The 40,716-nt window shown below is 60.2% G+C and carries 29 protein-coding genes and 4 pseudogenes; 26 read left to right on the top strand and 7 right to left on the bottom strand.

The window, feature by feature from the left end:
* Positions 1–217: 217 nt before the first annotated feature.
* Positions 218–403: pseudogene (locus IP85_RS21940) on the bottom strand (transposase); the annotation flags it as partial.
* 385 nt (positions 404–788) lie between these two features.
* On the opposite strand from IP85_RS21940, the gene IP85_RS10245 reads away from it, so the two are divergent.
* Together IP85_RS10245 and IP85_RS10240 are read left to right on the top strand one after the other, a co-directional pair.
* Entirely contained in the window at positions 789–1,760 is a 972-nt protein-coding gene (locus tag IP85_RS10245; protein WP_054149589.1) for an NAD(P)H-binding protein, read from the top strand.
* A 136-nt stretch (positions 1,761–1,896) separates the two neighbouring features.
* Entirely contained in the window at positions 1,897–2,820 is a 924-nt protein-coding gene (locus IP85_RS10240) for an alpha/beta hydrolase (protein WP_082347646.1), read from the top strand.
* Between the two features lie 173 nt (positions 2,821–2,993).
* On the opposite strand, the pseudogene IP85_RS10235 reads toward IP85_RS10240, so the two are convergent.
* Positions 2,994–3,272, bottom strand: a pseudogene (locus IP85_RS10235) (recombinase family protein); the annotation flags it as partial.
* A 304-nt stretch (positions 3,273–3,576) separates the two neighbouring features.
* Between IP85_RS10235 and IP85_RS21935 the strand changes: the two are divergent.
* The 3 genes and pseudogenes from IP85_RS21935 to IP85_RS10225 all read left to right on the top strand — a co-directional run.
* Positions 3,577–4,290, top strand: a pseudogene (locus IP85_RS21935) (BID domain-containing protein); the annotation flags it as partial.
* 5 nt (positions 4,291–4,295) lie between these two features.
* Positions 4,296–4,915: pseudogene (locus IP85_RS10230) on the top strand (ABC transporter ATP-binding protein); the annotation flags it as partial.
* A gap of 100 nt (positions 4,916–5,015) precedes the next feature.
* On the top strand, positions 5,016–5,774 hold the full coding sequence (locus IP85_RS10225; protein WP_054149581.1) for an ABC transporter ATP-binding protein: 759 nt from the start codon (positions 5,016–5,018) through the stop codon (positions 5,772–5,774).
* Positions 5,775–5,899: 125 nt separating this feature from the next.
* On the opposite strand, the gene IP85_RS10220 is transcribed toward IP85_RS10225, so the two are convergent.
* Positions 5,900–6,334: an Lrp/AsnC family transcriptional regulator gene (locus IP85_RS10220; RefSeq protein ID WP_054149580.1), complete on the bottom strand. Its 435-nt coding sequence runs from the start codon at positions 6,332–6,334 to the stop codon at positions 5,900–5,902.
* A 126-nt stretch (positions 6,335–6,460) separates the two neighbouring features.
* Here IP85_RS10220 and IP85_RS10215 point away from each other — a divergent pair, with 126 nt between their 5' ends.
* From IP85_RS10215 to IP85_RS10140, 16 genes are all read left to right on the top strand, one after another.
* Positions 6,461–9,511 carry an aminotransferase class III-fold pyridoxal phosphate-dependent enzyme gene (locus tag IP85_RS10215; protein ID WP_054149579.1) on the top strand — a complete coding sequence of 1,017 codons (3,051 nt, stop codon included), beginning with the start codon at positions 6,461–6,463 and terminating at the stop codon, positions 9,509–9,511.
* Positions 9,512–9,608: 97 nt separating this feature from the next.
* A complete protein-coding gene (locus IP85_RS10210; protein WP_054149578.1) occupies positions 9,609–10,616 on the top strand; it encodes an amino acid ABC transporter substrate-binding protein in 1,008 nt (335 codons plus the stop codon).
* Positions 10,617–10,979: 363 nt separating this feature from the next.
* Entirely contained in the window at positions 10,980–11,414 is a 435-nt protein-coding gene (locus tag IP85_RS10205) for an IclR family transcriptional regulator C-terminal domain-containing protein (protein WP_197278005.1), read from the top strand.
* A 1,088-nt stretch (positions 11,415–12,502) separates the two neighbouring features.
* Entirely contained in the window at positions 12,503–13,675 is a 1,173-nt protein-coding gene (locus IP85_RS10200) for an ROK family transcriptional regulator (protein ID WP_245280849.1), read from the top strand.
* Entirely contained in the window at positions 13,672–14,928 is a 1,257-nt protein-coding gene (locus IP85_RS10195) for a M20/M25/M40 family metallo-hydrolase (protein WP_054149575.1), read from the top strand. Before IP85_RS10200 ends, IP85_RS10195 begins: the two co-directional genes overlap by 4 nt.
* A gap of 26 nt (positions 14,929–14,954) precedes the next feature.
* Positions 14,955–16,016, top strand: coding sequence for a substrate-binding domain-containing protein (locus tag IP85_RS10190; RefSeq protein WP_054149574.1), 1,062 nt, complete (start codon positions 14,955–14,957; stop codon positions 16,014–16,016).
* A gap of 73 nt (positions 16,017–16,089) precedes the next feature.
* On the top strand, positions 16,090–17,037 hold the full coding sequence (locus IP85_RS10185; protein ID WP_054149573.1) for an ABC transporter permease: 948 nt from the start codon (positions 16,090–16,092) through the stop codon (positions 17,035–17,037).
* A gap of 13 nt (positions 17,038–17,050) precedes the next feature.
* Positions 17,051–18,268, top strand: coding sequence for an alanine racemase (locus IP85_RS10180; protein WP_054149572.1), 1,218 nt, complete (start codon positions 17,051–17,053; stop codon positions 18,266–18,268).
* Positions 18,265–18,999 (top strand): ATP-binding cassette domain-containing protein, encoded by a 735-nt coding sequence (locus tag IP85_RS10175; protein ID WP_054149571.1) that lies wholly within the window; start codon positions 18,265–18,267, stop codon positions 18,997–18,999. The genes IP85_RS10180 and IP85_RS10175 overlap by 4 nt, the downstream gene beginning before the upstream one ends.
* Before the next feature lie 738 nt (positions 19,000–19,737).
* A complete protein-coding gene (locus IP85_RS10170) occupies positions 19,738–20,814 on the top strand; it encodes a transporter substrate-binding protein (RefSeq protein WP_054149570.1) in 1,077 nt (358 codons plus the stop codon).
* Positions 20,811–21,422 (top strand): ANTAR domain-containing protein, encoded by a 612-nt coding sequence (locus tag IP85_RS10165; protein WP_054149569.1) that lies wholly within the window; start codon positions 20,811–20,813, stop codon positions 21,420–21,422. The genes IP85_RS10170 and IP85_RS10165 overlap by 4 nt, the downstream gene beginning before the upstream one ends.
* Positions 21,397–22,296 (top strand): ABC transporter permease, encoded by a 900-nt coding sequence (locus IP85_RS10160; RefSeq protein ID WP_197278004.1) that lies wholly within the window; start codon positions 21,397–21,399, stop codon positions 22,294–22,296. The genes IP85_RS10165 and IP85_RS10160 overlap by 26 nt, the downstream gene beginning before the upstream one ends.
* Positions 22,296–23,216, top strand: coding sequence for an ABC transporter permease (locus IP85_RS10155; protein ID WP_054149568.1), 921 nt, complete (start codon positions 22,296–22,298; stop codon positions 23,214–23,216). Before IP85_RS10160 ends, IP85_RS10155 begins: the two co-directional genes overlap by 1 nt.
* 27 nt (positions 23,217–23,243) lie before the next feature.
* Positions 23,244–24,860, top strand: coding sequence for an ABC transporter substrate-binding protein (locus tag IP85_RS10150; RefSeq protein WP_054149567.1), 1,617 nt, complete (start codon positions 23,244–23,246; stop codon positions 24,858–24,860).
* Between the two features lie 7 nt (positions 24,861–24,867).
* The gene (locus IP85_RS10145; protein ID WP_054149566.1) at positions 24,868–25,827 is read left to right on the top strand and encodes an acetamidase/formamidase family protein; all 960 of its coding nucleotides are present in this window, start codon (positions 24,868–24,870) and stop codon (positions 25,825–25,827) included.
* Positions 25,824–27,599 (top strand): ABC transporter ATP-binding protein, encoded by a 1,776-nt coding sequence (locus IP85_RS10140; protein ID WP_156322823.1) that lies wholly within the window; start codon positions 25,824–25,826, stop codon positions 27,597–27,599. Before IP85_RS10145 ends, IP85_RS10140 begins: the two co-directional genes overlap by 4 nt.
* Positions 27,600–28,040: 441 nt before the next feature.
* Here the strand turns inward: IP85_RS10140 and IP85_RS10135 are convergent, their stop codons facing one another.
* Positions 28,041–31,271, bottom strand: coding sequence for a PAS domain S-box protein (locus IP85_RS10135; RefSeq protein ID WP_082347644.1), 3,231 nt, complete (start codon positions 31,269–31,271; stop codon positions 28,041–28,043).
* 508 nt (positions 31,272–31,779) lie between these two features.
* Here IP85_RS10135 and IP85_RS10130 point away from each other — a divergent pair.
* Positions 31,780–32,283, top strand: coding sequence for a ferritin-like domain-containing protein (locus IP85_RS10130; RefSeq protein WP_054149565.1), 504 nt, complete (start codon positions 31,780–31,782; stop codon positions 32,281–32,283).
* A 100-nt stretch (positions 32,284–32,383) separates the two neighbouring features.
* Positions 32,384–34,528 carry a catalase C gene (gene catE, locus IP85_RS10125; RefSeq protein WP_054149564.1) on the top strand — a complete coding sequence of 715 codons (2,145 nt, stop codon included), beginning with the start codon at positions 32,384–32,386 and terminating at the stop codon, positions 34,526–34,528.
* Between the two features lie 44 nt (positions 34,529–34,572).
* Here catE and IP85_RS10120 read toward each other — a convergent pair whose 3' ends face one another.
* From IP85_RS10120 to IP85_RS10110, 3 genes are all read right to left on the bottom strand, one after another.
* Positions 34,573–34,965, bottom strand: coding sequence for a response regulator (locus IP85_RS10120; RefSeq protein WP_054149563.1), 393 nt, complete (start codon positions 34,963–34,965; stop codon positions 34,573–34,575).
* Between the two features lie 67 nt (positions 34,966–35,032).
* Complete coding sequence (locus IP85_RS10115) at positions 35,033–36,085, bottom strand: PAS domain-containing sensor histidine kinase (protein ID WP_054149562.1); 1,053 nt, start codon at positions 36,083–36,085, stop codon at positions 35,033–35,035.
* A 335-nt stretch (positions 36,086–36,420) separates the two neighbouring features.
* The gene (locus IP85_RS10110; RefSeq protein WP_054149561.1) at positions 36,421–37,422 is read right to left on the bottom strand and encodes an HWE histidine kinase domain-containing protein; all 1,002 of its coding nucleotides are present in this window, start codon (positions 37,420–37,422) and stop codon (positions 36,421–36,423) included.
* A 249-nt stretch (positions 37,423–37,671) separates the two neighbouring features.
* Here IP85_RS10110 and IP85_RS10105 point away from each other — a divergent pair, with 249 nt between their 5' ends.
* The 3 genes from IP85_RS10105 to IP85_RS10095 all read left to right on the top strand — a co-directional run bounded on the left by IP85_RS10105 (position 37,672) and on the right by IP85_RS10095 (position 39,824).
* Entirely contained in the window at positions 37,672–37,989 is a 318-nt protein-coding gene (locus tag IP85_RS10105; protein WP_054149560.1) for a hypothetical protein, read from the top strand.
* A gap of 31 nt (positions 37,990–38,020) precedes the next feature.
* Complete coding sequence (locus IP85_RS10100) at positions 38,021–38,632, top strand: general stress protein (protein WP_054149559.1); 612 nt, start codon at positions 38,021–38,023, stop codon at positions 38,630–38,632.
* Between the two features lie 106 nt (positions 38,633–38,738).
* Positions 38,739–39,824 carry a PHB depolymerase family esterase gene (locus IP85_RS10095; protein WP_054149558.1) on the top strand — a complete coding sequence of 362 codons (1,086 nt, stop codon included), beginning with the start codon at positions 38,739–38,741 and terminating at the stop codon, positions 39,822–39,824.
* Positions 39,825–40,716: the final 892 nt, after the last annotated feature.

The following is a 40,716-nucleotide window of genomic DNA, read 5'->3' as shown; positions in this document are numbered from 1 at the left end:
AGCCCGGTAGCTCGTCAGGCTCATAACCTGAAGGCCGCAGGTTCAAATCCTGCCCCCGCAACCAAAATCTCGAAAAAAAACGCCATATACTGCAAAGCTCCTCGCAAAACACGAGGAGCTTTTGGCGTTTGATCGAGAAGACATCGAGCAGGTGACTTGTGACCTGAGATCCAATTTCCCTCCAGTTTCAGGAGAATCTTGGGCTTACAATCTGGCCTCATGCGGCGTGGTTTTCCATAGCCATTTTTATTGCGAATTCGCTGGGGGTGATATCGCCGAACGACGAGTGCGGTCTGTTTGTGTTGTAATGCTCCTTCCATGCGGTGAGGTCGGCGCGGGCTTGAGCAAGCGACGAGAACAGGGTCCCGTTGAGGCACTCGTCGCGGAAGCTGGCGTTGAAGCTTCGAGGAAGCCGTCTGCATCGGCTTGGAACAGGTACACCTGCCGACTGCCTGAAGGGCCCGTCTTGTTGATCTCCTGACATCCTACTCTTGCGCCCTTTAATCTCGCGGCGGGCATGCCGACTAGCCGGCGACGATCAGGCGTTTTGTGGTGCTTGGAAATCAGCAAAGGTCGTTGCAAAACAAGAGTTGCGGTTTCGTCGGGTCGTTGTTCGCTTTTGGAAGACCGGCAATTACTTCGCGGGCTTTCGTGAGAAGCGCGCCTAAAACAGGGCTTGGCTGTATACTGCGCATACTGCAGCCTTAAGTGATGGGGATACTGTGACGGGCACTGGTACTTCGGTGATGCCGGGCCGTTCCGGCCTGCAAGCCTCCAAGCGTGTCTGCCTGCTGGGCGCCACCGGTACGATCGGTCGGGCGACATCTGCGGCACTTGTGCGGCGGGGATATGAGGTGGTCTGTTTGGTCCGGCCGCCCGCTGGTTCCAGTGGAGCGAGGGTGCCAACGACACTCTCTCGAGTAATGGAGGGTGCATCTGTCCGGTTCGTAGATGTTTCCGATCCCGTATCACTGGATCGCGACGGGTTTTCCGGCTCCAGATTCGATGCTGTGATCTCGTGCATGGCCTCGCGCACCGGCGCGCCGAAAGATGCCTGGGCCATCGACCACCGCGCGCAGCTGAACGTTCTGGAAGCGGCACAGCGTGCAGGCGTTGATCACTTCGTCCTTTTGTCTGCAATCTGCGTACAAAAGCCGCTCCTCGCCTTTCAACAGGCCAAGCTGGCGTTTGAGGCAGCCCTGCTGGCATCCGGTCTTCGCTATTCCATCGTGCGCCCGACCGCTTTCTTTAAATCCTTGTCCGGCCAGATCGAACGCGTCCGCAATGGTCGCCCCTTTCTGATCTTCGGAGACGGCACACTGACCTCCTGCAAGCCCATCAGCGATGGCGATCTGGGCGGCTATCTTGTCGACTGCCTGGAAGACGCACGCCTCTGGAACTGCATCTCGCCGATCGGCGGGCCGGGTGAGGCGATCACACCACGCCAGCAGGGCGAAAATCTCTTTGAACTCCTCGGGCGCCAGCCGAGGTTCCAATCGGTTCCAATCGCCTTGCTCGACGGCATTATCGGTGGCCTCGCAACCCTTGGCCTGATTGCACCGTCCCTGCGCGAGAAGGCGGAACTGGCACGGATCGGCCGCTACTACGCAACCGAATCCATGCTTGTGCTCGATCCGCAGACAGGGCGGTACGATGCGGATGCCACGCCCTCGACGGGGACCGAGACTTTAATCGACTTCTACCGCTCTGTCGTGGCCGGCGGTGTCTTGCCTGAGAGGGGAGACCACGCCGTCTTTTAGGTTTCTGTGAGGCCTGAAGGATTAGCGGTCTGAGAACGCAGGGTTCCATTGCCACTTAGTGCCTGGCCGGCGGTGGGTTGGGGCGATCTTAAGGCATGATGGGGGGCAGGACATGGCCAGAAGAGGGAAGATTATGATGACGATATTTGCCTGGGTGGCCGGGTTCACTGTCCTTGGGATCATCGCCATGGCGGTCTGGCTTTATGAACCCGACAAACAGCGTGCCGCGTTGGAAGAAATCTATGCAGGCGAATATCGCATTATCGACGGAGTTCGTCTGCGGCTGCGCGATACCGGCCCGTCGGACGGCCAGGCCGTTGTCATGCTCCACGGTTTTGGCGCCAGCCTGGATACCTGGGAGGATTGGGCAAAGGCCTTGTCGACACGTTACCGGGTTATTCGCTTCGACTTGCCGGGATTTGGGCTGACCGGGCCAGATCCGACGGGCGACTACACCGACGCTCGCAGCATGAAGATCCTGGGCGACCTGATGGACCAGCTGGATGTGGCCCGCGCCAGCCTGATCGGCAATTCCCTGGGCGGACGCATTGCCTGGAACTTTGCCGCCATGCATCCGGATCGGGTGATCAATCTCATCCTGATCTCTCCCGATGGTTTCGCCAGTCCGGGCTTTGACTATGACAAGCAATCAGAGACGTCGCTGATCATGCGCGCTCTGCCCTACACGGCACCGCGCAGCATGTTGAAGGCTAATCTGGCTGCGGCATACGGAAACCCGGACGTCCTGAGCGAGGCAAGCGTCACCCGCTACCACGACATGATGCTGGCACCTGGTGTGCGTCCAGCAATCCTCGCACGCATGAGCCAGGTGATCCTGCGCGAACCCGGTCCAACGCTCGCCCGCATACAGGCCCCAACGCTGCTTCTCTGGGGTGAGAAAGACGGCATGATCCCGATCAGCAATGCGGATGATTATCTGCAAGACCTGCCAAATGCCACGCTGGTGCGCCTACCGGGACTCGGTCATTTGCCCTTTGCGGAAGATCCGGTTCAGTCGCTTCTCCCGTTGGAGCGCTTCCTGTCAGGCAAGGCGCCATAGGGCCTCCATTAAGGCAGGGGTACAAACTCTGGATGACGTAGGGACACAACCCCACAATTTGGCCGTTTCAAGGACGCTTCACATCTGTGGTCGGCGGGTGGTTTCAGTGATCGAGCAGAGAAGCTGGGGTATTTGAACCGTTTGCAGGCCGCCGAGCTGGTGTCGATCGGCTATTCCGTCGCCTTCAGCGTTACCCCTTTTTGCTTGAGCAGCCGTACGATTTCCTGCAGATCCCCAACTGACCGCGCAAGCCGATCGACCCGCGTCACGACCAGGTTGTCGCCGTCGCGCATGAATTCCAGAAGCGTGTTAAGCTCCTTCCTATCGTGCTTGGTCGATCCGGATTTCTTTTCCTCCTGGATGACCGTGCACCCCGCCGCTTTCAGAGCCGCCTCTTGAATCGCCAGATACTGATCGATGGTGCTGACCCGCGCATACCCGTAAATCGCCATGAAGCGTCTCATTAGCTTCTAGACCTTCTTTGGGTAGCGTCTCATAACTGCAGAATCAAACCAAATGATACACTGATTTACGTCTCACGGAGATTGTCTCAGCAGGTATACCCCAAACGAAGCTGTGGCTTCATTTTGCGGAGGGTTCGGTCGCTGACCACCGATGCGCGTAGAATAGAGGGGACAGAGACGTGCCCAATCGAAAAGCTGCGTGATACGTGCACGGTGCGAGAGAGAATGTGTTGCGAAGCTTATAAACTTAGTGTCATCTCTTCATGAGATGAAGCCCGTTAATTGGTGGGGGGATTACCACCTGACCTATGTCGCGATGACGCGCCAAAGGGAGGATCTGTATCTCTATTTCGGGTGCCGCTCCTTCGAGATGAGTGGTGGGCTGACGAAGATCCTGTCGCGGCAAAACGCGAAGGAGACAACCCTCGACTACGAGCGCGGCACGCTCTACCGCGACGCGCTTCACTTTGCCGAAAACCGAGGCCTACACATCGTTCACGTGGCGCGAACGCTGCTGCGAGACCGCCTCGACTGGACGCTGCGCCAGAAGAAAAAGCTCACGGATCTCGCCAACCGCCTTCGCGCGCTCGGTGAAGGGCTCGGCTTGCGGCAACCCCCGCTAGCCCAATCAGCCAAGGAGTCGGAACCCATGGTCGCCGGCGTAACCCGGTTCGAGAATTCCGCCGCAGATACGGTCAGCGAGAGGCTCGACGCTGATCCGGCCTTGAAGAAGCAATGGGAGGAGGTTTCGACCCGGTTCCGCTATGTGTTCGCCGATCCCGAAACCGCCTTCCGGGCGATGAACTTTGACGCCGTGCTGGCGGATAAGGACATGGCGCGGCAGTTACTTGAGAAGCCTAAGACCGAACCGGCATCGATCGGGCCACTGAAGGATAAGACCGGCATTCTTGCCAGCGAAACGGAGCGCGACGCGCGACGCGTCGCCGAGGTCAATGTGCCCGCCCTGAAGCGTGACCTCGAACGCTATCTGCAGATGCGAGAGAGCGTTACCTGCGCATCGGCTTTGCCGGCGAGGGCGGCCGCGTGCTGGAGGCGGTCAAGGGCGTCGCCTTCCGCGTCGGCCGGGAAAAACTCGGCATCGTCGGGGAGAGCGGTTCGGCAAGAGCCTGTCCAGCCAGGCGCTGATGGGCGTTCTGCCCCCTCGCGCGCGGGTTTCGGCCGATGCCATGTCCTTTGCCGGCATCGATCTTCTCTCGCTTCGCCGGCGATTGCGCGGCGGCCGCATGGCCATGATCCTGCAGGACCCGAAATTCTCGCTGAACCCGGTCTTGCGTGTCGGCCAGCAGATCGCCGAGGTGATCCGGCTCGGCGACTGCACGATGCCCCGCGCCGCCGTGCGTCGGAATGTTCTGGAGGTGCTGGAGGCGGTGCATATCCGTTCTCCTGAGCACGTCTTCGATCTCTATCCGCACCAGCTTTCCGGCGACATGGGCCAGCGCGTGATGATCGTCATGATGGTGGTGTGCGAGCCGGAGCTGCTGATCGCCGACGAGCCGACCTCCGCCCTCGACGTCGCCCTGCAGGCGCAGGTTCTGGAGATCATGGACGAACTGGTGCGCAGGCGTGGCATGGGGCTCATCCTCATCAGCCACGATCTCAACCTCGCCTCGCGCTTACGCACGGGTTGCTGGCCTGCCTTCCCGCCATTGACGGGCCGCTGACGCCGCAGCCGACCTTTGTGCGCGAAGCGAGCTGGAGCGAGGCCGGCATATGATCCGCATCGAAAACCTCACCGTGTGCTTCGGCAGCGCCATCGCCGTCCGCTACCTCAGTCTCTCGGTGGCGCCGGGCGAGAGTTTTGGCCTCGTCGGCGAAAGCGGCTCGGGACAATCCACCGTGCTGCGCACCCTCATGGGCCTTAACCGCGGCTGGACGGGCACAGTCAGCCTCCGCGGCATCGGCCTGCGCAAGGGGCGGCGAGCGGAGCTGGTCCGCCTTGCGCAGATGGTGTTCCAAAACCCTTATGCCTCGCTCCACCCGCGCTATACGATCGGCCAGGCCATCGCTGAGCCGATGCGCATCAACCGCCTGCCGGATCCCGACGGCCGCACGGTCGAACTGCTAGAGATGATCGGTCTGACGGCGGCGCACCGCTTCCGCTTGACGCACGAGCTTTCCGGCGGCCAGCGCCAGCGTGTGGCGATTGCCCGCGCGCTTTCGCTGTCGCCGCGCCTCCTCCTGCTCGATGAGCCCACTTCGGCGCTCGATGTTTCCGTACAGGCCAAAATCCTCAACCTGCTCAATCGGTTGCGACGGGAACTGGACCTTACCTTCGTTATCGTCAGCCACGATCTCGCGGTAATTTCCTATATGTGCGACCGGCTGATGGTGATGCAGAACGCCTCGTCCGTGGAAACACTGACCGGCGAACAGTTGCGCGCCGGGGACATGCAAGCCGACTATACCCGTACGCTCTTCCTGGCGAGCCATCGTCGATTGAAGGTCGCTCAACTGGGCGATGAGTTCTGAACCCCAAGCTCAAGCGCCGGACGCTGGAGTTTCTGAGCCGTGATCACGATGACTTGCTGGTTCCGCGCCTCGATCGTCTCACAGCCATCAGCACTAGCGGATGGCACTCAAACGTATAGCCTATTTTAGCTCCGTTCTATCTCTCGCCGTAGTACAATCAAGCTCGTCAAGTCATCTACACGATCCATCGCTGAGACTTCGTTCCGCAGTTCGTTCAGTGCGTTGATGGATCCGACCTCAACCTCCACGACGAGGTCGAGCTGGCCGCTGACCGAAGACACCTTGCGCACGGCCGCGTAGCCGGCTAGCCGGTCCAGCACGCCGAGCGAGGGCGTGCGCTTCAGCGTCACCAGCAGGAAGGCCTGGATCTGGCCGTCGTCGAGCTGGCCGATATCGGCGCGGTAGCCCCGAATTATACCCGCCTTTTCCAGTCGCGTGACGCGCTCCGTCGTCGCACTGCGGGACAGCCCTATGCGACCGGCAAGCGACTTCATGGGGATGCGCGCTTCCTTGGTGAGGATGCTGAGGATCATCCGGTCGATGCTGTCCGTGCCCTGCATAATGCTCCTCTCCGCCACGCCGACAAGATGACGGTTATTGCATACACAGTGCTGGCGCAACCGGCATAATGCCGGGTGCGCCAAAGGGCCGTCCATGCAAATCTTCGTATCGAGAAGAGGATTGCCATGAACGACATACTGAAGACGACCCCGGATTTTTCCCTCGACGCCGCAGCCGGCCTGCTCAAGGAGCATTATGGTCTTGCCGGCAAGCTCTCGCCGCTCGCGAGCGAGCGCGACCAGAATTTCAAGGTGGAATCGGCCGAGGGGACCTTCATCCTGAAGATCGTCAATGCCGCCGAGCCGGCGGTGGAGAGCGATTTCCAGACAGCACTCCTCGCCCATATCGGCACCCACGCCGGCGATCTGCCGGTGCCGCATATCCGCCCGACGCTGTCAGGCGAAAGCTTGGCCTTCATCACCAGCACTCACGGCGCCGCGCACCGCCTCCGCCTCGTCAGCTGGGTCGAGGGCGTGCCGCTCGCCGAGACGGGCCGCAGCGAAGCCGCGCTCGAATCCCTCGGCCGCATGCTCGGTCGCTTAGACGCCGCCCTGAAGGGCTTCATGCATCCCGGCGCGTTGCGCGATCTCGACTGGGACATCCGCACTGCCGCCCGCTCGGCGGGCCGCCTTTCGCATGTAGCAAATGCCGAAGACCGCGCCCTTGTCGAACGCTTCCTCAAGCGCTTCGCCACCGTCGCGCCGCGCCTTTCGACGTTGCGGGCCGCCGTCATCCACAATGACGCCAACGATTGGAACGTGCTGGTCGATGCCGCCAACCACGACCGCATCTCCGGCCTGATCGATTTCGGCGATGCGCTGCACACGCCCGTTATCGCGGAAATGGCGATCGCCGCCGCCTATGCCGGTCTCGATCATGCCGACCCGATCGGCGCCACCGCCGCCATCATCAGGGGCTTCCACGCCGAGTATCCGCTGCTTGAAGAGGAAGTCGATCTCCTCTTCGACCTCATCTCGATGCGCCTCGTCACATCGGTGGCCATCTCCGCCTCGCGCCGTGTCCACGCCGAGGACAATCCGTATCTCACGATCAGCGAGCGCCCGGCGTGGACGCTGCTGCGCAAGCTCGACCGCATGAACCCGCGCTTCGCCACCGCCATCCTGCGCAAGGCCTGCGGCTTCGAGGCCGTGCCCGGCGCCCGCGCGGTCATCGACTGGATCGAGACGAACCGCAAGTCGCTCGCGCCCCTCCTCGAAAAGCCCGCGGCGACCTATCCCGCCGCGCTCGTGCCCTATGCGGACCCCGCCCATCCGATGACGATCGCCTCCGCCGCCGAGCGGCCGGACGAGGCGCAAGCGATCTGGGAAGCCTATTGCCGCGAGACCGGCGTCGAGCTCGGCATTGGCCCCTTCGCCGAGGAACGTACCGTCTATGCCGGCGAGATGTTCGTCTCCCGCTTCATCGAAGGCGCGCGCCGCACGCACCATCTCGGCTTCGATCTCTTCCAGGCCGCCGGCACTAGGGTCTTCACGCCGCTTGCCGCGACCGTCGTCAGCGTCGAGGTCGAGAGGGATCCACTCGGTTATGGCTGCCTGATCGCACTGCGCCACGAGCCCGAGGGCTGCCCGCCCTTCCTCTCGCTGTGGGGCCATCTCGCCCATGAAGCCGTCAACCGCCTGAAGGCCGGCGACCTGTTGGAAGCTGGCGCGCTGGTCGGCGAAATGGGCGCGCCGAAGGAAAACGGCGGTTGGGCGCCTCATCTCCACCTGCAGATCTCCACCGACACTACGCTCTCGGCCACCGAAATCCTTGGCGTCGGCGAGCCGCGCTATCTCGACGTCTGGACGGAACTCTTCCCCGATGCCCGCACCTTCGCCGGCATCGCGAAGGAATTGTTCAAACGCCAGGGCCGCTCGCATGAGGAGATCGTCAAGATGCGGCGCGATCTGCTCCTGCCGAACCTCTCGATCTCCTACGACAAGCCAATCAAGTTCGTGCGCGGCGAAGGCGTCTGGCTGATCGATGACAGCGGCCGGGCCTATCTCGACTGCTTCAACAATGTCTGCCACATCGGCCATGCCCATCCGGCCGTAGTGGAGGCGATGGCCAGGCAGGCGGCGACGCTCAACACCAACACGCGCTACCTGCACGATAACATTGTCGCCTATGCCGAGCGACTCACGGCGACGCTGCCGAAGGAGCTGACGGTCGCCGGCTTCGTCAACAGCGGCTCGGAAGCCAACAGCCTGGCGTTGCGCATGATGCGCGCCCATACCGGCCGCGAAAACGCCATCACGCTCGACTGGTCCTATCACGGCACGACGCAGGAGCTGATCGACATCAGCCCCTACAAGTTCCGCCGCAAGGGCGGCAAGGGCCCCAAGCCGCATGTCCATATCGCTGCCGTGCCGGACAGTTATCGTGCTCCGTCGGACTGGCCGATCGAGGAGCACGGCAAGCGCTTTGCCGAAAGCGTCGCCGAACAAATCGCCGTCATGAAGGCCAAGGGCGAGGGGCCGGGCTTCTTTCTCGCCGAATCCATCCCGAGCGTCGCGGGCCAGGTCTTCCTGCCGGAGGGTTATCTCAAAGAGGTTTACCGGCTGGTGCGCGAGGCGGGCGGCGTCTGCATCGCCGATGAGGTTCAGGTCGGCTTCGGCCGCGTCGGGAGCCATTGGTGGGCTTTCGAAACGCAGGGCGTCGTGCCCGACATCGTCACCATGGGCAAGCCGATCGGCGACGGCCATCCGCTCGCCGCCGTCGTCACGACCCGCGAAGTCACCGACAGCTTCAACAACGGCATGGAATATTTCAATACCTTCGGCGGCAACCCGGTCTCCTGCGCCGTCGGCCTTGCCGTGCTCGATGTCATCGAGGGCCAGGACCTGCGCGGCAATGCGCTTGCCGTCGGCAATTACCTGATGGACGCCTTCCGCGACATGCAGAAGCGCTACCAGGCAATCGGTGACGTGCGCGGCCTCGGCCTCTTCATCGGCATCGAGCTTGTCACGGACCGCAAGACCAAGGCGCCCGCCACCGAATTCGCCCGCGCCGTATCCAACGGTGCGCGCTGCCGCGGCGTCTTGATGGGCACCGAAGGGCCGCATGACAACGTGCTGAAGATGCGCCCGCCGATGATCTTCTCCAGGCGCGACGCCGATCATCTGATAGCCGTGCTTGAGGAAACCTTCGCCGGCGTAGAGAAGACGCTCGGCTAACGCCCAGACATCATTCTTTCAAAACCTGTCAGCTGGGGCGCTTTCCCCCGGCCGGGAAGACGCATGCCAAAAAGGATCAATCAAGGAGGAGAACACCATGAAGACTACAATACTGGCCCTCGCGGCCGCAGCCTTTGCCGCCGGCACGGCCTATGCCAGCACGGTCGATGTCATCAAGGAGCGCGGCGAGGTGCGCTGCGGCGTCAGCCAGGGCGTGCTCGGCTTTTCCGGGCCGGACAAGAACGGCGTCTGGGGCGGTTTCGACGTCGATTTCTGCCGGGCGGTCGCTGCGGTCACACTCGGTAACCCGGACAAGGTGGCCTATGTGCCGCTTTCCACAAAGGACCGCTTCACGGCGCTGCAATCGGGTGAAGTTGACCTTCTCTCGCGCCAGACGACCTGGACGCTCTCGCGCGACACCGATCTCGGCATGAGCTTCGTCGGCGTCAACTACTATGACGGCCAGGCCTTCATGGTGAACAAGGAGGTCGGCGTGAAGAGCGTCAAGGAGCTCTCCGGCGCCTCCGTCTGCACGGAAACCGGCACGACGACCGAGCAGAACATGGCCGACTATTTCAGCGCCAACAAGATGGAGTACGAGGTCATCGCCTTCGAAAAGCCGGACCAGACGATCCAGGCCTTCAACACCGGCCGATGCGACGTCTATTCGACGGATGCTTCCGCGCTCTACGCCCAGCGCCTGACGCTCAACGATCCCGACCGTTTCGTGGTGCTGCCCGAGGTCATCTCCAAGGAGCCGCTCGGCCCGGCCGTGCGCCAGGGCGACGACCAGTGGTTCAAGATCGTACGCTGGACGCTGTTTGCGCTGATCGAAGCCGAGGAAATGGGCATCACCAAGGAGAATGCGGCTTCCCTCGCCGAGAGCGGCACCATCGCGCAGAAGCGTTTCCTCGGCATCGAGAGCGAGGCCGGCAAGACGTTGGGGCTTGGTTCGAAATGGGCCTATCAGGCGATTTCTGCCGTCGGCAATTACGGCGAAATCTTCGAACGCCACCTCGGCAAGGACAGCCTGCTCAAGATTGATCGCGGCCTCAATCGCCTGTGGAATGACGGCGGCCTGATGTACGCCCCGCCCGCTCGCTGACGTAGACTGGGCAGCTACCGCGGGATGTTTACCGCGGTAGCTGGCTATGTCTCGCAGGCAACCTTGCAGGTTCAAAATTACCTTTTGGATATTCCGACCCGACAGCCGTCGAAGACACGAGTGGGCTAGGGAATGATTGTGAGGGAGTGGCCCCGCTGAGGCAGCGCATCGACTACGCCATGCGCGCCACCGGTCTGAGTCATCGCAATGAGCCTTGTCTCCTCCGCGGAAGGCGATCCAGCTCGCCTCACGAGCAGATTCGAAATAATTTAGGCCTATCGAGAACTTAGCTCAATTGAGATGCGCCGGCTTTGTGAGGAAACGGGCGAAACGGTGCAACTGTGTTCGCGCGACGAAGGTATGATGACTGTGATTGCAATGGTGGAAGGCGAAGGGCACTTCCGCGTGACGTCGGACGTGGGGACTCGGGTCCCGCTGAACTGGACAGCATCGGGCCGCCTTCTGCTTGGGCATCTGGAAGAAGGCGAGCGTATCGCAGCTTTTGCAAGGTCGGCGCGGTCATCACCAACGGGTAGAGCTGAAACCGATCCGCTGGTTCTTGCCCGGCAGTCGTCAGAGGACTTTCAGCGCAGACTTGCCATCCAGATGGGGCAATCCGAATATGCGGTTGCTTGCATAGCCGCTCCTATCCGCGATGAGCAAGGAGCTTGCGCCGCGACCATCTCGATTGTCTTGGCGGATAGTCAAGCTGATGCTCGTGCGGATGAACTCGCGACAGCGGTCAAGAATGCTGCGCGTCGCATTGAACTTTCGATTGGCTTTGACCAACCGTCTTGAGCCTGCCGCCAATGATGTGACATCGCCCCCACAGTCTTTAAGAAGGCCGTGGTCACGGCCCGGATGTGACTCCGGGCATTTAGCCTGTCTGACGCCGAGCGGGTTGACAGATGCCGTGCCACGAATTCTCGCCGGATTCTCACCCAATCTTCAGATTGAGTGACGCCTTACGGGCCGTCCGAGAGGTCCAGAAAGAGCTTCACCAACGCCGCGTTGATGAAGTAGTCACTCTCGCCCGAGCAACGGTTGTGGCGGAAGTCTCAGCCACGGCTTCGAGCATATAGATGACCGAAGCCGCCCAGTCCCCTGTGTCCCGAACGGCCTGAAGGTGCCGATAATAGTCGGCCTTGTCGCGGGTGATGAAGCGCGGCAAGTACAGCACTTGGAAAGCCGTCCAGACGGTATTTCTTAACTCTCATCAGGTGTGGGCAGATATTGCGGGAAGGGGTTCTGTGGTGACCAGCAGCATGGGGGGCTTTGAGCAAACCATCTTGGCAGTGCGAGGGAAGACATGTTTTGCAACGGCCCCCGATCATTCCGGTCGCCAGTGCCATCCCTTCGACCAACAATCACCTAAGCCTGTTCGGTTTCAATCGTGCAACCCGCGTCAGTCCGGGCCGTGTTGGCTGCCTTCAGCGTACTGAAGTCCAAATCACCCAAGGCGGCCTTAAGATCACCACCTCACCCTTGCTATCTCGCGTCCCGGACTCTCGGACGGTCGCGTGATGCGCGACGAAAACGACTATCCAGGCATGGACGCCGAAAGGTACCGCATCACCTGCTTTAGAGGTGTCGGCAAGGCAACAGCAGAGTACTGCGAAAAGGGAATGTCCTCGGTCATCGTCGCATCCACTATATTGAGTGGACCGACGCAACCGTACCGACCGCTGTGACGAATTCCCGTTTTGAAAGGAAGGGATTCCCCTAAAGGCCCGGCGGAGACGCCCGCCGGTGCATTGGTGCCTTCGGATCAGATTCTGCTTGACTAAATCACAGCGCCATAGTTAGTTCGTCAATAGAACGAATTAATAAGGTGCTAAATGGAACCCGCCCAGTCCCACTCGTTTTCCCGGCAGGTTTCGCTTTGCATGACGATGCAGTCGATCATCCATTGCGGACCAATCTCGCGCGCTTCGATCTCGAAACAGACCGGGCTTTCAAAGCAAACGGTCTCGGAACTCGTGCGCATCCTCGAAGAGGAAGGCTGGGTCAGCGAAACGGGCCGGACTTCTGGCCACGTCGGTCGTACGGCCACGACCTATGAACTGATCCCAGACAGTGCTTTCATGGCTGCCGTCGATCTGGGTGGCACAAAACTTCGTGTGGCCATCGTTGATCTGGCCGGTTCTATCGTCGCAGAAGTTGTCGCTCCGACCCATCCCGATGGTGGCCGGGCCGTTGCGGTCCAAATAGGTGAGCTGGTCGAGGCCGCGGTCATGCAAGGCAATGTCGACCGGACGCGGGTTCGGCAGACGGTTGTCGGTTGTCCGGGTGTCCCGGATCAGGCCACTGGATATGTGCGCTTCGCGCCAAACATTGCAGGAATCGATAGTTTTGATTTCCGGGGTGCCGTGTCTAAGGAAACCGGCACGCAAGTCATGCTGGAGAATGACGTCAACCTTGCCGTTCTGGGCGAGCAATGGCTTGGGGCAGGGCGCGGGATCGACCATCTCGCTTTCATTGCCCTGGGAACCGGCATTGGTGCAGGCCTGATCGTGAATGGTAACTTGTTGCGTGGGGCGTCCGGCGCAGCAGGGGAACTTGGCTATTTGCCCTTTGGCGCCGATCCGTTCGAGGCCGAGTCACTGCGGGTTGGTGCTTTTGAACGAGTGACAGCCACTCAGAGTATCCGTTCGGCTTATCAGTCGGCGACTGGGCGCGCCATCGAAGTGCCAGCGATATTCTCAGCTGCCGCAGAAGGCGATGCAGCAGCACAGGTTGTCCTTGACGGCGTAGCCCGGCAGCTTGCCCGCGCGGTGGCCACACTAGGCGCTGTGATCGCGCCCGAGGTCGTTATCCTTGGTGGCTCGATTGGCGCGCGCCCGGAGATCATCGCGGCGACCGAAGCCGAGCTGGCGCGCTGTTTTCCCTTCCCAATCCGTGTCGTTCCAAGCCTGCTTGGCAACCACGCTGCTCTCAGCGGTGCCGTGGCGATCGGCCTTACCGAACTGCATACGGCGCTCTTTGCTCAGTCCGCCCCGGGTGCAGTCGTAACGCTCCCGGCGCCTAAGCCTGGCTTGATCCCGAGGGCAGCAGAATGACCGGCCGCGACACCTTGATCACCCGACTGCGCGCCCGTCTGGACACGGCCGCAGCGACCGATCTGCTGGCACGGGCAGTGCAAGCGGCCTCGGTCACCGGTGACGAGGCCAACATGGTTGCGATGCTGCGGCCCGAGATGGAGCGCCTTCGCCTTTCACCACGTGTCGAGGAATTCCTCGCGGGCCGCCCCAACATAAGCGGGCGACGACCCGGCGCAGGAACAGGTCCGGACCTGCTGTTCATTGGGCATACCGATGTGGTCCACCCTCGCGACTGGAGGGATTATTGGGCTGGTCACGCCCAGCAAGACCCGTTTGGTGCGGCAGTCGTCGATGGCGAACTTTGGGGGCGTGGTGCTGCCGATCTTAAAGCAGGCATATGCACTGCGCTGGCCGCGTTGGACTTGATTGACCGGTCGGGCATCCGTCTCGCAGGCAGCGTCTCATATGCTTTCGTCGGCGACGAAGAGAGCGGCGAGACTGGAACGGGCATCAGCGCGGGCGTGCGGCAATGGGCCAATTCCGTCACCTCTGGCAAACTTCCCCGCCCTGACCTTGCTGTCTATGTCGAGCCGACACGATTGCAGGTGCTGCCTACGCAGATAGGGTTTTACATCGCGGACGTGAAGCTAACCGGACAAGCGGCCTACTTTGGTCGCCCCGATCTTGGCCGGGACGCATTGCGGGCCGCGCACAGAGTTTTGCAGGCGATTTGGGATCATTCCGACCAGCTTTCAACAGCCCGCGAGCATCCGCTACTGGGTCGGGCCTTCACATTGGTTACAGGGCTTGAGGCCGGCGGCCTGATCGCAGTACCTGGCGAATGCCGTTTCTCTATGATCGGCAAGCTGCTGCCGGGTGACAGCCTTGATCGCGCGACCGCCGAACTCGAAGCGGTGATCCGCGCAGCGACCCCGGCGGATATCGGCATCGAGATCGTCTTTCCAGCTGGGCGTGACCATCCACGCGGCGGATCGCCTGCCGGCATTGCGGTTGATCATGACTTGGTCAGGACCTTGTCCAACTGCATTGCATCTGTCCGCCCGGATCGCGGCGGCATCGAAGGGGCACCGTTCTGGTCGGAAATGCCCTTCCTCACACAGACGATCGGCATCCCGGCTGTCTACTGCGCGCCCGGTGACATCTCGATCTGCCACACAAACTTCGAGCGGGTGCCGCTGAAGGACTACCACGACGGCATTCTGGCCTTCGCGGCTTTCATCGCCACCACTTGCGGAATCCTGCCCGAGTGATCGGGCCAACATCAGGGAGAACGACCGTGAAAATTGCGACGAGGAAACTTCTGGCATCGCTTTCGGTGCTCACGCTGCTGGCACTTCCCGCCAGCGCGCAGACCGTTGGGCCATCGGGCGAGGCAGCTACGCCCGCGTCCGAAATCACCTTGGACGAAGCGCAGGCGGCTGAACTTAAAGTCAAAGGTCTCAAGGCGGCCCTGCTCTGGCACGACCAGGCCGACTTCGTGAACGCGGTAACGGCAGGTGCGACTGATGAGTTCACCCGCCTGGGGATCGAAGTTGTCGCTACCACCTCGGCTGGGTTTGATAGCGCCAAGCAGTTGGCCGATGTCGAAACCACGATGGCACTGAAACCGAATATCATTCTGTCGCTGCCTTTGGATCCGGTGGCTTCAGCTGCAGCGTTCAAGAAGGCCAGCGAAGCCGGCATAAAGCTGGTGTTCCTGTCGAACCTGCCTGCTAACTACAAACACCCCACGGATTATGGCGCCATTGTAACAGATGATCTGTTCCAGATGGGCAAACAGGCGGCAGATGTTCTGGCGACTTCGATGGGTGGCAAGGGCAAGGTCGGTTGGATTTTCCATGACGCTGCCTATTACGTCACCAACCAACGCGACAACGCCTTCAAGACCACGATCCAGAATGACTACCCCGACATGCAGATTGTGGCCGAAGCCGGGATCAGCGACCCGGCACGCGCCGAAGAAATCGCCAATGCGATGCTGCTGCAAAACCCTGATCTTGGTGGCATCTACGTCACTTGGGCGGGCCCGGCCGAAGGTGTGCTGGCAGCTCTTCGCGCGACTAGCAACACCACAACCAAGATCGTGACGCTGGACCTGTCGGAACCCATCGCGCTTGACATGGTCAAAGGTGGCAACGTGGCCGGGATCGTCGCTGACGAGGCTTACGAGCTGGGTCGTGCCATGGCGGCCGTTGGTGCCCGCGCCGTCTTGGGGGTCGAAAACCCGCCCTTCATCGTCGCCCCCGCATTGACCGTCACCAAGGATAACGTCGTCGAGGGCTGGCGGAAGTCCCTGCACAAAGACGCGCCGCAGTCAGTGCTCGACGCCTTGAAGTGATGCGACCTGCTGCGCCCGGTCGTCGCCTGGCGCAGCACCACTTTTCGCCCTTCTCTCTGTTTGGACGCATGTTATGAACTTTACACTCCCCTCGCGCGCCGCCTTGCAGGGACTGATCGTCTATGCCGGCTTTGTTCTGATCTTCCTTTTCTTCTCGGTTATGCTTTGGGATCGCGGGTTTCTGTCGGCCCAGAACCTGACCAACATCGTCTTGCAGACGGCGCCCGCGACGGTGCTGGCCGTCGGGCTTGTTTTTGTGCTGGCAGCTGGGGAAATCGACCTGTCCTTTGGCGCTGCCGTTGCATTGGCCGCGATCGTCGCGGCCATGGTGATGCGGGTCTATCCTTGGCCTATTGGCGTGCTGGCTGGAATGGCAACCGGCATGGCCGTTGGGCTGGTGAACGGTGCTATTGTCGCCTATGCGCGGCTGCCCTCCTTTCTGGTCACACTGGCCACTATGGGCGTCGTCGCCGGACTGGCGCGTGAGTTGTCGAACCTGCAATCCATTCCTGTCACCGCAGAGCCATTCATCGCTGTCTTCGGCGGCGGCCGCGTTTTCGGCATCCCTTCGCTGGTTCTCTGGACCATGGCAGCGCTGGTAATCGGCCATCTGATCTTTCGGGAAACCCGTTATGGCGCACATGTTCTGGCCACAGGCGACAACCCGAGGGCGGCCCTGGTATCTGGTATACGCGTCGTGCGCCTGCGGCTTTCGGTCATGGTGCTGTCTGGGGCCTGCGCGGGTCTGGCTGGGCTCCTCTATGCAGGCCGCCTACAGGCCGCCCGCTATACCTTGGGTGAGAGCGATCTGATGACGGTGATCGCAGCTGTCATCGTCGGTGGCACAGCTTTGAGCGGCGGTCGGGGGACTATTCCGGGCGCGCTGGTCGGCAGTCTGATGATGGGCATGTTGTCAAATGGGCTGATCCTGATGGGCCTGTCCGTCTCTTGGCAGATGATCATCAAGGGCCTGATCGTACTGGTTGCCGTTGCCGTTTCGTTGCGCGAACCCAACCGCTAACAGGAGGCTCCTCATGTTCCTTGACGTCCTGCGCCGCCGCAATCCTGATTTCATCCGGACCGCACAGTCCCTGCATCAGGCCGGAATGATCCCCGCGAATTCTTATGTTCTCGATCTGGATGCTGTTACCGAAAACGCTCGCATTATGCGCGCTGAGGGCGACCGACTGGGCCTGAAGGTCTATGCAATGACCAAGCAGGTCAGCCGTAATACTGGGTTTTCCCGCGCTGTGATGGCGGGTGGAATTGACCGGGCGGTGGCCGTAGACATGGCCTGTGCCATCGCATGCCAAAACGCGGGCCTGCGGATCGGCCATCTTGGTCATCTGGTTCAAGTGCCCCGCGCCGAAGCCGCCATGGCCGCGCGTGACCTTGCACCCGACTATTGGACGGTGTTTTCAGACGATAAGGCCGCCGAGGCGGCCACTGCTGCAAAGGCGTCGGGCCGCGAACAAGCCCTTCTTGCCCGCGTCCAGACCCAAGGTGATACGTTTTACCGGGGTCACGAAGGCGGATTTGCAGCTGAAGCTGCGGTTGAGGCCGCGCGCCGGATCGACGCGCTGGATGGCGCGTGCTTCGCCGGGATTACCACCTTCCCAGCGCAGCTTTACGATCATGCCAGCCGTAGAGTGCGCCATACCCCGAACTTGGCCACCCTGCAGCGCACCGCAGATGCGCTACGCCGGGCTGGCTTTTCAGACCTTGAAATCAACGCCCCCGGCACGACATCGCTGGTCACCTTGCAGGCACTGGCCGAAGCAGGCGCGACGCAGGTGGAGCCGGGCAATGGTCTCCATGGCACGACGCCGCTGCATGCAGTGGATGACCTGCCAGAACGTCCCGCCGTTCTTTATCTGACCGAAGTCAGCCACCTGCACGCTGGTCGCGCCTATTGCTTTGGCGGCGGGCTCTACATTGACCCGGTGTTCCCGGAATATGATGTGCAGGCTTTGGTTGGCCCTGAACCGACCGTTGATGCCGCATCCTTGCGGTCGGTTGAAATCCCGCCCCCTGCTGCGATTGACTACTACGGCATGATCGACGCCACCGGGCCAACGCCACCGCGCACCGGCGACACCGTTGTTTTCGGCTTCCGCGGCCAGGCCTTCGTCACTCGCGCCTATTCCGTGGGGATCGCCGGAATCTCGACTGGCAACCCGCAGGTCATATCCATTGAGAATATTTTTGGTCAGCCAGAGCCCTGGCCCCGTTTGCGTAAGGCAATATCATGACCCCAGTTCTGCAACTCAAGAATATCCGCAAGTCATTCGGTGGTGTCACCGCGATTCAGGACTTCTCGCTTGACCTTAATGCGGGGGAAGTGGTGGCTCTGGTAGGAGACAATGGCGCCGGCAAATCCACACTGATCAAGATGATCTCGGGCGTTTACCCCCCATCCTCGGGCGAGATCCTGCTGGATGGTGAACCCGCCAGCTTTGCCGATGCCTCAGTTGCGCGCGAGCGTGGGATCGAAGTGGTCTATCAGGACCTTGCCCTTGCCGACCAACAGACGGTCTACATGAACCTCTTTCTGGGCCGCGAACCCGTGAAAGGCCCACTTCGCCTGCTGGATCGTAAACGGATGATCGCGGAAACCGAGGCTCTGGTGAAGGAACTTGATGTGCGCATCCCTTCGGCCTCCGCTACCATCCGCGACCTGTCGGGTGGTCAAAGGCAGGGTGTCGCCATTGCGCGCGCCACACATTGGGCCAAAAAGCTCGTCCTTCTCGATGAACCCACAGCAGCACTTGGGGTTGCCGAAACCGCACGGGTTGAGGCGACAATTGAGGCGCTGAAGCTACGTAAACTTGCTATTTTCATCATCTCGCATAGCCTTGATCAGGTATTCCGCCTGTCTGATCGCATCTGTGTCCTGCGCCGGGGTCAGCAGATTGGCATCAGGGAAACGGCCAAGACCGACAAGAACGAAATCATCGCCATGATCACAGGGGTTGCGGCATGAACGGCCCGGGACACCTGATGGTCGCTGAAGGTACAGAAATTCCTGCAGCGATCGAAGAGGGCTGATGGAGTGGATGCCCCCTCCCGACGGCATCGCAATGTGCACCTCAAGGCATCGCGAACCTAGCCCTGTTGGCGAAGACTATTGAAGATCACGAAGCCGGCCTCGAGCTTATCGTTGTAGAGACCGGCCGACTGTATCTGGACCAAATCGAGGCGCTGTCCTCGCGCATCGCGTCGCTGGTGGCCTGAACCCTAATATCCCTCCAGTGTTAGGGAGCAGAGCAATCAGAGCAATCAGAGCAGTGATCTTCTTGCCTCAAAGCTAGGAAAGAAGGTGTCTAGAAATCTCGGGGCTATTCAAACGAACGTCTGACGAGCCAATATCCCGGACGATGCGTGATCCGTTTCCAGCGGGCGATGATCTCGCCGGCAACAAGCGAGACGGCTCAAGTTTGCCTGACGAGCTTTGCTTTCGATGATCCATCAGTTCATCGCTGGACGGACGTGGAAAACGCGGGGATTTTCGGCAATTGCAGAGGCAGAAATCAGCAAGTGCACAAATGTTGCGCGCCGCAGCATCTGTGCGATGGATTCATGCAGTTTCAGTGGCTGATTTTGAAATTATGCTTTCAATCTCAGGTTTGCGAGACTAAACTGGAAGAAATAGCGGCACCTGAGCCCCGTTTCGATCGCGTCCATGACGCGCATCGGCGGGGCTTTTTGCATTGGGAATCGGATGAAGCGAATCGTAGACATTGGTGTGCTATTGTCACGCAGCGGCATGTATGCCGCCTTGTCGCGGGCTAGCCGCGACGGCGTGTTTCGTGGTGTCGAGGAGGTCAATGCCGATCCGGGGCTCGATGTATCCTTCCGCGTCACCGAACGCGACCCTGACGGACGGCTTGACCGTTATGCGCCTCTCTGCCGCGAAATCCTGCGTGGCTCCGGCGTGCGCCATATCTTCGGCTGCATCACATCCGCAAGTCGCAAGGAGGTCATTCCTGAACTCGAGCGCTTCGACGGAATCTTGTGGTACCCAGTGCCTTATGAGGGATTTGAGGCGTCCGAGCGGGTTGCCTACATGCATGCCTGCCCGAACCAGCATCTGCTGCCGCTTTTGGACTGGGCGCTGCCCACGCTGGGAAAGCGCGCCTATCTCGTCGGCTCCAATTATATCTGGGGCTGGGAGATGGCGCAGATCGCGCGCGAGAAGATCGCAGCTGCGGGCGGACAGGTCCTGGGCGATCGCTACCTTCCCATCGGTGACACCGAACTCGACCACATCATCAGTGATATAAGGGCATTGAAGCCGAGCTTCATACTGAATTCGCTCGTCGGCGACAGCGCTTACGCCTTTCTGGCGCGGCTCGCCCAGTTAAAGCAAGAGGCCGAATTCGTCGATGGCTTGACCGTGCTGTCGTGCAACTTCACCGAATGCGAGATCGAGGCGGCAGGCGAGGCGGCCGAAGGGCTGGTTTCGGCCGGTCCGTGGTTCGAGCCAGACGGCGGGAGGGGCGGATCGTTTTACGAGATGGCGCGCCAGTCCGTGCATGAACTGGCCCTGCTTCTGCATGGTCGCGCCGAGGCAGAAGAGCTTCCCCTGGCGGAACTCCTGCACACGGCGCTCAAGGCGGGCCGCACGACGCGCCTTGATCCCGTGCACCTGCATGCGCGCCAGCCGGCGATTGTCGCGCGTCTGGAAAATGGTCGGTTTCAGGAGATCAGGCGACTGCCTGTGATGCGTGCCGATCCATACCTCACGCAAAGGGCGCAGCCCGCCTATTCGGGCTCCCACTTGAAAGTGGTGTCATGACCCGCATCAGGACAGAAAATCTGGGTGGAGCAACCGCGTGGATCCTGCACCGACCTCACCCTTCCGTAAATGGGCTTGTCCGCCAACTCGGGGTCATTGGCCTTGAGGTCCACGAGGTCTGGCCCGAGCTTCCGGCCGAGACGATCGAGGCAGACTTCATCTTCTACGATGCAGACATGGGCCACGACGAGCAGTTCCCCTGGACGCCCGGACAGTCACCCATGCCGATGATCGCGCTTATCGGATCGGAAGCGCCGGGCCGCTTGCGCTGGGCTATGGAAATGGGCGCGCACGCCCAGCTACTGAAGCCGATGAGCGACAAGGGCGTCTATGCGGCTCTCCTCGTCGCGCGCAGCAATTTCGATCGGGCCAAGGCCTCCGAAGCCCTGATCGCCGATCTGCAGAGCCGCCTTTCGGCACGTCAGACGATCGTACGCGCCGTCATGCTCTTCGTGATGAAGGGCAAGACGGAAGCCGAGGCCTATGACCTTCTGCGTCAGACCGCGATGGCTTGGCGCGTGACGATCGAGATTGCCGCCGAGCGGCTGGTGGCTAATCACTCGCATGAAAGGGGTGCCGACGATGGCAGACGCATCGATCCCGCCTGAATCCTTGGCCGCACCGGAAAGCGGGCCATCCGTGTGGCGGCAACTGGCTGAACGCAAGCTGGCGCTATTGGGGCTCCTGATCACCTTTGTCTGCGTCGGTGGCGCGATCTTCGCCCCGTTGCTTGCACCCTTCGATCCTTACGAGCAATTCTTTGACGGCCTCACCATCGAAGGCGCGCCCTTGCCGCCGAACACGATGTTCTGGTTCGGCACGGATCTTCTGGGCAGAGACCTGTTCTCACGCATCCTGTATGGCGCGCAGACCTCGCTCGTGATCGGGCTGGTTGCCAACGGAACCGCCTTGCTGATCGGCACGCTGGTCGGCGTGACCGCGGGTTACTTCCGCGGCATCATCGGTGCGGTGCTGATGCGCTTCACCGATCTGATGATGGCCTTTCCGGCATTGCTCCTGGCGATCTGTCTGGCTGCGATCTTTTCCCCGTCCCTCTGGATCGTTGCGATGGTGATTGCCTTTGTGAACTGGGTCCAGACGGCACGCGTGATCTTCACGCAGACCTCCTCGCTCGCCGAACGCGACTATATCGCGGCGGAAAAGACGCTTGGCGCCGGCCATGGGCGCATCCTGTTCAAGCACATCCTGCCACATCTGATCCCGACTTTGATCGTCTGGGGGACGCTTGGAATCTCCACCACCGTCCTCTTGGAGGCGACCTTGTCGTTCCTCGGCATCGGTGTTCCGCCGCCGATTCCGTCCTGGGGCAACATCATCTTCGAGAACCAGACCTACTTCCAGTCTGCACCTTGGCTGGTCTTCATTCCCGGGGCGGCGATCCTGTTGCTGGCGCTTGCGTTCAACCTCGTCGGCGACGCGCTACGCGACATTCTCGATCCGACACAACAGGGGCGTGACTGATGGCTGCCTATATCCTCAGACGCCTGGTTCAGTCGGCGCTTATCCTGCTCGGCGTGTCCTTCATCACCTTCGTCCTTCTTTACGTCCTGCCGGCAGACCCGGTCCGTCAGATCGCCGGTCGCTCCGCAACAGCTGCAACTGTCGAGAGCATTCGCCAGCAGCTCGGGCTGGATCAGCCGTTTCTCGTGCAGTACGGCAACTATCTCTTGAACCTCGTCCAGGGCGATTTCGGACGCTCTTATCTTCAGAAAACGGAAGTCGCCGAGCTCCTGTTCTCGCGCCTGCCGGCAACCTTGCTCCTGCTCGTTGCAGCGATCGGTTGCGAGCTCCTGATCGGCCTGCCGCTCGGCATCGTGGCTGCGCTCAATCGCGGCAAGGCGATCGACAACGGGCTGATGCTAACGAGCTTCCTGACGGTCTCTGCGCCGCAATTCGTCGTGGCGCTGTTGTTGCTGTTCGTCTTTGCGGTGAAGCTCGGCTGGTTCCCGATCGGCGGATACGGCACCTTCGCCCATCTCGTTTTGCCGGCCGTGACACTCGGTATTCTCGGCTCGGGCTGGTACTCGCGTATCATGCGATCCTCCATGGTCGACGTATTGCGGGCCGACTTCATCCGTACCGCCCGCGCCAAGGGCCTCGGCCGCAGCAGGGTCATTCTTGGACATGCCCTGCCCAACGCCATCCTGCCGATCATCGCGATGATCGGTATCGACATCGGCCTCTTCATGTCCGGCATTGTCGTTGTCGAAAGTGTCTTTGGCTGGCCCGGTATCGGTCAGCTGGCCTGGCAAGCGATCCAGCGCGTCGACATCCCGATCATCATGGGCGTCACGCTCGTCTCTGCCTGCGGCATCGTCATCGGCAACCTGATCGCCGACCTGATTTCGCCGCTCATCGATCCGCGCATCAAGCTGCGCTGAAACCGTCAACCCACAGGAGTAAGGCCTATGAAGAAGCTTATCCTTTCAACTGCGCTCGCAACCCTCATGGCCCTGCCGGCCTTTGCGCCGGCCACGGCCCAGGAACCGAAGCATGGTGGCAATATGGTCGTTACGTATAAGGACGATGTCGCGACGCTCGATCCGGCGATCGGTTATGACTGGCAGAACTGGTCGATGATCAAGTCGGTCTTCGACGGTCTCATGGACTACGAACCCGGCACCACCAACCTGCGTCCGGGTCTTGCCGAAAGCCATGAGATTTCCGAGGACGGCTTGACCTATACATTCAAGCTGCGCCCCGGCGTCAAGTTCCACAATGGCCGCGAACTCGTGGCTGACGACGTCGTCTACTCGATCAACCGCGTGATCAACCCGGCCACGCAGTCACCCGGCCAGGGCTTCTTTGCGATGATCGACGGCTATGACGCCGCTGCTGAGGGCAAGGCCGAGACCGTCTCGGGCGTGTCTGCGCCCGATGCCAGCACTGTCGTCTTCAAGCTGTCGCGTCCGGACGCAACTTTCCTGCATGTCATGGCGCTCAACTTCTCGTTTGTCGTTCCGAAGGAAGCGGTCGAGGAAGCCGGAGCAGATTTCGGCAAGAAGCCGGTCGGCACAGGGGCATTCAAGTTGACCGAATGGACGCTCGGGCAGCGCCTCGTCTTCGAGAAGAACGCCGATTATTGGATCTCGGGCGTTCCCTATCTCGACAGCTTCACGGTTGAAGTCGGTCAGGAGCCGGTCGTCGCCTTGCTGCGGGCACAGAACGGTGAGGTCGATATCCCAGGTGACGGCATTCCGCCGGCCAAGTTCGTCGAAGTGATGCAGGATGAAGCGCAGAAAAGCCTCGTGGTCGAAGGCGGCCAGTTGCATACCGGCTACATCACCATGAATGTCACCAAGGCGCCGTTCGACAAGGTCGAGGTGCGCCGTGCCGTGAACATGGCGATCAACAAGGATCGCATTGTTCAGGTTATCAATGGACGTGCCGTTCCGGCAACCCAGCCGCTTCCGCCATCCATGCCGGGCTACACTCAAGCTTACGAGGGCTACAAGTTCGACCAGGAAGGCGCAAAGAAGCTCCTGGCCGAGGCCGGTTACGCAGAGGGGTTTGAGACCGAACTCTTCGTCATGAACACCGATCCGAACCCGCGTATCGCCCAGGCGATCCAGCAGGATCTGAAGGCAATCGGCATCAACGCCTCGATCAAGTCCCTGGCGCAAGCCAATGTGATCGAGGCAGGCGGTGCCGGCAATGCGCCGATGATCTGGTCCGGCGGTATGGCCTGGATCGCCGACTTCCCGGATCCGGCAAACTTCTACGGGCCGATCCTTGGATGCGGCGGTGCCGGCGAAGGTGGCTGGAACTGGTCGAAATACTGCAACGCGGACCTCGACAAGATGGCCGCAGACGCCGATTCCATCGTCGATCCTGCCAAGGTGGACGAACGCCTCGCCAAATGGTCCGACATCTACATGAAGGTGATGGAAGACGCGCCCTGGGCGCCGGTGTTCAACGAGCAGCGCTATACGATGAAGTCTGCCCGCATGGGGGGGGATAACGCCCTGTATGTCGATCCGGTGTCCATCCCGGTCAACTACGACTACGTCTTCATCAAGGAGTGATGCAGCCATGTGCAAGCACTGCAATCACACGATCCACGCCCATCAGCACCATTTCGGCTGGGACAATTCCTTTGCTCCGGCACTCAATGCTGCACCGGGCGAGACGATCCTGTTCCAGTGCCTTGACAGTTCTGGGGGCCAACTTGGCCCCCAGTCCACCGTCGAGGATGTGCAGGCGCTCGATTTCGCCAAGATCAACCCGGTGTCGGGTCCGATCTATGTCGATGGTGCGAAGCCCGGTGACGTGCTGAAGGTGACCATCGAGAGCTTCACGCCGCAGCTTCGTGACGGCGCCGGCTTCGGCTGGACAGCGAACATCCCGGGCTTCGGGCTGCTGGCCGACCAGTTCACCGTGCCTGCGCTCAATGTCTGGAAGTTTGACGCGACGAGCATGGAGCCCGCGCTGTTTGGCAAGACCGCGCGCGTGCCTCTCAAGCCCTTTGCGGGAACGATCGGCAATGCGCTTGCCGAGAACGGTCATCATACGGTTGTGCCGCCGCGGCGTGTGGGCGGCAATCTTGATATCCGCGATCTTTCCGCTGGAACGACGCTTTATCTGCCGGTCGAGGTCGAGGGTGCGCTGTTTTCTGTTGGCGATACCCACGCCGCTCAGGGCGATGGTGAGGTTTGCGGCACGGCCATCGAAAGTCCCTTCGATGTCGTTTTGACACTCGACCTGATCAAGGATCAGCCACTGAAGATGCCGCGTTTCACGACGCCAGGGCCGGTCACGCGTCATCTCGATTCCAAGGGCTATGAGGTGACGACCGGCATCGGTCCGGACCTATGGGCTGCGGCGAGGGATGCCGTCTCCGGCATGGTCGATCTTCTCGCAACGACGCAGAAGATGGATCCTGTCGACGCCTATATGCTCGTCTCGACCTGCGGTGATCTTCGGATTTCCGAAATCGTCGACATGCCGAATGTCGTGGTGAGCTTCTACTTCCCGAGGGCCGTCTTCGAATGACCGCATCCATGCTTTCTCCCGTGGCCGAGCCAATGGCTGACGTCGTCTTGTCGGTTCGCGACCTGCAGGTGTCTGCCCGCTCGGACCAGGGACTTGTCCCGCTGGTCGATGGGCTGAGCTTTGACCTGCATCGAGGTGAGACCCTTGCGATCGCGGGAGAAAGCGGTTCGGGCAAGTCGATAACCTCGCTGGCCTGCATGGGCCTTTTGCCCGAACCCGGGGTGCGGGTGACAGGCGGTTCAATCCGCTTCGAGGACACCGAACTGACGACCCTGCCGGAAAAGCGGATGCAGGCGATGCGCGGCGCGCGCATCGCCATGATCTTCCAGGAGCCGATGACCGCGCTCAATCCGGTCATGAGCATTGGCCGTCAATTGATCGAAGCGATCCGCGCGCACGAGCAACTGTCGGTGTCGCAGGCGCGAGCCCGCGCGCTCGAAGCGGTCAAGGCGGTGCGTCTCTCGCAACCGGAGAAGCGGCTTGAGCAATATCCGCATGAACTCTCTGGCGGCATGCGGCAACGCGTCATGATCGCCATGGCAATTGCGCTGCGACCCGCCGTTCTCATTGCCGACGAGCCGACAACGGCGCTCGATGTCACGGTTCAGCGTGAGGTTCTCGATCTGCTGCGCGACCTGCAGAAGGAGCTGGGGACCGCCGTCATCCTGATTACCCATGACATGGGCGTCGTTGCCGAAATGGCCGATCGCGTGATTGTCATGCGCAAGGGGCAGATGGTCGAGGCCGCGGGCACGGTCGATCTCTTCGATGCGCCGAAAGACCAATACACGCGCGATTTGCTTGCGGCGGTGCCGCGCATCGGGGGCGGGGCTGAGCGTCCCGCTCTTGAGACCCGCGATGTGCTCGTGCGTTATAACGACGTATCGGTGAATTTCCCAATCCGTGCGGGGCTTCTTGGACGGGTTGCGGCGCGTGTGCATGCGGTCGAGCATGTTTCGCTGGAGATATACCGCGGCGAAACCCTGTCGCTCGTCGGCGAATCCGGCTGCGGGAAGTCGACAATGGCAAAGGCGCTGGTCGGACTGGTGCCCCACGAAGGCCGCATCGAGATCAACGGTCAGGCCATGGGGGAACTTCGCGCTGCCGGCCGCAAGGCGATCCGGCGCGATTTACAGATCGTCTTCCAGGACCCCATGGCAGCGCTTGATGCTCGCATGACCGTCGGCGAGCTTATCCGCGAACCGCTTGTTATCCACGGGATTGGAACGCCGGCCGAGCAGAAGGCACGCGTGCGCGAGCTCCTGGAGCGCGTGGAGATGTCGCCGAGCGTCTATAATCGCTATCCGCACCAGTTTTCCGGTGGTCAGCGTCAGCGCATTTGCATCGCGCGCGCCTTGGCTCTGAAACCGAAGCTGATCGTCTGTGATGAAAGCGTCGCTGCCTTGGACGTGTCGATCCAGGCAAAGGTGCTTGACCTTCTGCGCGACCTGCAGAAGGAAAGCGGCGTGACTTATTTCTTTATCAGTCACGACATGGCAGTGGTGGAGAATATCTCCGATCGTGTCGCGGTCATGTATCTTGGCCAGATCGTGGAAATGGGGACGCGCGCGCAGCTTTTCGGCAATCCGCAGCATCCATACACCAGGCGCCTCTTGGAAGCCGTCCCGGTTCCGGACCCGCGCCGAAAGAGATTGGCCGCTCCCCGCCTGGCGGGTGAGATCCCGAGCCCGGTGTGGAAGGTCGGCGTACAGCCAGAGCGCGTCACGTTGGTCGATATCGGCCATGGCCACCTCGTGGGAGATCTCGGCTAGATCACGGGCGCCCGCACCGCGGATTTCGATCACTCGGCTTGTGTGACCAAAACTGGCTTGTCGTCAGAGCAGGACTTTGACCGAACTTCGTTCTTTACCCTCAATGGTGGCGACTTACCTGCCTTGTCCTCGCGCTTGTACAGCATGATGTGCGGGAACGGGATTTCTACGCCTCGGCGGTCGAAGACCTGTTTGATCAGCTCGTTGTAAGCGCGGCTGGTTGCCCAGTGGCCGCCGGGAACGGTCTTGATGCGCGCGCACTGTGACGGGGCTGTCGCCGAAAGCGGTTACGCCATGCATCTCGAGCCGGTCGATGATCATCTCCCGCTATTCGGTCTGCATCAAAAGGTCGAACGCCTCGTGTATCGCCTCCTTCACCTCGGCGATGTCCTCTCGCCAGGCGACGCCGATCTCGGCGCAGAACAGCCCGCCGCGCTACCCTCAATCCAAGACCTGCCTGAGATCCTCGACGTCATAGGGCTTAGCAAGCCACTTCACCTGCGTACCAAGTTGCGCACCATCTTTCAGATCAGAGGCGGACAGGCCCGACGCGATGATGATGCGAATGGCCGGCCATCGCGTCTGTACCTCTTGAGCCAAAGATGTTCCTGACACATCCGGCAGCCCGATGTCCGTTATCATCACGTCAATCGCATTATCCTGCAGAATTGCCATCGCTTTGGCTGCCGTTCCCGCCTCGAAGACGGTATGACCAAAGTCCGAAACCATATCACTCGCGGCCATAAGGATGAGTGGTTCGTCTTCAACCAGAAGAACACTGAGCGTGCGCGCTTCATCTTGTTTTTGGGCTGAGCCTATATCCAGCTTTGACGCGCGCCTGCTGTCACGATCCAGGCAGGCCCTTACACGATGAGCCAATTCGTCTCGGGTATAGGGTTTGCTTAAGAGCTCGACGCTTTCGTCCAGACGGCCGCCGTGGACGATCGAGTTTTCGGTGTATCCGGATGTGAACAGAACCGCCAATCCGGGAATGAGCTCTTGAGCGCGTTTGGCCATTTCGTGGCTCTTCAACGGACCCGGCATAACGACATCTGTAAACAAGAGATCGATTGGCATCCCGCTCTCGACGATTGCCAGGCCGCTTGTCGCGTCTCTTGCGCGCAACACTTTGTATTCGAGATCGACCAGCAGTTCGACGACAGTCGCACGCACATCGTCGTCATCCTCGACCACGAGGATGGTTTCGCTGCCACCGCGAGCCGGACCTGTCCAGGTAACCGAGGCGATGGCCTCCTGTTGCCGTATCCGCGGCAGATAAATGCGGAATGTCGTGCCTTCCCCCAATTCACTATAGACTTTGATGTGTCCGTTGGACTGCTTCACCAGACCGTAGACCATGCTCAGTCCAAGACCGGTTCCCTGTCCTGGCGGCTTGGTGGTGAAGAAAGGTTCGAAGACCTGGTCAATGATGTCTTGCGACATGCCGGATCCCGTGTCGGTGACAGCTATAAGGACATACTGTCCGGGCTCGATGTCTGGGTGTTGGCGCGCATACCGGTCATCCAAATAGGCGTTGCCCGCTTCAATTGTGAGCTTGCCCTGACCGTTCATGGCGTCACGGGCGTTTATTGCCAAGTTGAGAATCGCATTTTCGACCTGTGTTTCATCGACCAGTGCATTCCACAGACCACCCGCAATGATTGTCTCAACTTCGACCCCCTCGCCGAGGGCTCGTCGAAGAAGATCATCCATGCCTCGCACCAGCCTGCCCAGGTTGATGACTTTTGGTGCCAGGGGCTGCCTGCGCCCGAACGCAAGCAACTGTGCTGCTAGCTTTGCACCACGAGACACCCCGGCGATTGCGTTCTGCACCCGCTGCTCGGCGCGGATATTTCCGGCGACATCCTGGGTCAGAAGTTGCAGATTGCCGCCGATGACCTGGAGCAGGTTGTTGAAGTCGTGCGCAATTCCACCCGTGAGTTTACCGACGGCTTCCATCTTCTGGGCTTGCCGTAGCTGACCCTCAATGGCCTCTCTTTCAGCGACCGTTTCATCGACCCGTTTCTGAAGGGCTGCATTGAAATTCTCAAGTGCGGCGCGCGCTTCGATCTCGGCGGTGATGTTACGGGCTTCAATGACCGTCCCGATCGCAACTCCATTGGCGTCGAGGATCGGGCTTGCAGTGAAGCCCACGGGATAGAAGCTGCCATCCTTATGGATAAACGTCTCCTCACCCTGCACCCGATGCTCTTCCGGGAACGCCCGGTCGATTGCACACTCATGCAGCGGGAACGGCCGTCCGTCCGGATAGGTGTGATGAATGACGTCATGAAGCGGACGTCCCTTTGTCTCTTCGAACGTGTATCCCGTCAGTCGTTCCGCTGCCGGGTTCATGTAGACGCATTCCTGGCGATGATCCATCAGGAACACCGCCATGGTGGTGTTATCGAGGACAGTATCCAGACGCTGCGAGACCTGTTCCAGTGCGCGAAGTGCTGCGTCACGCTCCGTCGTATCCTCAATCGCCGCAAAGAAAACGGGGCGATTCTCGTCCTGCAGGAGCTGTAGCGATACCGAGACGTTGTAATCGCTACCATTCTTGCGCCGGTGCACAGTGTTAAACTGTTGGATCAGCTTTTCACCTGAGCGAAGCGGGGAAAGCAACGCGTCGAATTGTTCCGGCGACACCTCCGGCTTGATGTCGATTGGGGTGATCTCTCGCAACTCGTCCATGGTGTAGCCGAGATTTTTTCGGGCCCCCCGATTAACCAGGACGAAGTTGAGAGAATGCGCGTCAAAGACGAAGATTTCGCTGGCAGCATCCTCGACGATCCGGCCGAGCCGCTCGCTGGCCGAAGATGACGTCAAGCGGTGCAATTCGGCAGAGGCGCGTCCTGCATAGAATAACAGCGTCTCCTGCGGCTGCCGCGTAGGATCAAGTGGTTCGTCGTTGACAAGTGCGAGCAGTCCGATGCTGCGCCCGTCCGTCCCTTTCAGTGGTACCCCGAGATAGCTCTCAGCGCCGATCTCTGCCAGAAGCGGATCTTTGGGGAACAGCCTGGATACATCGGCAGGGTACTGGCACATTTCATCGCCAAGTACCTTTGCGCAGGGTGTGCCATCCAAATCGTACTCAAAGTAGTTCTGTCGACGGCCATCACCCCAGGCAGACAGAACCCTTGCCCGTAAAGGATTGTTCGGGTGAAGGTCGCATAGCAGAACCCACCGTGCGCCGAGCGCCTCAGCCAACCCCTCGACAAGCCCATCCAGGAACGGCCTCCCGATCAACTGCGAGCATTCAATCAGTCTCTGTCTGGCAGCATCGGCGCGTTTGCTAGCGGTCATGTCACGCGCGATCTGCGAAGCGCCTAGCACCTTGCCGTCCTGATCTTTGATCGGCGAGACGGTGAGCGAGATGTCCAGCAACTCGCCATCCTTGCGCAGCCGTTGTGTTTCTAGATGATTCACGCTCCCAGAACGGCCAACCCGAGCAAGGATCTCATCTTCCTCTGCATGGCGCTCGGCAGGGATGACCTGGCTGACGTGGTGCCCGATCATTTCGTCGGAGCAATAGCCGAACAATTTGGTGGCGCCCAAATTCCAACTTGTGACGATGCCGTTGAGCGAAATGCTGATAATCGCATCATCGCAATGCGCCACGATCGCCTCGAAGCTAGTTTCGTCGGATGCGTTCTCAAAGGTCTCAGTCAATGGTCTGTCTCATTGTAAGGCCCAGAGGCTTCAGCATCTGAGGAAAGTTGGCGGCACTTAAGGAGAGTAATGCTCCGATACTGACAACCTAGTTATGACAGAAAGAGCAGATGGTACAACGATTTGTCGGACCTACCTCGGTCGGACCAGCGCCGAGCTTGCCGCACCGCAGAGCCCCTGGCTGCGGAGGCGGTAGCAATGGCAGCGTGGCTAGGCTGGGCATGACGCAGCACGAGCCCCTCCTTCGCTGCAAATTACATGAATGTGGTTGGGACCGAGTGCCCGAACGATGTCTGCCTGGGTTCTCGGGCGTGTTTAACGCTAACGGCCGCTTTCGGAAATGATTGCCGCCTAGCGCCTTTATGTAAGTCGTGCAGCTTGTCGTCACACGCTAATGCTGACTCGCCATCGATCGCGAACAAGCATCCATCGGCTGTCGCAACTTGGGAACCATTGAGACATTGAAAGGTTGGGCACCCGATACTTCACAGATTTTGATGGTTCCCCAATGCCCAGCGAAAAGACGTTGTCCGACCTGTTCCTTGATACGCTCAAGGACATCTATTTTGCCGAAAAGCAGATCCTGAAGGCGTTGCCGAAGATGGCGCGGGCAGCCCAGTCCGAAGAGGGCAAGGCCGGCTTCCTGCAGCACCGCGACGAAACCCAGGGCCAGATCGAGCGCCTGGAACAGGTGTTCGAATTGCTCGGCAAGTCGCCGCGCGGCAAGACCTGCGAAGCCATACAGGGCATCCTCGCCGAGGGCGAAGAGATCATGGAAGACTACAAGGGGACTGCTGCCCTTGATGCGGGTATCATCTCATCGGCACAGGCTGTCGAGCATTATGAGATCGCCCGCTACGGCACGCTCAAGTCCTGGGCGAAGCAGCTCGGTCTGAAGGAAGCGATCCCGTTGCTGGATGCCAATCTCCAGGAAGAGATTGCGACCGATCAGAAACTGACGGCACTCGGCGAGGCGTCGGCAAACGTCAAGAGCATGAAGAAGGCCAGCTAAGCTGCCTCCAATGACTGAAAGACCGCCCGTTTGAGGCGGTCTTTTGCTTTCCAAGCGGCTTTCCTCACCACCATCAGAGCGCGTGCTCCAGGAGTTCTCCATGGCCAAGACATCAACCCGTGGGTCCGTTGGGTCCAAAACTGCGACTGCCAAGATCCACGACCAGACGATGCAGCGCGGCGAAGGCGGCGAACTGCATCAGATCGCCGAGGATGACGCGCCCCTGCTGACGACAGCTCAGGGCGGCCCGGTTTCCGACGACCAGAATTCTCTGCGCGTTGGGCCACGTGGTCCTCTGGTGATGGATGATTTCCATTTCCGCGAGAAGATCTTCCACTTCGACCACGAGCGCATTCCCGAGCGGGTGGTGCATGCCCGTGGCTATGGCGCGCACGGCTATTTCGAAACCTACGAGTCTCTTGCGGACTATACAAAGGCCGATCTCTTCCAGCGTCCCGGAGAGAAGACCGAAGCCTTCGTTCGTTTCTCGACCGTTGCCGGCAACAAGGGCTCCGCCGACCTTGCCCGCGATGTCCGCGGCTTCGCGGTCAAGCTCTATACCCAGGAGGGCAACTGGGATCTGGTCGGCAACAACATCCCGGTCTTCTTCATTCAGGATGCCATCAAGTTCCCGGATCTGATCCATGCCGCCAAGCAGGAGCCGGATCGGGCATTCCCGCAGGCGCAGACCGCCCATGACACTTTCTGGGATTTCATCAGCCTGACGCCGGAAAGCATGAACATGGTCATGTGGATCATGTCGGACCGGACGATCCCGCGCTCCTTCCGCTTCATGGAAGGTTTCGGCGTTCACACCTTCCGCTTCGTCAACGAGAAGGACGAGTCCACCTTCGTCAAATTCCACTGGAAGCCGAAGCTGGGTCTCCAGTCGGTGGCCTGGAACGAGGCCGTGAAGATCAACGGCGCAGATCCGGATTTCCATCGCCGCGATCTCTGGCAATCCATTCAGTCCGGCAATTTCCCGGAATGGGAATTGCAGGTTCAGCTCTTCGATCAGGAGTTTGCCGACAGCTTCGACTTCGACGTGCTCGACCCGACCAAGATCATTCCCGAAGAAATCCTCCCGCCTGTGGCCATTGGCCGGCTGGTGCTCGATCGCATGCCCGACAACTTCTTTGCGGAGACCGAGCAGGTTGCCTTCATGACGCAGAACGTTCCGCCGGGCATTGATTTCAGCAATGATCCACTGCTGCAGGGCCGAAACTTCTCCTATCTCGACACGCAGCTCAAGCGCTTGGGTGGGCCGAATTTCACCCATTTGCCGATCAATGCGCCCAAGTGTCCGTTTGCCACCTTCCAGCAGGACGGCCACATGGCGATGCGAAATCCCGTAGGCAGAGCGAATTACCAGCCGAACTCTTTTGGCGAAGGGCCGAGGGAATCGCCGACGCGTGGCTATCGCCATTTCCCGGCTGAAGAGCAGGGCACCAAGGCAGGTCTGCGCCCCGAAAGCTTTGCCGACCACTATAGCCAGGCGCGGCAGTTCTACATCAGCCAGACGCCCCCAGAGCAGCGCCATATCGCGGCGGCCCTGACCTTCGAACTGAGCAAGGTGGAAACCGCCGTAATCCGTGAGCGCATGGTCTCCCATCTTCTCAACATCGATGAGACGCTGGCCAATACCGTGGCCCAGAAGCTCGGGTTCCAGTCGATGCCGAAAGCGGCGGATGCAGCGATGCCCACGCGTCAGGATCTGGAGCCGGCACCATCGCTCAGCATCGTGGAACGCGGCCCGAAACGTTTCGAAGGCCGCAAGCTCGGCATCCTGATCACCGATGGCGTCGATGCAAAGCTGCTCAAAGGTCTGACCACGGCGATCACCAAGGAAAAGGCCGTCTTCGAGCTGATTGCGCCGAAGGTCGGCGGCGTCAAGGCGTCGGATGGGACCTGGATCGAGGTCCACCACATGATCGATGGCGGGCCATCGGTCCTCTTCGATGCTGTCGCGCTGCTGACATCGTCAGAGGCGATGGATGACCTCGTCAAGGAGGCAACCGCACGGGATTTCGTCGCGGATGCCTTCCAGCATTGCAAGTTCATCGGCTACGACCCATCGGCCATGCCGCTTCTCGAAAAGGCAGGCATTGCGGATGCTCTCGATGAAGGCATCCTCGTCTTGCCCGGCGAGGAAGGTCTTGAAAGCTTCGTGTCCTCCCTTGGCAAACTCAGGGTCTGGGGACGAGAGCCGTCCGTGAAGCTGGGCAAGGCTTCCGTACCGAAGTAACCGGTTCGGCCCCCAGTTGATGGGGGCCAGCCATCGTCTCTGCTTCAGAGCGACCGGGCCTTCGGGTCGTCGCTTGCAAGCAGGCGCGCCATCGCCTCGGTGATGGTGAGGTCGTCGTAAGGCTTGGAGAAGAAGCGGCTTCCGACCGGCAGCATGCTCTCTTCGACGATGGCTGCACCGGAAGCGACAATCAGTTTCAAGGGTGGCCACCGATCGCGGATGTAGTGGGACAGTATGATACCGTCCATCGTCCCTGGCATCTGGACATCGGTGAATACGAGATCGATGTCTTCCCGTCCTTCGAGAATGCGGATCGCCTCGTCGGCGTCGCCAGCCTCCAGCGCTTCATAGCCCGCCGACAGGACCAGATCGACTGCGCTCATGCGGATTATCGTATTGTCTTCCACGATCAGGACGACGGGTCTGCCGTTCTTCATTGTTCACTCGCTGTATGAGAATGGCTGCAGTTCTGCAGCCTTGGGCGGCTCAGGAACCGATCTGTCCCTATGCCGCCGGCGAAAAGTCGGTCTGAAGTCCTGACCTTTCCGTATGCCTGATCGTCACAACTGTGCCTGGGGAAGCGTCGCTTACCGTCAATTCGCCTTCGAGATTCTTGACGAGCGCCTCGACGATACCGGTGCCTAACCCGGCCTTGGGCGCGTCGTTCCCGATAGGCATTCCAGTTCCGTCGTCGGATATGGAAAGGGTCCAGTCTTTGCCCGAAGAGAGATAGTTGATTCCGATCGTTCCGTTCCGATCGTCGCTGAAGGCATGCTTCAGAGCGTTGATCACGAGTTCGGTAACGATCAGACCCAGACTGATAGAGATATCCGCCGGGACGGTGCTGTCATCGACCGTCACCTGGATCGACAGCCGCTCGGGCTCCGCGATCATCGATGCGCCGAGACTCTGGCAAAGCTGCGTGAAATAGGCACGTAGCTCAACGCTGCCGCCGGCAGAGGTTGAGAGCTGACGCTGCAGGGCCGCAATCGACATGATGCGGTGACGGGCGTCATGGAGATGCCCACGGACCTCCTCCGACTGAACGCGGCGCGCACTCTGCATGAGGACGCTGGCAATGATCTGCAGGCTGTTGGCGACCCTGTGCTGGACTTCCTGCAGAAGGATGGCCTTGTCGCGAACCAGATCGTCTTTCAGGCGAGCCTCAGCGCGCATGTCGGTCACGTCGGTGATGGCGACAAGCAGGCGGATATGCTCGAGGTCGCCGTCGTCGAGCTTTCGCGCATTGATGATCAACTGTCGCGTTTTCTGGTCCGGACGCTTCAGGTCGATCTCGTAGGCATCGATGCTCACACTGCCGGTGACGGTCGCCGTCAACAAGGAGTCGAGCCTCGGCATTGCCCATTCCCCGTGCCCGAGTTCGCCGAGGCGCTTGCCTGTGACGGAGGCCGTGGCAATCTCGAATGCTCGGCAGAAGGATGCGCTCGCTGCGATGATCCTCAGATCATCGGACAGAAAAAGCAGCGGTTCGTTGGACGATGTCACCACGGCAAGTGTGCTTGCCGCTTCAAAATGCACTGTTGGTGTCTGTGGCATATAGGGGCCCTCAAGGGCCGAAGACTCACGGCGCAAGTCATCACTCGGCAGGAGTGTCGACAGAAACGATGAGGTCAATTCCGACTGGAGGAGGATAACACACCGGATGTGCCTGCCATGCATCATTTGTTTGATTGATTGGTGAAAACGAAGCTGGAGCGCCTGAAGCTTGCTGATTATCAAGCGAATGCGGCGTTCTGCCTCCGGGAGCGACTGAGGGCCTTGGAGTGTCTGTTGAAGGCCGCCTTAGGTCGAGGTGCAATCCGGTTTGTCATGCTCGATGATAACGCATCTAGCCTGAAGACCTTTCCCATCTGCAGTCGGCACAGGTCCGATCAATGTGTCAGATCACTCACCCGCATCCTCAAGGTCACAACGACCCCTCCGGCGGTCCATTCGTGCGCAATAGAGCCCCCGAGGTGACCACTGACGGTGCGGTGGAGAAGCTTGCTTCCATATCCTTCAGGTGAGCGGCTCGGTATGTCTGGCCCGCCCTGCTCGCTCCAGAGGATCTCGACATCCTCTTCGACGGTAGAGCCGGAGATATCGAGCAAACCTTGCTCGGACGACAGAGCGCCGTATTTCAAAGAATTGGTCGCCAACTCGTGGATCACGAGGGCAAGGCTTGTCGCCGCCTTTTCGCCGATCCCCATGCGAGGAACGGCGACACGGATCCGACCTGCGAAGGCGCCGATGTCATCATAAGGCGCCAGCAGAACCGAGAACAGGTCGCCAAGCAGGGCGGCACTTCCCTGACCATTGGGTAGAGGCCGTACCAGGTCATGGGCACGACCCAGCGCGGTCAGTCGCTGGGTCAACTGCTTTGCCATCTCCTCTTTCGTCTCGGTCGTCCGTGACGTGATTGTCGTCAGGCCAGACGCTAGAGCGAGAAGGTTCTTCACCCGATGGCTCATTTCACCGGCCAGCAACTCGTGGCCTTCCTCCGCCTGCTTGCGCCCCGTAACATCGAGAAAAATGCCCGACATCTTTCCAGCGGCGGCATCTCCGTTGCTTCCTTGACCCCGTGCCGAAATCCATCGCACATCCGATGCGCTCGTCAGGATTCTAAAGTCGATCTCGAACTGCCCTTCGATGACGCGGGTCGCCATGAAGGCCGTCCTCACGCGGTCGCGATCCGCAGGATGAACCTGCGCGGACAAGTGTTCAAAAGTCAGTACGGTGTCCGGAGAGATGTCCCAGAGTTCGAAGCCTCTGGCATCCATGACGAATTCGTCGTTTTGAACAATCCACGTCCAAAGAGCGACCCCGGCGGAGTCAATCGCGCTTCGCAGTGCTTGCACGTCCCAGTCTGTATGCGTTGGACCGTCGTCGTTCATGCAGGCTCTCCCGTTCGACGGTGCAGCGCATCGATCCACAATCCGTGGACGACCTTACAGGCAAAAGACTGCCAGTGACCAGTCTGTTCCGTTCCCGACGCAATTCCCTGATGCGCATCCGGAATGCGGAGACGAAAACTCGTCGCTGCAAGCGAAGAAGATGCAAAGCGAGCCAACGTCGGAACATTAATCACGCCGTCGTGTTCTTGCTACGAGACCTAGCAACCAGGTCTGCAAAGAGGAAAACCCATGAAAAAGATGATTTTCGCGGCGGCGCTCGTGTGCGCCTCGGCAGTGTCTGCCTATGCCCAGACCACGACGGTTCCGGCCATGGATGGCGACACGCCTGCCGTAGCGACACCGGATACGCCGAATGCTACTGCCCCTGTGGAGGGCGCAAATTCCTTCACCGAGGAACAGGCACGGCAGCGCATTGAAGAGGCAGGCTACACCGGCATTGCCGACCTCATGCTCGACGATCAGGGCGTCTGGCAGGCCACGGCGATAAAGGACGGCAAGTCCATGCCGGTCGCCATGGATTTCCAGGGCAACGTCGTCTCGAAATAATTTTGCGGAAACGCAGAGAAAGGTCATTCCCATGAAAACCGTTACCGGACTTTTTGACAACTACAATGATGCATCGGCCGCAGTCAGCGCACTGGAAGCGCGTGGCATCCCGTCCGAAGACATCAGCATCGTTTCGAACAATGCCGACAACCGCCACAGGCATGAAGACAACGACAACGGTGCCGCAGAAGGTGCGGGTGCCGGTGCCGGTATCGGCGCTGTCGTTGGTGGTGCCGGTGGTCTTCTGACCGGTCTCGGCATCATGGCCATTCCAGGCGTTGGCCCTGTCGTCGCCGCCGGTTGGCTTGCGGCCACTGCTGCAGGCGCCATTGCCGGTGCAGTTGCCGGTGGTGCAGCAGGCGGATTGATCGGCGCGCTCACCGATTCCGGTGTCTCCGAAGATGAGGCCCATGTCTACGCGGAAGGTGTTCGCCGTGGCGGCACACTTGTCACAGCTCGCGTGGATGACGGTATGGAAGCCGAGGCGGAAGCGATCCTCAAGCAGTCCAATCGCGTCGATGCGATGGCGCGCCGCCAGGCCTATTCGGAACAGGGTTGGACGAAGTTCGATCATTCCGCTGATCCCTACGGCCCAGCCGAAATCGAAAAGGAGCGGGACCGCTATCGCGTTCGCACTCTCTAACCAATAACAATCGAGGATCGGCTCACGCCGGTCCTCGAACTCGTTCTGAAACATCATTTATCAACAGGGATGTCGGTTGGCTTTCCGGAACCCCAGAAGGTCACCCATGCGAAGCATTTCCGATACCATCGAGCGGCTCGCTCGTGCCCGAGCGAATGCGCAAGGCGGCACTTACCGGCCGAGCACGTTGACCAGACTGGACGGCCCGGTGCAAAACCCCGGCCAGCTAACGGGCTGGTATCAGTGCCCGGACAACCCGGCTTCGCCACCCGCTCTTGTGGTGGTCCTGCATGGTTGTACGCAGTCGGCAGCCGCTTACGATCATGGATCCGGCTGGTCACGGCTCGCCGAAGACTATGGTTTCGCGGTCCTCTTTCCGGAACAATCCCGCCAGAACAATGCCAATCTCTGCTTCAACTGGTTCCAGAGCAATGACGTCACGCGCGACCAGGGGGAGATCCTGTCGATCCGCGAGATGATCGCGAGCATGGTCGACCTTCACGGTATCGATCCGCGTCGTGTGTTCGTCACCGGCCTCTCGGCGGGTGGCGCCATGGCCAATGCGCTTCTCGCCTCTTATCCCGAGGTCTTTACCGGTGGTGCGATCATCGCAGGCCTTCCTTTCGGGGTCGCCTCGACGGTGCCGGAAGCATTTGATCGGATGCGGGGGTATGGCCTTCCATCCTCACCGATGCTCGATGCCAAGCTGAGGAACGCCTCAGCCCATGAAGGACCTTGGCCGACGGTATCCGTGTGGCACGGAACGAGCGACAACACCGTTTCAGACGCAAACTCCCGTGCGATCATCGATCAGTGGCTCGGTGTCCATGGGGCGGACGTGGGATCGAGCGAGGCTCAGCTTCTCGATGGCGGCCACGCGCTGGAAACCTGGAAAGACGCATCCGGCCGCGATGCCATCGAGCATTACCGGATTGTTGGAATGGGTCACGGAACGCCCGTCGATGCGGCTTCCGGATACGGTCGACCAGCTGCTCACATGCTCGATGTCGGGATATCCTCCACCGTGCACATAGCGCGCGCCTGGGGATTGACCCCGTCCTTCGAGCGGAGAGAAAAACCCGCAGCGTCAGATGCGCCATGCACTAAGTCGCAGCCTGGTCAACCACAGATGCCTGAGGGAGTTCAGCAGGTCATCGAAGACGCGTTTCGGGCGGCAGGACTGATAAAGTGAAGTCTCACGGACATCAGGCTTTGCTGCCGAGGCTGACTGGCGATGTCTGCTTCGCATCGAAGCCGCGTGACCACTGCTGCGAGGCTCATGCCCAAGATCGTTAATCCCGGATTTCCGGAACTTCCTGGCTCCCCAGATGTTGCCAATCATAACCTGCTACGAAATCTGCCGCTACCAAAGTGCGGATAGTCCGCGAATGAAGGACAAATCCATGATTAGATTTTTTGCTTGGTCCATGTTCACCACGATGGCGCTAGTCTTAGCTTACTGAAGTATTGCCCGTGCCAAGCGGTGGGCCCGCTTCGAGCGGCGACTAGGTTACTTGCCACCTCTTTATGATGTGGACGGTGTCCAGACTCTCCTGAGCAGCCTCGATTGCACTGCGATTGCCAAGATTGTTGACCCGTCTGCATAAATCAACGAAGGCGGCTACGACATTGAGCATGAGCACACCGGCACCAGCCTTCACGTGGCCGATCAGATCATCACCACTGTGGTGCGGAAGGCGCGCGCCCTCGCCACCACGGAGGGACCGGCCGATGCAGAATGAACCGATGATCGCGATTCACTCACTTGTTCGCTTCTCTAGACTGGCAGTCCTGGTCCGGGTCCTTCCAAATGTAAAACGCGTTCCAGACGCCCAGCCATGCGTCGAGCACGTAAACGCTCGACCGGTCCCCCCGGGGTGGGACCAAATTCTTCGCTACAAGACCGACCGAGGCGACTACCCCCAAGGTGATGATGATCAGCGGGACGACGGGCCAATGAAAAAGACGATCGCCAGACATATGAGCAGGCAAGCGCGGTAGATGGTCAGTTTTGTCATGTGTTGCTTCTGATATTCTGCAGGCGGACGATATTGGGGAGCCAAGTTCAGCGCAAGAGTTCATAC

The sequence above is a fragment of the Rhizobium sp. AAP116 genome (assembly GCF_001295785.1).
GTDB lineage: Bacteria > Pseudomonadota > Alphaproteobacteria > Rhizobiales > Rhizobiaceae > Allorhizobium.
Note: the sequence above shows the minus strand (reverse complement) of the source record. Positions and strands in the feature narration are given on the sequence as shown.

Coding starts and splice junctions, on each gene's coding strand:
- IP85_RS10110 (WP_054149561.1), bottom strand. CDS start 37,422: ATGAACGACGACGGTCCAACGCATACAGACTGGGACGTGCAAGCACTG.
- IP85_RS10165 (WP_054149569.1), top strand. CDS start 20,811: ATGACCCGCATCAGGACAGAAAATCTGGGTGGAGCAACCGCGTGGATC.
- IP85_RS10120 (WP_054149563.1), bottom strand. CDS start 34,965: ATGAAGAACGGCAGACCCGTCGTCCTGATCGTGGAAGACAATACGATA.
- IP85_RS10150 (WP_054149567.1), top strand. CDS start 23,244: ATGAAGAAGCTTATCCTTTCAACTGCGCTCGCAACCCTCATGGCCCTG.
- IP85_RS10220 (WP_054149580.1), bottom strand. CDS start 6,334: ATGCAGGGCACGGACAGCATCGACCGGATGATCCTCAGCATCCTCACC.
- IP85_RS10160 (WP_197278004.1), top strand. CDS start 21,397: ATGGCAGACGCATCGATCCCGCCTGAATCCTTGGCCGCACCGGAAAGC.
- IP85_RS10130 (WP_054149565.1), top strand. CDS start 31,780: ATGCCCAGCGAAAAGACGTTGTCCGACCTGTTCCTTGATACGCTCAAG.
- IP85_RS10210 (WP_054149578.1), top strand. CDS start 9,609: ATGAAGACTACAATACTGGCCCTCGCGGCCGCAGCCTTTGCCGCCGGC.
- IP85_RS10200 (WP_245280849.1), top strand. CDS start 12,503: ATGACGATGCAGTCGATCATCCATTGCGGACCAATCTCGCGCGCTTCG.
- IP85_RS10225 (WP_054149581.1), top strand. CDS start 5,016: ATGATCCGCATCGAAAACCTCACCGTGTGCTTCGGCAGCGCCATCGCC.
- IP85_RS10205 (WP_197278005.1), top strand. CDS start 10,980: ATGACTGTGATTGCAATGGTGGAAGGCGAAGGGCACTTCCGCGTGACG.
- IP85_RS10100 (WP_054149559.1), top strand. CDS start 38,021: ATGAAAACCGTTACCGGACTTTTTGACAACTACAATGATGCATCGGCC.
- IP85_RS10155 (WP_054149568.1), top strand. CDS start 22,296: ATGGCTGCCTATATCCTCAGACGCCTGGTTCAGTCGGCGCTTATCCTG.
- IP85_RS10240 (WP_082347646.1), top strand. CDS start 1,897: ATGACGATATTTGCCTGGGTGGCCGGGTTCACTGTCCTTGGGATCATC.
- IP85_RS10105 (WP_054149560.1), top strand. CDS start 37,672: ATGAAAAAGATGATTTTCGCGGCGGCGCTCGTGTGCGCCTCGGCAGTG.
- IP85_RS10175 (WP_054149571.1), top strand. CDS start 18,265: ATGACCCCAGTTCTGCAACTCAAGAATATCCGCAAGTCATTCGGTGGT.
- IP85_RS10115 (WP_054149562.1), bottom strand. CDS start 36,085: ATGCCACAGACACCAACAGTGCATTTTGAAGCGGCAAGCACACTTGCC.
- IP85_RS10215 (WP_054149579.1), top strand. CDS start 6,461: ATGAACGACATACTGAAGACGACCCCGGATTTTTCCCTCGACGCCGCA.
- IP85_RS10140 (WP_156322823.1), top strand. CDS start 25,824: ATGACCGCATCCATGCTTTCTCCCGTGGCCGAGCCAATGGCTGACGTC.
- IP85_RS10195 (WP_054149575.1), top strand. CDS start 13,672: ATGACCGGCCGCGACACCTTGATCACCCGACTGCGCGCCCGTCTGGAC.
- catE (WP_054149564.1), top strand. CDS start 32,384: ATGGCCAAGACATCAACCCGTGGGTCCGTTGGGTCCAAAACTGCGACT.
- IP85_RS10095 (WP_054149558.1), top strand. CDS start 38,739: ATGCGAAGCATTTCCGATACCATCGAGCGGCTCGCTCGTGCCCGAGCG.
- IP85_RS10145 (WP_054149566.1), top strand. CDS start 24,868: ATGTGCAAGCACTGCAATCACACGATCCACGCCCATCAGCACCATTTC.
- IP85_RS10180 (WP_054149572.1), top strand. CDS start 17,051: ATGTTCCTTGACGTCCTGCGCCGCCGCAATCCTGATTTCATCCGGACC.
- IP85_RS10170 (WP_054149570.1), top strand. CDS start 19,738: ATGAAGCGAATCGTAGACATTGGTGTGCTATTGTCACGCAGCGGCATG.
- IP85_RS10185 (WP_054149573.1), top strand. CDS start 16,090: ATGAACTTTACACTCCCCTCGCGCGCCGCCTTGCAGGGACTGATCGTC.